Annotated in this window: 44 protein-coding genes, 1 pseudogene and 1 riboswitch (1 of these 46 running past the window's edge); of the genes and pseudogenes, 11 read left to right on the top strand and 34 right to left on the bottom strand. The window is 57.7% G+C overall.

The window, feature by feature from the left end:
* Positions 1 to 55 precede the first annotated feature (55 nt).
* From KVQ74_RS11125 to KVQ74_RS11170, 10 genes are all read right to left on the bottom strand, one after another.
* On the bottom strand, positions 56 to 451 hold the full coding sequence (locus KVQ74_RS11125; protein ID WP_217831122.1) for a hypothetical protein: 396 nt from the start codon (positions 449 to 451) through the stop codon (positions 56 to 58).
* Positions 452 to 504: 53 nt separating this feature from the next.
* On the bottom strand, positions 505 to 1500 hold the full coding sequence (locus KVQ74_RS11130; RefSeq protein ID WP_217831123.1) for an ankyrin repeat domain-containing protein: 996 nt from the start codon (positions 1498 to 1500) through the stop codon (positions 505 to 507).
* Positions 1501 to 1639: 139 nt separating this feature from the next.
* On the bottom strand, positions 1640 to 1903 hold the full coding sequence (locus KVQ74_RS11135) for a PAAR domain-containing protein (protein WP_217831124.1): 264 nt from the start codon (positions 1901 to 1903) through the stop codon (positions 1640 to 1642).
* A 181-nt stretch (positions 1904 to 2084) separates the two neighbouring features.
* Positions 2085 to 2597: an Imm15 family immunity protein gene (locus KVQ74_RS11140; protein ID WP_225929961.1), complete on the bottom strand. Its 513-nt coding sequence runs from the start codon at positions 2595 to 2597 to the stop codon at positions 2085 to 2087.
* Positions 2598 to 2599: 2 nt separating this feature from the next.
* Complete coding sequence (locus KVQ74_RS11145; RefSeq protein WP_217831126.1) at positions 2600 to 7180, bottom strand: RHS repeat-associated core domain-containing protein; 4581 nt, start codon at positions 7178 to 7180, stop codon at positions 2600 to 2602.
* Positions 7181 to 7301: 121 nt separating this feature from the next.
* Positions 7302 to 7565, bottom strand: coding sequence for a PAAR domain-containing protein (locus KVQ74_RS11150; protein ID WP_217831127.1), 264 nt, complete (start codon positions 7563 to 7565; stop codon positions 7302 to 7304).
* Positions 7566 to 7661: 96 nt separating this feature from the next.
* Positions 7662 to 8003 (bottom strand): immunity protein Imm33 domain-containing protein, encoded by a 342-nt coding sequence (locus tag KVQ74_RS11155; protein WP_217831128.1) that lies wholly within the window; start codon positions 8001 to 8003, stop codon positions 7662 to 7664.
* A 3-nt stretch (positions 8004 to 8006) separates the two neighbouring features.
* Positions 8007 to 12692: an RHS repeat-associated core domain-containing protein gene (locus KVQ74_RS11160; RefSeq protein ID WP_217831129.1), complete on the bottom strand. Its 4686-nt coding sequence runs from the start codon at positions 12690 to 12692 to the stop codon at positions 8007 to 8009.
* Positions 12689 to 15595: a type VI secretion system Vgr family protein gene (locus tag KVQ74_RS11165; protein WP_217831130.1), complete on the bottom strand. Its 2907-nt coding sequence runs from the start codon at positions 15593 to 15595 to the stop codon at positions 12689 to 12691. The genes KVQ74_RS11160 and KVQ74_RS11165 overlap by 4 nt, the downstream gene beginning before the upstream one ends.
* A gap of 125 nt (positions 15596 to 15720) precedes the next feature.
* A complete protein-coding gene (locus KVQ74_RS11170) occupies positions 15721 to 16236 on the bottom strand; it encodes an Hcp family type VI secretion system effector (RefSeq protein ID WP_217831131.1) in 516 nt (171 codons plus the stop codon).
* A 406-nt stretch (positions 16237 to 16642) separates the two neighbouring features.
* Here KVQ74_RS11170 and KVQ74_RS11175 point away from each other — a divergent pair, with 406 nt between their 5' ends.
* The 3 genes from KVQ74_RS11175 to umuC all read left to right on the top strand — a co-directional run bounded on the left by KVQ74_RS11175 (position 16643) and on the right by umuC (position 18739).
* A complete protein-coding gene (locus KVQ74_RS11175) occupies positions 16643 to 16900 on the top strand; it encodes a hypothetical protein (protein ID WP_225929962.1) in 258 nt (85 codons plus the stop codon).
* A gap of 143 nt (positions 16901 to 17043) precedes the next feature.
* A complete protein-coding gene (locus KVQ74_RS11180) occupies positions 17044 to 17469 on the top strand; it encodes a LexA family protein (protein ID WP_217831132.1) in 426 nt (141 codons plus the stop codon).
* A complete protein-coding gene (umuC, locus tag KVQ74_RS11185) occupies positions 17462 to 18739 on the top strand; it encodes a translesion error-prone DNA polymerase V subunit UmuC (protein ID WP_217831133.1) in 1278 nt (425 codons plus the stop codon). Before KVQ74_RS11180 ends, umuC begins: the two co-directional genes overlap by 8 nt.
* Here the strand turns inward: umuC and KVQ74_RS11190 are convergent.
* From KVQ74_RS11190 to KVQ74_RS11245, 12 genes and pseudogenes are all read right to left on the bottom strand, one after another.
* The gene (locus KVQ74_RS11190; protein ID WP_217831134.1) at positions 18728 to 19396 is read right to left on the bottom strand and encodes a hypothetical protein; all 669 of its coding nucleotides are present in this window, start codon (positions 19394 to 19396) and stop codon (positions 18728 to 18730) included. The two genes, umuC and KVQ74_RS11190, sit on opposite strands and share 12 nt — an antisense overlap.
* A gap of 368 nt (positions 19397 to 19764) precedes the next feature.
* Entirely contained in the window at positions 19765 to 20211 is a 447-nt protein-coding gene (locus KVQ74_RS11195; RefSeq protein ID WP_217831135.1) for a DUF421 domain-containing protein, read from the bottom strand.
* A gap of 7 nt (positions 20212 to 20218) precedes the next feature.
* Complete coding sequence (locus KVQ74_RS11200; protein WP_217831136.1) at positions 20219 to 20737, bottom strand: hypothetical protein; 519 nt, start codon at positions 20735 to 20737, stop codon at positions 20219 to 20221.
* Between the two features lie 317 nt (positions 20738 to 21054).
* Positions 21055 to 21207 (bottom strand): hypothetical protein, encoded by a 153-nt coding sequence (locus KVQ74_RS11205; RefSeq protein ID WP_217831137.1) that lies wholly within the window; start codon positions 21205 to 21207, stop codon positions 21055 to 21057.
* A gap of 57 nt (positions 21208 to 21264) precedes the next feature.
* Positions 21265 to 22491, bottom strand: a complete 1227-nt coding sequence (locus tag KVQ74_RS11210) for a zinc-dependent alcohol dehydrogenase (protein ID WP_217831138.1) — start codon at positions 22489 to 22491, stop codon at positions 21265 to 21267.
* A 265-nt stretch (positions 22492 to 22756) separates the two neighbouring features.
* On the bottom strand, positions 22757 to 23011 hold the full coding sequence (locus KVQ74_RS11215) for a hypothetical protein (protein WP_217831139.1): 255 nt from the start codon (positions 23009 to 23011) through the stop codon (positions 22757 to 22759).
* Positions 23008 to 23265, bottom strand: coding sequence for a DUF6555 family protein (locus KVQ74_RS11220; protein WP_217831140.1), 258 nt, complete (start codon positions 23263 to 23265; stop codon positions 23008 to 23010). Before KVQ74_RS11220 ends, KVQ74_RS11215 begins: the two co-directional genes overlap by 4 nt.
* 469 nt (positions 23266 to 23734) lie before the next feature.
* The gene (gene cydB / locus KVQ74_RS11225) at positions 23735 to 24736 is read right to left on the bottom strand and encodes a cytochrome d ubiquinol oxidase subunit II (protein ID WP_217831141.1); all 1002 of its coding nucleotides are present in this window, start codon (positions 24734 to 24736) and stop codon (positions 23735 to 23737) included.
* Positions 24737 to 24745: 9 nt separating this feature from the next.
* Positions 24746 to 26121, bottom strand: a pseudogene (locus KVQ74_RS29395) (cytochrome ubiquinol oxidase subunit I).
* Between the two features lie 18 nt (positions 26122 to 26139).
* Complete coding sequence (locus KVQ74_RS11235) at positions 26140 to 27930, bottom strand: thiamine pyrophosphate-requiring protein (protein WP_217831142.1); 1791 nt, start codon at positions 27928 to 27930, stop codon at positions 26140 to 26142.
* Between the two features lie 108 nt (positions 27931 to 28038).
* The gene (locus KVQ74_RS11240; RefSeq protein WP_217831143.1) at positions 28039 to 28977 is read right to left on the bottom strand and encodes a methyltransferase; all 939 of its coding nucleotides are present in this window, start codon (positions 28975 to 28977) and stop codon (positions 28039 to 28041) included.
* A 16-nt stretch (positions 28978 to 28993) separates the two neighbouring features.
* Positions 28994 to 30364: an iron-containing redox enzyme family protein gene (locus KVQ74_RS11245; protein ID WP_217831144.1), complete on the bottom strand. Its 1371-nt coding sequence runs from the start codon at positions 30362 to 30364 to the stop codon at positions 28994 to 28996.
* 186 nt (positions 30365 to 30550) lie between these two features.
* Here KVQ74_RS11245 and KVQ74_RS11250 point away from each other — a divergent pair, with 186 nt between their 5' ends.
* From KVQ74_RS11250 to KVQ74_RS11265, 4 genes are all read left to right on the top strand, one after another.
* Positions 30551 to 30772 carry a PLDc N-terminal domain-containing protein gene (locus tag KVQ74_RS11250; protein ID WP_217831145.1) on the top strand — a complete coding sequence of 74 codons (222 nt, stop codon included), beginning with the start codon at positions 30551 to 30553 and terminating at the stop codon, positions 30770 to 30772.
* 37 nt (positions 30773 to 30809) lie between these two features.
* Positions 30810 to 31334 carry a hypothetical protein gene (locus tag KVQ74_RS11255; protein ID WP_217831146.1) on the top strand — a complete coding sequence of 175 codons (525 nt, stop codon included), beginning with the start codon at positions 30810 to 30812 and terminating at the stop codon, positions 31332 to 31334.
* 87 nt (positions 31335 to 31421) lie between these two features.
* Entirely contained in the window at positions 31422 to 31670 is a 249-nt protein-coding gene (locus KVQ74_RS11260; protein ID WP_217831147.1) for a hypothetical protein, read from the top strand.
* A 33-nt stretch (positions 31671 to 31703) separates the two neighbouring features.
* Positions 31704 to 32819 (top strand): carboxylate-amine ligase, encoded by a 1116-nt coding sequence (locus KVQ74_RS11265; protein WP_217831148.1) that lies wholly within the window; start codon positions 31704 to 31706, stop codon positions 32817 to 32819.
* 56 nt (positions 32820 to 32875) lie between these two features.
* Here KVQ74_RS11265 and KVQ74_RS11270 read toward each other — a convergent pair whose 3' ends face one another.
* The 9 genes from KVQ74_RS11270 to KVQ74_RS11310 form a co-directional block, all read right to left on the bottom strand.
* Positions 32876 to 37006 (bottom strand): CheR family methyltransferase, encoded by a 4131-nt coding sequence (locus KVQ74_RS11270; protein ID WP_217831149.1) that lies wholly within the window; start codon positions 37004 to 37006, stop codon positions 32876 to 32878.
* Between the two features lie 416 nt (positions 37007 to 37422).
* Positions 37423 to 39906 (bottom strand): hypothetical protein, encoded by a 2484-nt coding sequence (locus tag KVQ74_RS11275; RefSeq protein ID WP_217831150.1) that lies wholly within the window; start codon positions 39904 to 39906, stop codon positions 37423 to 37425.
* 160 nt (positions 39907 to 40066) lie between these two features.
* Positions 40067 to 42472: a TonB-dependent receptor gene (locus KVQ74_RS11280; RefSeq protein ID WP_217831151.1), complete on the bottom strand. Its 2406-nt coding sequence runs from the start codon at positions 42470 to 42472 to the stop codon at positions 40067 to 40069.
* A gap of 68 nt (positions 42473 to 42540) precedes the next feature.
* A complete protein-coding gene (locus tag KVQ74_RS11285) occupies positions 42541 to 43488 on the bottom strand; it encodes a FecR domain-containing protein (RefSeq protein ID WP_217831152.1) in 948 nt (315 codons plus the stop codon).
* A complete protein-coding gene (locus KVQ74_RS11290) occupies positions 43488 to 43994 on the bottom strand; it encodes a sigma-70 family RNA polymerase sigma factor (protein ID WP_217831153.1) in 507 nt (168 codons plus the stop codon). The genes KVQ74_RS11285 and KVQ74_RS11290 overlap by 1 nt, the downstream gene beginning before the upstream one ends.
* A 109-nt stretch (positions 43995 to 44103) precedes the next feature.
* Positions 44104 to 44442 (bottom strand): DUF190 domain-containing protein, encoded by a 339-nt coding sequence (locus KVQ74_RS11295; RefSeq protein ID WP_217831154.1) that lies wholly within the window; start codon positions 44440 to 44442, stop codon positions 44104 to 44106.
* Positions 44443 to 44451: 9 nt separating this feature from the next.
* Positions 44452 to 44835 (bottom strand): fluoride efflux transporter CrcB, encoded by a 384-nt coding sequence (gene crcB / locus KVQ74_RS11300; protein WP_217831155.1) that lies wholly within the window; start codon positions 44833 to 44835, stop codon positions 44452 to 44454.
* 146 nt (positions 44836 to 44981) lie between these two features.
* A riboswitch (Fluoride riboswitch) is annotated at positions 44982 to 45042 on the bottom strand.
* Positions 45043 to 45144: 102 nt separating this feature from the next.
* Positions 45145 to 47349, bottom strand: a complete 2205-nt coding sequence (locus tag KVQ74_RS11305; protein WP_217831156.1) for an OsmC domain/YcaO domain-containing protein — start codon at positions 47347 to 47349, stop codon at positions 45145 to 45147.
* A 103-nt stretch (positions 47350 to 47452) separates the two neighbouring features.
* Positions 47453 to 48364 (bottom strand): LysR family transcriptional regulator, encoded by a 912-nt coding sequence (locus tag KVQ74_RS11310; protein ID WP_217831157.1) that lies wholly within the window; start codon positions 48362 to 48364, stop codon positions 47453 to 47455.
* A 105-nt stretch (positions 48365 to 48469) separates the two neighbouring features.
* Here KVQ74_RS11310 and KVQ74_RS11315 point away from each other — a divergent pair, with 105 nt between their 5' ends.
* Entirely contained in the window at positions 48470 to 50437 is a 1968-nt protein-coding gene (locus KVQ74_RS11315; protein ID WP_217831158.1) for an alkyl/aryl-sulfatase, read from the top strand.
* 109 nt (positions 50438 to 50546) lie between these two features.
* Positions 50547 to 51767: an MFS transporter gene (locus KVQ74_RS11320; RefSeq protein ID WP_217831159.1), complete on the top strand. Its 1221-nt coding sequence runs from the start codon at positions 50547 to 50549 to the stop codon at positions 51765 to 51767.
* 1 nt (position 51768) lies between these two features.
* On the opposite strand, the gene KVQ74_RS11325 is transcribed toward KVQ74_RS11320, so the two are convergent.
* From KVQ74_RS11325 to KVQ74_RS11335, 3 genes are all read right to left on the bottom strand, one after another.
* Positions 51769 to 52656, bottom strand: a complete 888-nt coding sequence (locus tag KVQ74_RS11325; RefSeq protein ID WP_217831314.1) for a LysR family transcriptional regulator — start codon at positions 52654 to 52656, stop codon at positions 51769 to 51771.
* 216 nt (positions 52657 to 52872) lie between these two features.
* On the bottom strand, positions 52873 to 53979 hold the full coding sequence (locus KVQ74_RS11330) for an alkene reductase (protein ID WP_217831160.1): 1107 nt from the start codon (positions 53977 to 53979) through the stop codon (positions 52873 to 52875).
* A 106-nt stretch (positions 53980 to 54085) separates the two neighbouring features.
* The gene (locus KVQ74_RS11335; RefSeq protein WP_217831161.1) at positions 54086 to 55018 is read right to left on the bottom strand and encodes a helix-turn-helix transcriptional regulator; all 933 of its coding nucleotides are present in this window, start codon (positions 55016 to 55018) and stop codon (positions 54086 to 54088) included.
* A 563-nt stretch (positions 55019 to 55581) separates the two neighbouring features.
* Between KVQ74_RS11335 and KVQ74_RS11340 the strand changes: the two genes are divergently transcribed.
* Together KVQ74_RS11340 and KVQ74_RS11345 are read left to right on the top strand one after the other, a co-directional pair.
* A complete protein-coding gene (locus KVQ74_RS11340; protein ID WP_217831162.1) occupies positions 55582 to 56931 on the top strand; it encodes an MFS transporter in 1350 nt (449 codons plus the stop codon).
* 99 nt (positions 56932 to 57030) lie between these two features.
* On the top strand, positions 57031 to 57671 hold the 5' portion of the coding sequence (locus KVQ74_RS11345; RefSeq protein ID WP_217831163.1) for a fumarylacetoacetate hydrolase family protein. Its footprint extends 58 nt past the window's final position; 641 of the gene's 699 nt are visible here — the first part of the coding sequence; its start codon is at positions 57031 to 57033; its stop codon lies off the right edge, out of view.

Below are 57671 nucleotides of genomic sequence, written 5' to 3' on the forward strand. Positions count from 1 at the left end.
ACTTAACGTCGTGTCCGGGATTAGTTGACCACTACAGACTTCCGAACTGTCTAGGTCAGAGCCCCATACGCTTCAGTCCTTGGCGCATGCCCTGATCAGCCTGCTCACACCATTGCTTGAGAGTGATGTTCGACGGCAAATTGCTTTCCAGGCTCTTGTATTCCCCGTTGACCAACGCTTCCCCCTTACGGCCAAACTCTTCATTCTTGTCGCCGTCACGCTTATCGAAATCACCAGGCATGTTGCCAACGAATGCAACCATCTTGTTGGCGTTCTCGGCGCTGTCTGCTTTCAGGATCCCCTTGTCGACACAGCTTTTGATCAGACCTGACATATTGCGACCGTTGTCGTACACCCCTTTCAGGGTGGCGGCATCCTGTCCTTCGGCGTGGACGAGGGAACAGGTGCCGAAAGCTGCTGCCATGGCGAGAATCAAAGAAGTGGTCTTCATATTTATTCCTTTAAATTTCAGAGAGCATTGAGCTCTGTTTGGCTTGATTGTTTTTACTGGAACAACTTGATAATGGATTCGGAATACAAATCCGGTACATCTTTTACTGATTTGAGTATGTTTTGACGGACAGTCTGACTTTTCGCATCTGGATCTTGTGCCACATACTCTGGAGGGTAAGCCGGTGCATCCTTATTAGCGCCGGCAGCCAGCAAAGCCTTTGTGCAATCAGGGTTGCTACGAATCGCACTTTCCAGCAATGGAGTGCCAACAGGCCATGCCTGCTGTTGAGGTGCAAAAGCATCAACGGAAGTGCCAGCCTTGTGCAGCAACGCAATCCGCTGTGCAGCTTGTGGATCCGGCTGATCGTTCAGTGCATAGGCACGCTCGCAAACGTAATGCAGCGGTGTAGATCCCACCTTGCTGATGCCATAGGGATCGGTACCGGCAGCGATCAGCAGCTTGATCAACTCAAGATTGTTCGCCCCCTTGCCTATCAATGGAGAAAATCCCTGAGGCGTCACCATCCGAGCATCGGCACCGGCCTGCAGCAGTAACCTTGTCACTTCGACCGACGACGGATTTTCTATGCCCACGGCCGCAATAAGTGGGGTATTGGTTCCGCCTTGAGCAATCACGTTGGTGTCGGCACCCGCTTTGATTAGGCTCCGCACAATGGGCATTGAGTCCTTCAGGTCTTCTGGATCACCCATATGCCCCAATATGGATAACAGTATCGTTTCACCATTTTCGCTAATTGGCTGATTGACATCGATAGGAAACTCGAGAAGCCGATCTACCAGCACTGGACTCCTGTAATAAGCTGCATGCCATAGAATAAGAGCGTCAGGTTTCGCGCCTTCCGCAAGAAGTTTGTTTACGCTATCCAGGTCTTTCTGTTCTTTTGAATAGGCGTATTGAAGCACAGCGGTATCCAATTGCTTATAGGCGTCAACTGACTGCGCTAGCGATACGCTCGTGCTACAGAAGCAAACACCTGCAACACATGCAATCCGCAGGCGTTTAAAAACAGAACTTGAATTCAGCATATAAAACTCATGATTGGGTAGTTAGCATCTACATTCAGACAATGCTAAAAAAATGACTTCATTCGCGCTTCAACTGCCTTAGAACGGACGACGAGAGTCCGCGCAATGTAGTTAGGCAATCCATGCACAAAATGTGGACTCAGCTGACAACTGCTCCTTTTGGGCCGCTGGCAATCAGCGCAGCACCACAGGCGGTTTTCATGCCATCGAGCGCGATGGGCACGCCATCGACGGTGTAGGTGCTACTGCCCTCTGCAATCGGGAAAATCCCCTTGCACAACGGGCAGCTAACCTTGTGACCGACCCTGGCAATCGGCTTACCGTTGAGGTCGGTTCGGGAGAAGGCTTCGAGCACCTTGCCACCGTGTGTGGTGGAGTCACCGAGGCGGATTGCGTCCTTCATGTCGTCACTCCTTTGACCATCTCAGCCCGTTGGTGCTGATGGAGTTCGGAGTACATTACCGGCCTGTACGCTCCATAGCGATGGTATTGCTAGATTCCGGAGAGGCTGCAGATGAATCATTCAAATCAGCCGACCTAGTCAAAACTTTATCAATGTCAAAAGACAGACGAATCCTGTAGTCTCAAAAAGTCTTGGGAACAGCAAAGACTCTTACAATTTCCTCAGCGCAAGCTGCGTCATAAAATCTACTTTCATAAAAATCAAACGCAGTTCCTGCCCCACAGTTTGAAAAAAGTTCTTTTACTTTCGTCATCTCCTGCGACACTAGCCCTCTATCATTTTCTCGTACTTTTTTCAAAAAACTGACTGAAGCTGGCTTTGTGTAAATAAATATATTAGGTATGAGAACACCTTGCTCCTCCAATCCTTCAAAGTCTGTAAAAGTCACGGCAAAAAAAACACCTTTACCTCTTGAAGCCTCTAACAACCTTAAAGTATTTAAAAGGAACAAAGCGAGTCCAGTCAGAAAATCAGAAACCCCGCTGCTGCTCATCTCATCCTTTAAGTGCTTTAAGCGACTATACCTTGATATAAGCGGAATCTCTTCAAAGCTTTCATAGCTCTCAAAGAATACACCCACATCATTATACGGCTCTTTACTTATTACTTTTCTATATAAATCTGTAAACTTCATTTTTAGGGAATACTCCATCCGTGATCATTAAGCCATTCTTTAGTTTTCTTCGAGAATGTCACATCTCCTTTGCCCTTGTCATGTATTGATCCATCCAGATTGTATCCCGACCCACACTTACAGTGTGCGTGCCATTGACTACTAGGGACACTCTGCTCCGGTTCATCAATACGCGTAATTTCTGCCGGTGCTTGGCCTTTTCTGACTTTGGATTGAGCCTGCTTAGGAGTGCCGCCTGATTGTCCACCTTTCTTAGCCAGCCCCAATGGGTCAACCCAATTCAAAGGGTTTGTAGCGTACTCAAACAGGTTTAATCCACCCGCATAGCCGAGTGGGTCTTGGCTGATAAAGCGACCAATTGCAGGATCATAGTATCGATGTCTGTTGTAATGCAGCCCCGTCTCGTGGTCATGGTATTGCCCCTGGAACCGAACAGGGTTGGCCAGCCCTTCCTGCTGCGCCCACTTCGAATGCTGCTGGCGTACCTCTCCCCAAGCCTTGTACTGCACACTCCAAGCGACCTCACCATTCTGATTTGTCAGCTCTTGCGGCGTACCAAGGTGGTCGCACTGGTACCACGTCAGTACATCAATCGGCGGCGATACCGGTGAGTGACTCCACAGCGGATCCTCATCTAGGCTGTAGTCGTCGTCATAACTCGGCAATCCCATCAAGTTGATGGTGCTGTGCGTTAATGCCTGGGCCACGGGAATGAATGTGCCCGGCTCGAAGATGTAGTGAACCGTTCTCCCCGCCTCGCCATCCTGCTGTGCAGGACGACTTTCCCATGCCAGGTTGTCACCATCCCAGCCGTAGAGCGTAAAGCCGCAGCCGTGCTCACGCTGCACCCGCGCGTGTTCGCTACGATTCCACAACGAGCCCGCTTCCGGGCGTTGTTTGTAGTGCACGTTCGAGTGCTTGAACAGGCGCCGCCCCAAGGCGTCGTAGGCGTATTCCACCGACAACCGGGCATCATTGAAATGCACCAGGCGATCAAACAGATCCCAGCGCATCTCGCAGTACGATCCGTTATGCCAGCGCTTGATCTGATTGCCGCGATCATCGTATTCGTAGTGGGTGCCGGCGTATTCGCGCAGCAGGTTGTCGAGCAGTTTGCTGCGCGGTGGTGTCAGCTCCAGCGGGCGGCGGGTCTCGGCAGCTCTCTCGTCCAGTAAGTTGCCCGCAGGATCGAAGTCGAAGGTTTCTACACCCAAACGGCTCGCGGCACTGAGCAATCTGCCAACCGGGTCGTAACGATAAGACAGCGAACCGCGACGACTGTCGTTGATATCAGTCAGTTGGCCTGCGGCATCGTAGGTGTACTCACGCTTGAGCAGTACGGATTTGTCATCACTTCTGCCAAGTAGTTGTTCCTGCAATCGTCCCGCCGGATCCCACGTCTGAGTCTGTACCAGTCGGTTGCCTTGATGACGCGCTACCTCCCGGTGCATGTCGTCGCGCTCGTAACCAAGTAGCTCATGCTCGTTGAGGCGCATTGCCAGGAGATGGCCGCTGCCATAGGTCAACCAACTGACCCGATGACCATCCGGGCGCGTGGTCGCGATGCGCTGGTTGAGTGCGTCATACTCGTGCTGCCAGACCGCAACCAAGGGCTTCTCCAGCCCCTGATAGTGCTGATGCTCGCGCACCAGGTTGCCCGCCGGATCGTGGAACCACTGCACGCGGCTGTCAGCGTTGCCGGCAAGGATCAGATTACCGTTGCCGTCATAGGCGAATGTCTCCGTCTGAGACATCTCCCCCAGACTGGCACGACGTTCGCTGACACGGCCCATCTCGTCGAGGCTGACGCCAATAACTCGCTCACCATTGATGATGGAAGCCAGGCGCCCGGTTTCAGGTTCGTACTGATAGCGGGTTACACGAGCATCGAAACCAGTTTCGGCCAACAGGCGCCCCATCGGGTCATATTGGAACTGTGCTGAACGCTCGTTCTCATTTTCCAGTGCCTGCAACCGCCCCAGCCGATCCCATCGATATCGCAGCGTTTGCTCGGCTGCATCCATACGCTCGGCGATAAACCCGGCAGCGGTATAACTCCATGTGGTGCAGCGATCCAATCCATCGACATGTGTCAGCAATCGACCTTCGGCATCGCGCTCAAAATGCTCTTCGGTTTTGTCGGGGTGTTTGATCAACACCACCTGCCCGGCCTTGTGCTCGTACTCGGTGGCGTTCCCCGCAGCATCTGTGAAGCAGATCATCTGCCCCCGTTCGTTATACTCCCAGGAGCTGGTCTTGCCCGAGCAATCGACGTACTCCACCAACTGTCCGGCATCGTTGTAGTCCAGCGTCTTCTCGTTGCCGTTTGCATCCTTGATGGCCGTGGGTTGGCCGGCCTTGTTATAGGCGTACTCAGTTTTGTTCCCCAGTGGATCGGTTGCTTCAACCAGATTGCCGACATCGTCATAAGCGCGTAGCCACAGACCGCCCTCTGCATCCATGACTTTGATCACTTGGTCATGATCGTCATAGGCGAAGTGTACAGCTGTGTTATCCGCGCGAATGTGCTCCAACCGGTTGCCACGCTCGTCGTAGCTGTAACGATCTGTCGTGCCATCAGGGTGTACATGGCGCACAACATTCCTGGCTTCATCTCGGAACAGCCATTCCGATAGTCCATCGGCGTGGCGAATTCGATACGTGTAGCCAAGGATGTCGTAGTAGTGCCAAGTCTCGTTGCCGTGGGCATCGGTCACGTAGGTCAGACGGATGTTTTCGTCCCACTCCAAACGCGTGTCGAAGCTGCCGTCATCGGCCCATTCCCGACAGGCTTTGGCATCGGCGCCGACACCTTGCCATTCCAGGTTCATGCCACGCCCGGTACGATCGGTATAACGTGTGATCAGGTGGTGCTGGTACTGATAAGACCAGACTGCACCGTTCTCATCTTGCGCCTGGACCAGATCGCCATAGGCGTCGTACTGGTAGGCACAGAGTTGCCGCTGTGGTGCACCGTCGCGGATTTCCCACAATCCGGTGAATCGGCCGTGATCATCGATCATCGTGCCAATGTGCAGATGCACCTTGCTGATGTCGTTTTCCTGATACGTGATCAGATCGGAGAGTACCGACTGTTCGCCGTGACGATGCTCGTAATGCAGCATGATCCCGACGCCGTTACGCAACGAAATGTTGGTCAGCACATATCGCTGACCATGACGGATGTAGGTTTCCTTGCGTTCGAAACCTCGGCACAGTAATAACTGATCTTCGCCGGCACGAACCAAGGTGATGTTGTCGATGGCGTCGTAGTGAAACAGACCGACTTTTGGTAACGGATAGCTGTGGTCGCGACCGTCCGCGCCGTAGAACGTCAGACAGTCATCCACGCAGTCAAAACGCATGGTGAATTCGTTGATCCAGCGTGCGCCAAGTTCGCTTTGGTCGTATGCACCCAAACGTGAATTGTAGGTACGCCTCCACTCGACCGGAAACGACCCGGGCAAGCTGAAATCCGTATGGCTGATAGTCTCCGAACCCAGTGCAAAGTTGATGCTGTGACAAGTACTGGAGCAAGTGCCGTTTTTCTCCGGATCGGGAGCGTGTTTCGCCGGTGCCTGTTGGCTCGTGGCTCCAAGCCCGCCTTCCGAGGCGGTCCGCTGGGCCTTGCTGGTCTGATCCGGTTTGACTCCAGCACTTTGCCCATGTGCATTGCGCTTACGCCAAAGTGTGACCGCGCTGGACAGAATCAATAGCAGCCAGCCAATCGAATTCTGAACCGATTCATCGTCCAGCTTGCTCAACTGGGTACGCAGTTCCGGGCCCATCGCCCGCAGCTTCGCTGTCTCGCTAGCCACCTTTTTCTTCACTTCGTCAGGAAGCAGATGATCCGCCGCACTGTTGGCCAATCCTTTGCCTGCCGCTTTATAGGCGCTGGAGGCGGCCCCGAAAATATTGCCAATAGCCGCGAGTGGATCATTGAGCAACTGATCGCCAGCAGCGCTGATTTGTTGACCGGCCGCCTGCGCATCACCCTTGGCATCGAGCTTGCCATTGGCCACCGTGTCGAGGCCTTTGGCTATTTCGTTGATAACGTCCTCACCCAGCTTGCCAGCGTCCGCCAGAATGCCCGGCAACTTGCCTTTGGCCTGCTCTACAAAATCGTCGAGGGTGCCGATGATGGACTCGTTCAAGTGGCCAATCAGCACCTCAATCACCGACGAGCTGAGCAGCACCTTGCTGGTAGCCTTCATCTCCTGACGCACCAGGAACAGAGTCGGACGCAGAGTCATACGTGCAGCTGCCATGGCCGGCGGCAATGGCAGTACACCGATCAGGTTGATACCGAGACTGGCCCACGCCAACAGGTCGCGCTTTTGTGCGTTCGACAGCGTGACGATGTCACCCAGTGCATCGACCAGCGCCATGATGTTGCCGACCACTGGCAAGGCACCGGCGACGTTCTTGATCCGGTCGAGGGTTACCACACCGCCACTGGCCGATTGCAGCCAGGCATCGAACGTCGCCGCGCTGCTGGCGACGTCCTGTATGTCGATAGCGTTCAGAGGGACGATGGCAACCTGAGGTTCACGTTTACTTGCAGCAGCGGTATCAGTAGTCATGGAAGCGTCTTACCAGCCAACAGGCTTGGGGCAGCAAAAGGTATTGTTCAGGCACAACTTCCCTAAGGCGCGGCAGTTAACCGCGCGAGGAAGTAATAAAACCCAAATGAAATTCAGAAACTCAGCTGATCACAGAACCCTTCGGGCCACTGGCAATCAGCGCTGCCCCGCAGGCGGTTTTCATACCGTCCAGCGCGATGGGCGTTCCATCGACGGTGTAGGTGCTGCTGCCCTCAGCAATCGGGAACACCCCTTTGCATAATGGGCAACTGACCTTGTGGCCGACCCCGGCAATCGGCTTGCCGTTAAGGTCGGTTTGAGAAAACGCTTCGAGCACCTTGCCACCGTGTGTGGTGGAGTCGCCCAAGCGGATGGCGTCCTTCATGTTGTCACTCCTTTGACTGGGCTTATGGTTTTTTCAGATCAGCCCATAGACATCAACCTAGCGTAAAGCCGCCGGCAATCCGGCTTTAGTGCTTCTTCACTGAGCCATCCAAACGTCTTCATATCCGGCAGTGTCGATGATGAACTTCGCACCCGTGGGGAGACAGAGATAGTTCAGCACCTCAGGCAGCATCTCACTCAAGTGGTGAACATGAACGGGTTTGTAAAAGTCATCGGACGGTGAAAATTCACCGCAGTGGATGAACCAGCTGACATTCCCGCCGTCTGGCAATTGAACCCTCGTTCCGTAAATCGGTGACTGTCCAAGCGACTCAACGGCTACCGCGACCATTTCTTCAGGTGGTTGCACAGGCATTCCGTACTTGTCGCAGATTTTTTTCTGCGACTCGTCGGGGTAGGTGGACTCAGCCTTTTGCATTGATCAGATCCCCAGCTTGCTTTTCATACATTTTGAATAGGATGACGCATGACCACCCTGTCGTCTTGAACAAACGGGACAGTGTGATTGCACAGCCAACAACGAAGACTGATGCGCCGTATTGTTACTGCCCGTTCGATAGTACTCCACCACCAAAGCATCTTTGTGGTCAGCAACCATTTTAGGCGCCACAGTCCCACATACAACACACGGAACGCCTTGCACCGAAGCTGTCTGAGCCGTAGTGGGCCCACATGCCGAGTCCCGTGCATAGGGTTTGGTGATTCCCGGCTTGGGATCGAACTGAGATTTATCGGGAATACCTAGATTACTCACCGGGACCGATTTTCCTGTCCCATCGGTCGTATGCGTCAAACCCAACGGATCAATCCAACCGGTAGGATTCGGTGCGTAAGCGTAGCTGTTCAGTCCACCTGCATAACCCACCGGATCCTTGCTTATGAATCGACCAACTCCCGGATCGTAGTAACGATGGCGGTTATAGTGCAGTCCCGTTTCATGATCGTGATACTGGCCTTGGAAGCGGATCGGGTTCGCCAACCTCAATTGTCGCGCTAGAGCAGAGCGCTGTTCGCTGACCTCTCCCCATGCTTTGTAATGGGCGCTCCAGGCAACATCACCGTTCTGATCGGTCAGTTCAAGAGGTGTACCCAGGCGGTCACATTGATACCAGGCTATGGCATCGAAACTTTTTACCTGGGGTTTATGACCCCACATTGGATCGTCATCAAGGCTGTATTCACCACCATAATCAGGAAGTTCCAGCAATTGAATCGGACTGTGAGAAACAGCCTGTGCCACCGGAACAAAGGTTCCTGGCTCGAATACATAATGAACCGTACGTCCTGCGTTTGCGTCGGACTGCGCGGGACTGCTTTCCCACGCTAGATTATCCCCGTCCCAACCGAACAAGGTGAAGCCACAGCCCAGCTCTCTCTGTTTACGAGCGCGCTCGTTACGGTTCCACTGTGAACCTGCTTCTGAACGTTCTTTGTAATGAGCATTGGAGTTCTTGTACAGCCGCCGTCCTAGAGGGTCGTAAGCGAAATCGACAGTCAAACGTGCATCGTCGAAATTCACCATCCGATCAAACAAATCCCAGCGCATACGACTGTAGCTACCGTTCTGCCATCGCTGGATTTGGTTACCGCGCTCGTCGTACTCATAGTGAGTACCGGCATATTCACGCAGAAGGTTATCCAGCAGTTTGCTGCGAGGCTTATCTTGGTCGAGTGGACGTCGAAGCTGCGTTACTGCGTCATCCAACAAGTTACTGGCAGGGTCGAAAGCAAATGTTTCAACACCAAAACGGCTTACAGCGCTGATAAGGCGACCGACCGGATCATAACGGTAAGCCAAAGGCCCACGCCGAGTGTCGTTCAACTCAATCAATTGGCCAACGGCGTCGTACTTGTACTCACGCTTGAGTAGAGTCGACTTATCATCGTTACGGCCTAGCAACTGCTCTTGTAGTCGTCCCGCCGGATCCCACTTCTGTGTTTGCAGCAACCGGTTCCCTTGGTGCCTGGCCACTTCACGGTGCAGGTCATCACGCTCATACGCTATGAGCTCATGCTCATCGACTTTCAAACCAAGAAGATGACCGCTGCCGTAAGTCAGGCAGCTAACCTTATGTCCATCCGGTCGAACAGTCGCAATTCGCTGATTCAGGGCGTCGTACTCATGCCTCCAAACCGCCGCAAGAGGTTTATCGAGATCCAGGTAATTCTGGTGTTCGCGGATCAAATTACCGGCAGGATCGTGGAACCAGTGCAGCCGGCTATTGGCGTTGCTCGCCATGACGAGACGGCCATTACCATCGTATGCATAGGCCTCACTTTGAGACTCACCACCCAGACTGGCGCGACGTTCAGTCAAGCGCCCCATGGAGTCGAAGTGGAACTTGATGACTCGCTGACCATTGAACTTGCAATCAAGACGTCCGGTTTCAGGATCGTACTGATAGCGAGTCGTACGGCCGTCAAAACCCGTTTCTTCCAGCAAGCGACCCAAGGGATCATAGTGAAAATGAGCGCGTTGTTCGTTTTCGTTTTCAAGGCTTACCAGCCGCCCCAAGCGATCCCAGTTATATCGTAAGCTCTGTTCCGCAGCATCCACCCGCTCACTGACAAAGCCCGCTGCCGTATAGCTCCAGGTCGTGCATTGACCCAGGGCATCGACATGCGCCAACAACCGTCCTTCGGCATCGCGATCAAAACGCTCTTCTGTTTTGTCAGGATGCTTGATCAACACCAACTGACCATTTTTGTATTCGTATTCGGTGCTTTGCGCAGCCGCGTCGGTGAAACAGATCAGTTGCCCGCGCGCGTCATATTCCCATGCACTGGTTTTGCCGGAGCAGTCTGTGTATTTGGCTATCTGACCCGCGTCGTTATATTCGATCGCTTTTTCGTTGCCGTTGGCATCCTTGATAGCAACAGGCTGGCCAGCCTTGTTGTAAGCGTATTCCGTTTTGTTGCCTAAGGGATCCACCGCCTCGACCAGATTTCCGTGATCGTCGTATACCCTTTCCCACTGCCCTCCCTCAGCGTCACTGATTTTTATCAACTGGTCATGGTCGTCAAACGCATAGTGTTCAACGGTGTCATCCGGGCGGATGTGTTCAACCAGATTTCCGCGTGCGTCGTAACTGTAGCGATCAGTACTGCCATCCGTATGAACGTGGCGAATAAGGTTTTTGGCGTCGTCACGAAAGAACCATTCAGACCGCTCATCCGGATGACGAATGCGATACGTGTAGCCAAGAATGTCGTAGTAGTGCCAGGTTTCGTTACCATAGGCATCCGTCACATACGTCAGACGGATGTTCTCGTCCCACTCAAGTCGCGTATCGAAACTGCCATCGTCAGCCCACTCTCGAATCGCCTTCGCATCCGGGCCACGTCCTTGCCACTCGATGTTCATGCCTCTGGCAGTGCGATCGGTATAACGCGTGATCAAATGATTTTCGTACTGGTAGGACCAAGACGCGCCATTCTCATCCTGCGCGAGAATAAGGTTGCCGTCGTTGTCATATTGGTAGCCGCAAAGTTGACGCTGAGGCACGCCATCCTTGATCTCCCAAATTCCCGTCAGGCGGCCATGCTCATCAGTCAGCGTGCCCAGATGCGACAACACCTGGGTAACGTCGTCTTGATAAGTAATCAAATCCGACAGAACCGATTCGTCACCATGGCGATGCTCATAGTGAAGCATTATCCCTGCGCCATTACGCAAAACCACGCCAGCCAGCAGGTAACGCTGACCACGCCGGACGTAAGTCTCTTTACGCTCGAATCCACGACACAGCAGTAGCTGACTTTCACTGCTACGGATCAGGGTGACATTTTCGATCGGGTCGTAGTGAAACAGTCCGACTTTAGGAAGTGGATACTCGTGGCTCCTGCCATCGGAACCGAAGAAAAGCAAACCTTCGTCTTTGCAATCGAAGCGAGTACTGAATTCGGTAATCCATCGTGCGCCTATCGAAGCCTCGTCGTAGGCATCCAGACGAGAGTTGTAGATCCGAGACCACTCGATTGGAAATGCACCGGGAAGGCTGAAGTCGATGTGCTGAAGCAACTCTGACCCCAGCGAGAAATTGATGCTGTGACACGTGCCGGTACATGTGCCGTTCTTATCCGGATTGGCAGCTCCCTTAGCCGGCGCCTGATGACTGGAGGCCTCCAGACGGCCTTCGCCAGCTTTCTGCTGAGCTCTGCTGGTTGCGTTCGGTTTGACACTCGCACTCTGGCCATGCCCGCGGCGCTTTCGCCACGTTAGAACCGCCCCGCTCAGCATCTGGAGCAACCAGCCTATCGAGTGACGCGTACCGGGGTCACCCAACTTGCTCAATTGGGATTTTATTTCCGGCCCCATCGCTCTCAATGTGCCGGTGTGCGTCATGACCAGTCTTTTGGCCTGATCCGGCAGAAGGTTCTTCGCCGCGCTGTTCGCAACCCCTTTACCTACGGCTTTGTACGCACTGAATGCCGCGCCAAAGATATTGCTGATCGCCGCTTTGGGGTCACTGAGCAACTGATTGCCCGCCGCTGTGATTTTCTGTCCAGCTGCGCGAGCATCACCTTTCGAATCGAGCTTGCCATTTACGACAGCCTCAAGGCCTTTGGCAATTTCACTAACTGCGCTTTCACCGAGCTTTCCAGCGTCGGCAAGAATGCCCGATAGCTTGCCCTGAGCCTGTTTTACAAAATCATCGATCGTGCCGACGATGGTAGCGTTCAAGTGACCGACCAATACCTCGATCATCGAATCACCCAGCAGCATCTTGGCGCTGTTACGCAGTTCCTGACGTACGAGAAAAAGGGTCGGGCGCATGCTCATCCGCGCAGCCGCCATTGTTGGAGGCGCGGGTAACACACCAATCAGGTTGATGCCCAGGCTCACCCAGTCAAGCAATTGCCTTTGCTTGCTTTTAGCAAGGGTAACGATGTCGCCCAATGCGTCGACCAACGCCATGATGTTGCCTACGACAGGTAAAGCCCCTGCAACGCCTTTGATGCGATCCAGCGTTACCACATTGCCGCTGATGGATCGCAACCAGGCGTCGAATTGTGCAGCCCCCCTCCCGACATCTTGCACATCAAGGGTATTCAGGGGGACGACGGCTACCTGGGGCTCACGCTTTGAACCGGTTCCTTCAGTCATGACAGCACCTCCCCTGGAAGAAGACTCGGTGTTTTAAGAGCCGGCTTTGGTAGATTCGGCGCCGGAAGGCTAGGCAACTTCCCGCTTTTGCTCGCAGCCCCCAAAATTCCTGACGCACTCGGCAGCGCCGCGCTCGCCAGTTTCGGCAAACCAGCCGCCCCACCCTGCATCGCTCCTTTCACCTGCTGCGCCGTTTGCATCGCACCCTGAGCGGTCTGCACAGCACCCATGCCACTCTGTGCCAGTTCCTTACCCTTCTCCAACATGTCCCAGTTCTTGCTCGGCAACGCCTGCGCGACCATGGCCTGCACCTGACTCGGCACGTCTTCGGCACCCGGCGGATTCAACGGCCATTCCGGCTTGCCGATGTAACTGCCCTCGCTCCAGGTATCAGCCGGATCCTTGCCGAACAACACGCGCGCCGGGCCGGGGGCTGCGCCCGCAACACTGGCAAACCCCTTACCGTCGAGCTTGCCTTTGATGCTTTTGCCCAGGGCGTCGATCACTTCGTAATCGCCTTCCTTGATGCCCTGGCGACCGGCGTACTGGTTAAACAGTTCGAGGTTGCCCTTGCCTGGTTTCGGCGGTTCGGGGAATACACCCGCAAGCGATTTGGCGCCGGTGTAAGCGAAGTTCGCTGCATGGGCGGTGTACGGGCCGCTGGTGGCGTGGGTGATTCCGCCAGCGTTATAGGTTGTGGCGCTGCCACCGCCCTGGATCACCAGTTCGGTCTTGGCGGTGATAGTGATGCGATCGGCGTTAGCAGTGATATTGAGTTTGGCCAGCAAGTTGATGCTGTCCTTCAGCGCCTTCACATCGATATCGCCGGACGCCGCCACCAGACGCCAACCCATGCTCTGCACGAACAGACGCATGCCACGACTGGCACTGGCCAGCAGGCGCTTGCCGATCGACAGGCTGGTGTGGCCGGTACTGCTCAGCGCCAGGTGTTCGCCCGTGGCGATGTGGCTGGAGCGCGGCGTGGTCAGAGCGATACCCGCCGGGCTGGCCAAGACCAGATGCGGTTCGGTGAATTCCGGAAATTCGTTGGCCGTCAGATTCGCCGGACCAGAACCCAGCACACCCTGATGCTGGGCGTGCAACGCCTTGGCCACGTCATCCTGATCGCCCGCTTCCTGGGCTTGCAGCTCCTTGGCCTGCACCGCGAAACTGTCTTGCTGTTCGCTGGCCGTGGCCAGACGCTCGGCGGTTTCCGGCAGATCCTTGTGGTGCTTGGACTCGTTCGGGCGCGGCTCGGTAGTGATCAGCAAGCCGGCGCCGGCCCGCACCGCGCCGTGGCGGTCGGTACGCAGTTCAAAGCCTTCGCCACGGGGCTGACCACCACTTGGACGCGGATGGGTCAGGTAACCGAGGTTGATCGCACTGGCGCCGTGATCACTGCGCAGCGCGATGCTGATCTCGCTGGTGGTGTCGTCGATGCGTAGTTCGTTGGCACGGCTGCCCTTGTATTCCTTGCTCTTGACCGTGGCCAGAGTCTTGAAGTCCGGCAGCTTGTACGGCGGCAGGTTCGCACCGTGGTACAGACAACCGGTGATCAGCGGCTGATCGGGATCGCCCTCTAGGAAGGACACCAGTACTTCCATGCCGACCCGAGGGATATTGATCAAGCCAAAGGTTTCAGCGGCCCAGCTCGAGGCCACGCGCATCCAACAGGTGGTCTTGTCGTCGTGCTGGCCTTCGCGGTCCCAGAAGAACTGCACCTTCACCCGGCCGTACTGGTCGCAGAAGATCTCCTCACCCTCCGGGCCAGTAACGACTGCGCTCTGGGATCCGAGCACTTTCGGCTTTGGGTGATCCAGTGGCGGACGGTACGGCACATCCCACGGAATCGCGCTGAAGCGGTTGCGATAGCCTTGGTGGAAATCATCCTTGTTGTCGGTGGTGTCGCTGGTCACCGATTCTTCCAGCACTTGCGGTTGCTTGCCTTCGTGGAAGATTTCCGTGAGTAACCATAGGTCATTCCATGTCGGATTGGCGTGGTCAGTCAGGGCTAGAAAGTGGCCAGAGACGAGGATCGGCTGATCGCTGTTGCCTTCAGCTAGACGGTAGTCGCTGCGATGGCGCTCGAGGGCGCGGTTAGCCAGATGTTTGCCACGCTCGCGATCCACAAAACGGCCGGGGTAATCGTAATCTTCCAAATCCGGCTGGGCACTGCTCTTGGCATCGCTTTCCAGCTCGATCTTCGGTTTGACGAAGTCGTAATCGCGCCGTGTGGTGCGGCTAGTACGCGTGGCCAAACGTAGGCCGAAACGCTTGACCACCGGTTTGTCCGCAACCAGCCCCGAGTCCTGCTGGTAGGGCACCGGCGCCAGCTTTGGAAACACGGTCTGGTCGTCGCCGAAGGTCAGTTTGTGGCCGCTGGCAGTGTGCTGGAAGTGGTAGTGAATCCCCTCCTCTTCACACAGGCGCTGGACGAAGTGCAGATCCGTCTCGTCGTACTGCACGCAGTAAACACGCTCGGGATAAATCGCGCTGAGTTGGAAGTGGTAGTCACTGGCGAGGATGCCGTGTTCTTCCAGAACCTGACTGATGATCTGCTGCACCGTCATCTGCTGGAAAATGCGCTGGTTGACCCGATGCGCCAGGTACGCCAGTTGCGGGCGCAGGGAGATCTTGTAGCGGGTCAGACGTTTGCCCGCCTCGCCTTGGGCAATGCTGTAGATCAGCCCGTGGATACCTGTCCCGCTCGGTGAGAGCTGGAGGAACGCCAGTTTGTGCAGCAGGGTTTCGAGGTTGACCGAGGCCTTTTCGCTGACCAGTTCCAACTCGAATTCAAAGGGAGTGTTGAGCGCCTCCCGACCGGTGAACGACAAAACCTGGAAATCGCAGTCCACGCCATCGACTGTCAGGTTGAAATGAGGCTGATTGGCCGGTGAGAACATCCCTTGTTCCTCGCGCAGTGCTGCAACGCACGCCGGTCCCCGAGGGGGACGAACGCAATAAATTCATTGGGCAAAAGCGCCCCGACCAATCGTGCTGGTCGGGGCGGTACAACCGTCAGCCGCGATTAAACGACTGGAGCACGCCAGTCATCGGAACCCGAAGTACCGGATACTTCGTGGGTCCAGGTGATTTTGCGGTAGGTGAACTGCACTTCTTCCAGGTGGGTGAAGTGCGAATTGCCTGGATCCTGGCAGTTGTGCATTTTGTTGTTGATGGCGACGATGATCGCGTCTTCCAGTTTGGTGGTGTAGTAGTGCTCTTGGGTGCCTTGAGCCGAAGTGCGGTACCACTGGATAACGATTTCGCTCATGCGCTCGCCGGAGGTCAGAGCGGCTTGCAGCAGAGGCGAAGCCTTGTCGTAGACCTTGGTGATCACGACTGGCTTGTGCACGCGCTGACCGGTTGGCTGACCGGATTGTGGGTCACGCGGGATGATCACGTCGTGGGTGAAAGCCTGAACCATGACCTGGTCTTCGTGACCTTCCTGGAAGGTGTTGCCCACGGAGTCGGCGGTGAAGGCGCCGGCAGTGATCAGACCTTGTTTTTCGCCGGTAACCGACATGTACGCTGGTGTTGCCATGGGGAGTGCTCCTTGCTTGAAAGACATCACCGACAGGCACCATTGCCTGCCCGGGTGTCAGCGGAGATATCAAAATCCGTGCCAGCCATCACAAAGCCATTACGCAGCAAGGATTTAGGGCTTTACCCAGGGGATGGTTCAGCTTCGGGAACGACCAAAATCAGAAAAAGTGCGCAAGAAGTTGCGCAGTACTGCGCAACTTCTTGCGCACTTAGCTGTAAGCCTTAAGCTCCGTGGCCTACAGCGATTTTGAGGAACAAAAAACCTAAATGAGTGCGCAACTTCTTGCGCAGTTCGATCGAAGCGGTAACCCAGGTGCAGAACCAAATGGCAACCCAGCCGTTCAGAGACGTGCGAACGGCTAACGAAAAAGCCCGTACTCATCGCGCCAAAGGCATCTGAGTTCATGGGTGAATGGCGTAATTCATTATCGGAAAATACAGTGCGAACCGATCTGCAACATCGCTTGCTGCTCACAGAGCTGATAGAAAACCACCTCAACAATAAAGATCCTGACTATGAGCAGTTGCTCGGAATCGCGAAGGATCCCTCCCGCCCTGTGCCAATCAGAGGTGTGCTCGAAAGCATCAGACGGTACAGCAGCACGCAACTGACGGAGTCAGAGCTGAAAACCATCGATGATCTGCTCTATCTGTATGGGTAATGAAACAGCACGAGTCTATCGCCTCAATCAAACCGAATAGCTCGCCGGCCAGCCCCCGGCTGTCAGATTTTTCCTCATTGAATTGACCGAATCACATCCAAATCATTAACTGTACATTCGTACAGTATCGGAAGTCGTGCGTCATGAGCTTTTCAATCCTAGGCCCTATTGCTGTGGGCGGCCGGAAACTGCCCCTTTGCCTCTCCCGTGTTCCTGCAGGGTTCCCCTCACCCGCAGCGGATCACATCGAGGCTCATATCTCACTGGATGAGGTTCTGAACATTCGCGCACCGCACGTCTACCTGGTCTCAATCACCGGAGAAAGCATGCAGGGCGCGGGAATATTTGAAGGTGACCTCGCCATCGTCGACCGCTCCATCGAGCCCGCTCACGGACACATTGTGGTCGCACTCTTGAATAACGATCCTGTATGCAAACGCCTATGCCTGCGCGATAAGGACGTGATCCTCATGTCCGAAAACCCCAAATTCCCACCCCGCTACGTGCTTGAGGGAGACGAGTTGGCCATATGGGGTGTGATTACCGGCAGTGTGCGCAGTCATGTCTAAAGCCCTCCCAGTCTTCGCCCTCATCGACTGCAACAGCTTTTACGCAAGCTGTGAGCGGGTGTTTCGCCCAGACTTGGCCAAGGTGCCGATCGTAGTGCTGTCTAACAACGACGGCTGTGTTATCGCTCGATCTGCCGATGCCAAGCCGTTTGTGAAAATGGGTGAGCCGTATTTCCAAATCAAGCACAAACTCCAGCAGCACGGCATCGTTCCCTTCTCATCTAATTACGCGCTCTACGGTGACATGAGCGAACGAGTGATGACGGTCATCGAGTCTTTGGTGCCGGCGGTGGAGGTTTACAGCATCGATGAGGCGTTCGCTGATCTGTCCGGTATCACGCAACTGGACACCCTGGGTCGGCAGATCCGCAGCCAAGTGCTACGCACCACTGGCATACCGGTAGGGGTAGGAATTGCTCACACCAAAACACTCGCCAAGCTGGCAAACCACACGGCAAAACGTCTGCAGGCTCAGACTGGAGGTGTGGTAAACATCTGCGATCCGATGAAACGGGACTGGGTACTGCGTAACACTGACGTCGCCGAGGTTTGGGGAGTAGGCAGGAAGATGAAACTGCACCTGGACGGCATGGGCATTAAAACAGCGATGGATCTGGCCAAGACCGATCCATGGACGCTGCGCAAAAGCTTCAGTGTGGTCATCGAGAAAACAGCCCGAGAGCTCGCTGGCACGCCTTGCCTGGAATTAGACGAGCCGGACCCACCCAAGCAAGAGATTTGCTGCAGCCGCATGTTCGGTCAGCGCCTCAAAGAGTTGCCGCCGATCAAAGAGGCCGTGGCCACTTACATGCAGCGAGCGACAGAGAAGTTGCGAGCGCAAAACTCTCTATGCAAAAAGATCAGGGTCAGCATACGTACAGGCATGTTCAATCCTGAGGAAGCAAAGTATGCCAATGGCGTCGTGATTGATCTGCCCTACCCAACCGACGACGTCAGGCTACTGACAAAGGTCGCCGTTGACGCATTGGATTGCGTGTTCAGACCGGGATTCAACTACAGCAAGGCTGAAGTGCTCTTACTCAACCTTTGCCAGCCAGGTGAATACACGGACGACCTGTTCGCGACCTCCCAACCTGTCGAGGCCACCAAGGTCATGAGCGTGCTGGATCAGATCAATCAACGATGGGGCAAGGGAACACTGCGTACTGCCAGCGTCCCTGCTAATCCCACATGGGCAATGCGTCGAGAATTGATGAGCCAGAGCTACACGACACGACTCGACCAGTTGTGGAAGGTCTCATGTTGCTAAGGCATAGATTTGACTGGGCTCGACCGTACAGGCAGCCAATGCTGCCATTGTGCGTTTCTCTGGGTTCCATATCGTCAAACACCACACTCGCTTGACCAGACGGCCCAGGAAGAAATCTGTCCAATCGGTATGTATTTTTTGTTCTGAGCAATCCAGCGACCCAGGCTCAATCGTGCTGCTCCAGTCCAGCACAACGACGTCGTTGGACTCTATAAGTCCCAGCGCTTCGGTCCATTCGCGAAAAAGTGCTCGCCTGCATGATGCGAGTTCATCACACTTTGAAAGGTCAAGTGAGTTACAGAAATCGTCATAAAGTGGTGGGCGTTCTGAACTGCCGTCATCAGTTTTGAGGAGCTTGCCAATTTGCTTGCGATTGAGCGCTTTCCAAGCTGCTTCATCCACATTCCAGATCATATAGGGCTCAGGGTAGTCAGCCACTTGGAGTTCATTGACGATCCTTCGATGCCATTCACGCTGGCTCGCCGTAATCTCCTCGTAGAGCTTGGAAAGAGCTATTTTGTGCAGCGACGTATCGATTAAGGCTTTGTCGTCGACACTGAAATACACGAACTCAAAAAAGCTACCGACTGCGTCTAGACGATGCCGCAACGAATTCCGTGAATCTGCCGTCTCTTTGTGTGTAACCGTGTGTCCCATCACTTTCTCTTCCCTGATTGTTCGATGTCGCTTTGTCTTTCAACCAAGCCAAACACGCTAGCAAGGATCAGGGCAAAAAAATGTAGGACGACTCAGCTGAATGTGCAGGAACTTGGTGAGATGCTTGGCGCCCTGCGACCTCACATTCCGAACCGTCTCTCTAAAATGGCGGTTGATAAAGCGCGGTGATGCGCCCATCGCGCTGAAAGGTACGACGATATCAGGTGTCCCGGTCAGGGCTATTCTGGCCAGTGTTGCTGCCGGTTTCGCGGCGATCCTAGTCAACTTATTTCGCCCTTGGCCAGGTCTTTGAATTCCTGATCTCGACATCCGGCGACGTGGTGCTGGTGTATCTAGTTATTGCCCACTCAGGACTCTTGGGGAATCACTGAAATCTTCCCGTTGCGCTCAATGATCGCAAACTTGATCTGCTCGATCTTCTCAATCCCCTGACTGGATCGGGCAGCCTCCATGACGTCCGCTTCCACCAACCGCGCGTTGCGCAGCCGGTGGTGCAGCAGTTTGCCGTTCTCGACAATGATCGTCGGCTCGCCATCAATGAGTCGGGAAACCCATCCCGAGCGCTGTTTCAGCAAGGAAAGGCCGACATCGATGGCGATCAGCGTCACGATCACCAGCATCGCGTTGGTGAGTGAGAAGTCATCCCCCAGCAAGGCTTGTTGCGTAGCTTCGCCAATGATCATCAGCAACACAAAATCGAAGGTCGTCAACTCCGCCAGTGAGCGCCTGCCGGCGATCTTGAAGAGCACCATGAGCGCTACATACATGGCCGCCGCGCGCAGAACCGAGTCCATGGGGCACCTAGGGAAAAATGAATTGAGAGAGCGTCACGCCGCTGGAGCTCGGCGTACTGATATGGCTACGAAACAGCCCCAGGCCGTCGCCACGCAAGGTCAGATACAGGCTGATGTCGCCTCGGGTGTCGGCTTGTAGCCACAGGCGCAGACCATTGGCCGAACTGCGGCTGCGCACCGGTTGCGGCTGCAGGGTCTCGATGCTGAAACCTTCGAGCAGGTCCCCGGTCAGCTCAAGTTCCACCGTCGACTCTGGCGCTGCCGCCATGCTGATCTTCATCGAGTTGGTTGAGCCGTTGCGGTAGAACATTTCATACTTCACCCGGACATTGCCATCCTCCGAGCGTACGTCCCGACTGCTGATCACACCGCGGGAAAATAATCCCGCCAAGGCCAGTGCCACCACCAGCACCAGGACATACCAACCGCAGCGTTCGAAGCGCCAGACCTTCAATTGATACGCCATGTCCTCACGGATCGGCGTTTCCCTGCTGCGCAGATCAGGATGGTGGGTTTCATCACTCATGGTCAGCCCCTCCTCCCCTACTGCACAGCAATGAAAGGGCTGTATACCTTCCAATGCGTATTCCGTAGCCGGTGTTTGGCCTACGGCGAGTAAACGACGTACCACATTCGATAACCTCACCACTGCCCTGCACCTCGGACAACGACATCACAATCATGCCCGCCTTACAGGGCTCGGCGGTGGGCAGAACCAGCGAATGTTCGCGCAGGTAATCAACAGTGCCTCTAGCGGTGGACATCTCAGGTTCCCGAAAACATTGCTGTTCGGTTGACCTTCGCAAGCGCTGTTCAGTTGCGTCTATGCCCTCGCAAAGTCGATCACTGACCCTGCTCGGCAGGCTTGTCCTTTTGTATCTGTAACGACGCCTTGCTTTTGTCGCCATCCTTGTTGGGAGCGTCATTCGAACCTTCGAAACAGCCCTGCAAAAGCAACACTGAACAAAGTCCCAAACAGGCACAGATTGTTTTCATGATCCTCTCCCGCTAAATGATTTCTGTGGCGAGTGCTCTCGTCACAGGTCCGATTGATCATATGGCCGGCACCAACGGTGCGGTCCCGTCCACTTCGGCCAGCGGCATATCGCCGCCGCCCGGCGTGAGGATGACCTTGCGGCAGTCTTCCTGTTTCTTGTCGAAAATCCTGTAGCCCTCGGCCGCCTGTTCCAGCGAGAGTCGATGGCTGATGATTGCATCCGGTTGCAGCCGCCCGGTTTCGATATATCCCAGCAATTCCGGGAGATAGCGCTGCACATGGGTCTGGCCCATCTTGAAGGTCAGGCCCTTGTCAAAGGCGTCGCCGAACAGGAACCCATGGATAAACCCGGCGTACACACCCGGCACACTGACTACGCCCCCTCGGCGCACCGCCGCGATGCACTGACGCAACGCCTTGCCGCTGCTGCCTTCGAGCTTGAGTGTGGCCAGCACGGTTTCCGTGGTGCTGCCCTTGGCCTCGAATCCCACCGCATCGATCACGCCGTCCACACCACGGCTACCCGGCGTCTGGCTGATGATGGTATCCGCCGCGTCATCGTCGTCATCGAAGTTGATCGGGATCACGCCGTAGGTGCGTTGCGCGTAGTCCAGTCGATAGGGATGGTGATCAACCATGAAGATGTGCTCGACGCCGAGCATTCGGGCGCATGCTGCGCTGAGCAGTCCGACCGGTCCGGCCCCATAAATCGCCAGACTCGAACCCTTCCCCACGCCCGCATTGATCACGGCCTGCCACGCGGTCGGAAGAATGTCGGAAAGGAACAGGACTTTTTCGTCCGCCAGCGTTCCCGGCACCTTGAACGGTCCGGTGTTGGCTTTCGGCACCCTCACCCGTTCGGCCTGCCCGCCGGGAATGCCACCGTACATTCGGCTGTAGCCGAACAGCGCGGCCGGCGGAGGTATCAGCTTTTTGTTCATAGCCGCGCCCGCGCCGGTATTGGTCGTCTCGCAGGCCGCGTAGAGTTCCTGCTGGCAGAAGAAACAGTCACCGCAGGCAATCACGAACGGGATCACCACCCGATCCCCGCGCTGCACGGCGGTGACTGCCGTGCCTGTTTCCTCCACGATGCCCATGAACTCATGGCCAAAGATATCGCCGTGCTCGACGGTCGGAATCTTGCCCCGGTACAGGTGCAGATCCGAGCCGCAGATCGCTGTGGCGGTCACTCGAAGGATGATGTCGTCCGGTGCCTCGATAATCGGATCCGGTACGGTTTCGACTCTGACATCATGAGCACCGTGGTAGGTCATTGCTCGCATGGTGGAATCCTCTGGCGATGGAATTGAAGAAGTGCCTCTTCAAGTTCCGAAGGACTCAGCCGCAGTGAGTTCACTCTGCATCACGTATTCCGGATCAGCGGGATGGCGGTACATGGATTTGCCGAGGGAACCCGGCAGGAAACGCGCCGCCGGTAAACGTCGTGGATGCCACGTTCATCGTGAAATGTACCGAAACCATCATCGCCGGATCTTCGCCGTCGAATGATCACCGTATGCTGAGGATCCGGTCGCCGGTACCTTTGCATCATCGAGAATCAGGCTTGTTCATCATTGCCCGCTTAATGCGTATCCAGTCCCGATAAGCTTGCGTACGCTTTGCGTCGGCCCAGGCCTTGGCCTCGGAGAAACGGCTCCAGACGTCAGGTTCATCCAAACCGGCCTCAATGATCCGGTAGGCCTCCTCCTCCAATCGATCCGCCTCGCGAAACATTTCAGTGTTACGTGCAATCTCGGCGTCCCACGCCTGGCTGGTGCTGAGCCGCAGACTATTATCGCTCATCGATCTCCTGCCTCTTCCCAAATGAGGGCAGTGCCTGGTCGCCATTGCACCTCAGTGATACCAAAGCGCTCGGCCATAGGTCTGGTCATGCGCCTGAGTGGCGCGCGTCCCGGCTTGGGGATCGGCGCAATACCTGCATCGCAACTGGCCCACTGCCAAGCGTGAGCATTGTTCATCTCACTGGTGCGGATAATGAATGTTTTCCGATCCCCATGAAGCATGTACTCGATCACAAATAACTCAACCTGGCTCATGAGGTTCTCCTTATGCTCATAGCAAGTGATGCAGGTTGAGTGAGAAAATTCAGAAAGATTGTCGGACAACTTATCGAAAGTTGAATAGATCCCAAAAATCTATACACAAAATTCAACTATGTACAATTTTCACATCGAATAGTGGGCCATTGAGCTTACATGCGTCATCTTGGTTTTTTAGACTAGCCCCCCGTATTCCGGGAGCGAGAGGAAACCGCCGCTCACGACGGCCCTAAACTTAATTGGCTATCGTGTACATGACGAAGAGAACGACTGATACCCAGACAATTGTTAACACGATGGAGTATCCAGCCAGTTGTTTGTCCATATTATTACCCGCGAAAAGTTTGGCGGGATGATCAGTCACTCATACTCATCTCGCAAGAATGGCTTCGGGCTATCACTCATGATTAAAGGGACAGTATAAGAGCCGCGTGGCGGGGAAAAATCACCTCACCACACAAGGGTTTCAGTGGTGCGGCGGCACACGGATTTTGCCGCTGAAGACCCGAAAGCCGTAGGTGTTGTAGACCAGGGTAACCGGCACCAGCACCGCGAAACCCACCAGCATGAATATCTGGCTATGCGCACTCGACGTGGCCGCTTGCAGAGTCAGTTCTGGCGGGATGATCAGCGGATACAACGCGGCCAGCATCAAACCGAACGCGAGGACAAAGACGCCCAACGCCGCGAACAACGGCATGCCGTGAAATCGGCTGCGAAATCCCCAGATGAAGCCCGCCAACAGCCCGACCAGCGCCAGCCCCGCCGGCAACCCGATCATCGGCGATGCGAAACGCCGGGCATATTGCCCGTGCAACGTTGTCGTCCACACCACCAGTACGATCAACAGCCCGACAGTCACCAGCGCCAGCACGCGCGCCTGACGTGTGGCGTGCTGCTGCAGTTCATCGACAGTGCGCCAGTACAGCCAGCATGCACCCAGCCACGCATAGCCGCACACCAGCACCAGGCCACAGAACAACGGAAACGGCCCAAACCACTCCCAGCCGTTGCCGGTGTACTGCCCACCCTGATTAGGTACACCCTGCACCAGTGTGCCCAGCACCACGCCCTGCGCCACACCCGTCAACAGCGAACCGCCCAGCAGCACGCCGTCGACTGCGCGTTTCAACCGCTCGTTTGGTGCATGATCACGGAACTCCAGGGCCATCGCGCGCAGAATCAGTGCGAGGAACATCAGGATGAACGGCAGATACAACGCCGGCAGCAGGATCGCGTAGGCGAGCGGAAACAACGCCAGCAACCCGCCACCACCAAGTACCAGCCAGGTTTCATTGGCGTCCCAGATCGGCAGAATACTGACTGCCATCGCCCGCCTGTGATCGCTGCGGCGGGTCAGACCCAGCAGCACGCCTACTCCCAGGTCGGTGCCGTCAAGGAGCACATAATTCATGACCGAGAACGCCAGGGCTGCCGCGCACAGCAGGGTCGTAATGTCAGTGTCCATGGCCTTTCCTCAGGACCCCCCGGTTTCGTCGGGCAGCGTCGGCTGCGGTCCGGCTTCGCCTCGGTGCGGGGGTTCACGCAGCAGGCGCAGCAACACCCATAACCCGATCGCGAATACCAGCAGATAGAACCCGAGAATCAGCCAGGTCGACCCGACCACTTGCGCACGCGATACCGATGACAGGCTGTCCGCGGTACGCAGCAGTCCATACACGGTGAACGGCTGGCGCCCCACTTCGGTCACCGTCCAGCCACTGAGCATGGCCAGGAACCCTGCCGGCGTCATCAAAACGCAAGCCCATAACCAGCGGCGGGAAATGTACAACCGCTTGCGCCAGCGCAGCAGCAGACTAGCCACCCCCTGCCCGAGCATCAACAGACCCAGGCCGACCATCAGCCGAAACGCAAAGAAGACCGGCGCCACCGGCGGAATATCCTGCGGCGCGAACTCGTCGAGTGCAGCGATGGTCCCACTCAGTCGTGACGCAGATACAGCGAGCCGATACGTGGAATGGACAGTTCCCAGTGATTGCGTCGCTCATTCATGTCGGGCCAGGCGAAAATCCGCAGCGGCTCGCCGGCACCCTCGGGCGGACGCGTCCAGGAGCCTTCTATCGCCGCCACTTTTTGCGGCTGCACTTGCTGGCTATGCCGGCCATGCAGATCGCCGACGACGATTTGCACCGGTGTCAGCACCACCAACACCCACAACGCCATGGATAATTGCACGCGCACCCGAGGGTTGTGGGCAGCCTTCAGCAACTGCCAGGCACTGATTCCCGCCACCAGTGTCGCGGTACCAAGAAACGCAGCAAGCGTCATGTGCACCAGGCGATAGGGAAACGACGGATTGAAAATGATCGCCCACCAGTCCTCGGCAAGAAATCGACCGTCCGGGCCAAGGGAAAAGCCCGCTGGGGTGTGCATCCACGAGTTGGCCGAGAGAATCCAGAACGCACTGAACAGCGACCCGGCCGCCACCGCGCAAGTCGCAAAAAAATGCAAACGTGGACCTACCTTCTTCAAGCCGAACAACATGATGCCTAGGAACCCGGCCTCGAGAAAAAACGCCGCAAGGACTTCATAGAACATCAACGGCCCGAGAATATCGCCGGCCTGAACCGAGAGCCGCGACCAGTTCAGGCCGAACTGATACTCCAGAATCAGCCCGGACGCCGTCCCGACCGCTACGGTCAAGGCAAACACCTTGAGCCAGTAGCGGTAGATATCCAGGTAGATCTCGCGTCCGCTCCTGAGCCACAACGCCTCCAGCACCATCAGACCGTTCGCCAGACCAATGGTGAAGGCTGCCAGTACGATATGAAAACCGATGGTGATCGCGAACTGGATTCGCGCGGCCATGAGCGCGGAGTCGAGAGTGTCCATGGGCCGAAGTTGACCTCGCTATTTGGCCTTGCCGGGCAATACCGCTCCCAGCACCTGTTTGGCCGTTTGCACGATGACACCGGCTTCGTCGGGATCGCCCTTGAGCAGCGTGGTGGCGAATTTTTTTGCCTGTTCCAATTTGATATGCGGTGGCAGCGGCGGCACGTTCGGGTCAGTCTTGAACTCGATCACCACCGGTACGTCCGAGGCCAGCGCCTGCTCCCAGGCAGCGGCCACGTCTTCTTCGCGATCGACAAAAATACCCTTGAGACCGATGGAAATGGCGAACAGGTGGTACGGCACATCCGGAATGCTCTGCGAGGCGACGAACTTCGGATCACCCTCCATGACGCGTTGCTCCCAAGTGACCTGATTCAAGTCCTCGTTGTTGAACACCGCGCAGATCCATTTCGGGCTGTCCCACTGTCGCCAGTACTTGGCGACCGTTATCAGTTCGGCCATGTTGTTCATTTGCATCGCGCCATCGCCGACCAGGGCAATCACCGGCCGCTGCGGGAAGGCGAACTTTGCCGCTATCGCATACGGCACGGCCGCGCCCATGGAGGCCAGGCCACCGGAGAGCGAGCACTTCATGCCTTTGCGGATTTTCAGGTCACGGGCGAACCAGTTGGCACAAGAGCCGGAATCACTGGTGATGATGGCCTGCTCGGGCAAGCGTGGAGACAACTCATACACCACCCGTTGCGGATTGACCGGATCGGCCTTGGCCATGGCGCGTTTCTCAAGCGTTTTTTCCCAAGTGGCGCGCCAGCCCTCGATCTTTTTGCGCCATTTGCGTCGGGATTTGTGTTCAAGTAGCGGTGCCAGCGCCGCGAGGGTTTCGGCGGCATCACCCACCAAGTTGACTTCCATCGGATAGCGCAGGCCGAGCATGTCGGGCTGCAAGTCGATCTGCACTCCGCGCGCCTGGCCCTCTCTGGGCAAGAATTCGGCATAGGGAAAGCCCGAGCCGATCATCAGCAGGGTGTCGCATTCGGTCATCAGCTTGTAGCTCGGCTCGGTGCCGAGCAGACCGATACTGCCGGTGACCCAGGGCAATTCATCCGGCAACACGGCTTTGCCGAGCAGTGCCTTGGCGACCCCGGCACCAAGTTTTTCGGCAATCGCAAACACTTCATCACTCGCCCCCAGCGCACCGGCACCCACCAGAATCGCCACCTTCTCGCCCGCGTTCAGCACCTCGGCCGCGCGTTGCAGATCCGTATCATAAGGCAGCACTTTCGGCTTGCTGTAACCGACCCCGGAATGTGCCGTTCCGTGTGCTCGCGCCGGGGCCTTGTACTCGATATCCTGCAAGTCATTCGGCAGGACCAGTGCGGTCACCCGCCGCTCGCCAATCGCCGTGCGCACCGCACGATCCAGCAGATGGCGCACCTGTGCAGGTGCCGAAGCCTGCTGCACAAAAGCCCCGGCGACGTCCTTGAACATCGAAACCAGGTCCAGCTCCTGTTGATAGTGGCTGCCCAGCGCCGTACGCGCTTGCTGACCAACGATCGCCAGCACCGGCATGTGATCGAGTCGGGCGTCGTACAGACCGGTGATCAAGTGCGATGCGCCGGGGCCTGAGGTTGCGATGCATACGCCCAGTTCACCCGTGAACTTGGCGTGGGCCGAGGCCATGAACGCGGCCATTTCTTCATGTCGGGCCTGCACGAACTCGATCTTGCCCTGCGCACGGCTCAGCGCGCCGAAGCCCCCGTTGATGCCGTCCCCCGGATAACCAAAGATTCGTGTCACGCCCCATTGGCTGAGCCGCTCGACCAGAAAATCGCCCACTGTGGCTGTCATGTCCAACCTCGCTTTCGCATTACGAATGGCTTCCCCGGCACGCCTGTAGCGCAGGCAGACCCGGAAGATGTAAAGGTCTGGACAGCCCGGCGGACAGCGAAGTTTCGATTAGTTGCGAGTAACCGTGAGCAGGGTTACGGCAATGCGCTCGACCTGTTCGTAGCCAGGTTTAAGCAGCTCTTCACCGAAGACGTCCGGATCAAGCTCTTCGTAAGTCCAACTGAAATCAGTGCCCGGCAACGCTTCAACCTGGGCCAGAAAAGGGTCCGCGCCGTGCAGCATGGCGACACCGGTGTACAGCAGCAGCGTGCCCCCCGCCTTCAAGCGTGGCAGCGCCTCGCGCACGATGCGCACCGACAGTGCTTCGCCCAAAGCGCCGCCGCCGTGCCGGTAGGCACGTTGCTGTTGATCGTTCATGTAGGGGGGATTGGCTACCACCAGATCGAACTGGCCTTCGACACTCGCCAACAGATCGCTGTGGTAGATGGCGATGTTATCGGTGCCGGCCAACCCGGCATTGACGGCGCTCAGGCGTAACGCATGCGGGTTGATGTCGACCGCGACCACCTGAGCCTCAGGTTGCGCTCGGGCAATCAGCACTGCGCCAACGCCGGCCCCACAACCGATATCTACCGCGCGCTGGGCCGGAACCGTTCGCCGTTGCAGATGGGCCTCGATGACCCGGGCAAACCGATAAGTGTCCGGACCGAAAAACACCGCATCACTCTGGCTGGTGGGATAGGCTGAATGCACGAACAGCAGGTCATTCAACGACGACCAGCGAACCGTGCTGCGCCACAGCGCGCCTTGTTGCTCAAGTATTCCAGCGCGCTCCAGCGCCTGAAATTGTTCAGCCGAAAATAGTCCTTTATCGAAGGGCATCGACCAGCCGAAGACATCGCGCTGATCCATCGCCAAGGGCCGGTCCGCCCGTTGCATAACCCGCTCGTGGGTCAAAGGCGTCGGGGTGATGAACCGGTAACCGTTCTTGCGCAAGCGCATGCCCAGCTCAAGCAATTCGCGATCGACCCGCTGTTGTGCTGTCATGGAACCTCCGGGATGTTCAGCGCAGGACTTTGCGCAAATGCATGAATCGGCGCGTGGCGTAAAGTCCTGCAGGGCGCCAGTGACGTTGTGGCGCCAGCCAGGGGATCAGGGTTTTCAGTTGCTCGAGCGGCGACTGCGTTTCCAGGGTCTTTTGCAGGGTCAGGGTTTCGCTGTCGCTGGCCTGCCCGACGTCCTCGCGGGCAGGCTTGTGCAACACTCGCGCACGCTGTTTAGCGTCCTCCCAGCCGTCGGCGATCCAGTCATGTATCAGCTGTTTTTCGTAGGCGCTGAACACCCCGAACATCACCGCCGAACTGCCATCGATCAATTGCCAGAAGCGGCTATCGACCGGATCCTCGCCGCGCTTGATCCAGCCTTTGCGGATCAATGCGTCGAGAAAAGCCCCCATGTGACCCGGCGTCGCCAGCCACTGATTGACGGTGCGGTTTTCGATCCGGCAGTAATCGGAATGCATATGCCGACCGAATATGCATTTACGCTCCAGCATTTTCAGCACTTCATGCTGCAAGTCGAACCCCTGGATCACTGCAGTCGAGCCCAGTCCGAGATCGTTCAGCCGGTAGCCCAACGTCATGCGCCGATAGAGTGCGGCTCGCTGTTCCCCCGCAGGCAGCAAGTCATGCAGAGCCTGCACGGCGCGGTGGGCGTGCCCGGTGCTGGCGTTGTCGATGGTCACATGCAGGCGAAAGTAATGCGGATCGATGCCCAATTCACGCAGTTCGTAAGCGCTGATCAACAGGTGCAGCGGCAATTGCTCGTAGCCAAGGTTGTAGCCGATGACTTCGGGCAACAACGAATCGCCGCAATGCCCCAACGCCAGCTGTATTGCGCCTTGCAGAAAGTACTCATCGCCAAGGTCCGACAGATCATCACAGGCATGCTCAGCCAATAGCTGACGATAGATCAGCACATGGTTCTGCCTCGGCACGCCCTCGCCCAGCTCTTCGAGATAGATCTCTTGCAAGTGATCGAAGCGAACGTCTTGCCAGTGGTTCAGCACACCCGCCAACCAGGCGCCATCGACCAATTTCGTCGGTCCGACATGCTGCACAAAGTACAGGGCATGGGATTTGTTCTGAAAATAGCGGCGCCCTTCTCCCGCCTGCCGAGACGCGAGGTAGCTCGCGTATTGCGCGGCGACGGCGGCACAACGGGCCTCCGACCACTGAAAGAGTTGCTCGGGATCGGCAGGTAACTCATTGGCAATGTCTCGTGCGGCCGCCAGATGCTGCTTCACAAAGGCATAGGCAATGGTGCTGGCCTCAGGATCATGCTTGAGCAGTTTTTCGTAGATCTCACGATTCGGATGGTTCGGTCTCTCGTGAAGCGCGACAGGCATGGTGCTCGGGCACTCTATCGATGTCATGGAGCTATCCCCTGTGAAGGCGACAAATGGAACGTCATACACAGGAGAGGAAAAGGCTCAGGGAAAATTCCTTTTATTTGCATGAGCGGCAGCGGCGCATTGAACGTTGCGAACCCGGTAGTCATTCAGGCTGAACCTTTGCTCGCCGCCTCCCCCCAAAACCTTTACAACCGATGGAGGTGCAGCATGGAAACCACATATTTTCTGATCGGCGGCGCAGTGATCGTCCTGCTGCTCGATTTATGGATCATCAATAGCGTGTTCAGAAGCGACAGCCCTATGTTGAGCAAAATCTGGTGGTCGGCACTTGTTCTGCTGCTGCCGATAGTGGGAGCGCTCATCTGGGGCATCACGGGACCCCGAGGCGTCACCAAAGGACCTTCTTCACCGGAACACAGCAAAGGCTGAATTGTGCCGATCCATTCATTGAACAGGACACGCCGCTTTGCCAAGAATCCTCACCAGCCAGACCAGTGAAAGCGAACTCACGGAACACAACGCCAAGATGTTCGGCTCGCCAAAAGAGCGACTGGATTTCTATCGTCGTGAAATCCAGTACGAGACCAGCATCCTGGCCAACCGTACCGACGCCTATCTTGCCGCCCAGTCTTTTCTGGTGATCGCTTTTGCATCCAGCATGGGCAATCTCAACCCCGAGTGGGGCAAGCTGTTCACCCTCGCGGTGCCACCCTTTCTCGCGCTGCTGGGATTACTCAGCTCACTCAACGCATGGCCCGGTATTCGGGCGGCGTATGACATCATCGACCATTGGTATTTCAAGCAGAGTCAGTTGCTGCGCAGCGAGCCGCTGATGGGCCTGGCGTACGACGAATCGCCGCTGTTCAGCGAACGTGAGTCGACTCACAAGGGCTATCGCAAAGCACTGTTGTTTTCGGTGCGCACGCCGTGGATTTTCGCAACGTTCTGGATAGTGCTCGGATTCTGGAGCGTGTACATCCAGGTAGCCTGAGCGTCACGCCCTCCTCCCGTCGGATTCGCTGAACGCCACAGCGAGGCAGGTGCTCAACGTTGAAACAGCCCATGGAAGACCCTCGCCATGAACGCCTTCAAGAATCTGCTCACAGCCACACAAGAAATGAAGCTTCAGGCACTCGACTGCTGGTATTGCGCACTGGACAACCAGCTCTTGCGCATGGACTGCCCGAATGACTACCACGATGAATTATTGCGCCAGTGCGATGAGATGCATCGTCAGCAAATCGTGACATGGGAAGAGTGGAGAGACCTGCGTATCGAGGCCGATCAGGCCTATCTGCGTGCAATCGCCGGTGACGATTATCACTAGGCGCCCGGCTGGCGTACCACCAGGAGCATGGTCATGAGCGAAGGCCCGCGATTCGGCATCGAAGAGGAATACTTCATCACTGATCTGGCGTCCCGTGTCATGGTGGGTCAGCCCTGCCGTGGGGCCATCCAGGCATGCCGGGATGCGCTGGGCGAACACTTTGCTTTTGAAATGTTTCAGGGACAGATCGAGGTCGCCTCGCCGATTTTCACTACTCTGGGCCAGGCCACCGATTACCTTGCCGGCGCCCGCGAGGCCGTGAGCCGCAGCCTGCAGCCGTATGGACTGAGCGCCATCAGCGTCGGCAGTCACCCGCTCGCCGATTGGCGAACGCAGATGCCGACCGATAAAGAACACTTCCAGCAGATCTTCCGCAACTACGGCCATGTTGCCCACCGCAGCGTGTTATCAGGGCTGCATGTACATGTCGAGGTGACCGCCCCTGTCGACCGGGTACAAGTCATGAACGAGGTCTTGCCCTGGACGCCCCTGTTGCTGGCCTTGAGTTGTTCATCGCCATTCTGGGACGGTGCGGACAGCGGCTTCATGAGTTTCCGCCAGACGCTGTGCGATGAATGGCCGCGCATGGGCATTCCTCCGCTGTTTGCCGGTCAGCACGATTACGACACTCACATTGCCCTGCTCATGCGCACAGGCATCATCAAGCGACCGAGCGAATGCTGGTGGGCACTGCGCCCGTGCGCCAGATTCCCCACACTGGAATTGCGCATGACCGACGCCTGTCCCCGTCTGGCCGATGCCCTTACCCTCGCCTCGCTTTATCGATTGCTGATTGCCTACGCCCTGGAGCAGAAGCTACCGGGTGCTTCGTACACGCCGACCTCACGAATCCTGCTTGAGGAAAACCGCTGGAGAGCAAAACGCTCGGGCCTTCAGGGCGCCTTTCTCATCGAAGGCCACGAGCAGACTTTTTCCATCGCACAGTGGCTGGAACATGCCGATCAGGTCATGGGCTCTACCGCTGAGCGGATGCAGATGCATGACATCTTTGATCAGGTACGCGAGATGATTGCCGCCGGCACGAGTGCCGATCGTCAACGGAAAATCTTTCGCCAAGGGCTGAATGACAGACTCCCGACGCCGCTCGCACTGGCGCAAGTGGTAGACCATTTATTACAGGAGACATGAGGATCATCGACACACGATCCTCATTGCCTTGCCAATACATGAAACGTCTGCATCACTCACTTCAGCATGCTGCTACACAGTTCCTCGATTGTTTCTACCAACTCTTCATATTGCACCGGCTTGCTCAAGTGCCGATCAAAGCCTGAAGTTCTGGCTTTCTGTACTTCAGCCGCCACGCCATAACCCGTCAAAGCGATCGCCGGGGTAAATTTGTGCAATTTGGTCTGACGCAACGCCTGAATCAGCTCATGTCCGTCCATGACCGGCATGCCTATGTCGGACAAAATGATGTCGTAATGCTCATCCGTCGCATTGCGCAAGGCAAGCAAGGGTTCACTGAAAGACTTGACCAGCGCATCTTCCATCTCAAGCAACATGCGCATGACATCGACGACTTCTGGAGAGTCGTCCACCAGCAAGACCTTGAGACCCTTTAGCCGGCCTTTCTGCTCGGCCTTGGGTTCATTCTGATCGACATCGATGGTTTGATCCGACAGCGGGAGCAAGACGGTGAAAGCGCAACCGTGGCCGAGTCCTGCGGACTTGACGCCGACCGAGCCGTCATGGGCCTGTACGAGTTGGCGAACGAGCGAAAGGCCGATGCCCAAGCCATCGCGTTGATGACTGTTCGTTCTCGGCTTGGCCTGGTTGAAAAGATCGAAAACATGTTCGATGTCCGCCGGTGCCAATCCGATGCCGTTGTCGATGATTTGCAGCCGTGCGTGACCGTCGTTCACGCCAAGAATCATCTGGATACGGGCATTCTGCTGGGTGAACTTCAGAGCGTTGTGCAGCAGGTTCCAGATGATCTGCTCCAGCCGTGTGGGATCGCCCTCGACCGGCACTGAAACGTCGGTTGACGGCGCGTCAAGGGTGATCTCGGCGCCGGGGTATTCCTCCACGACAACGGCATGGATGTCACGCACGATAATCGCCAGATCCAGCAACTGCGTCTTGAGCTTGAGTTTGCCGGTACGAATCCGTGCCACATCCAGCAGATCATCAATGATGCGTGCCTGGCTGGCGACGGCGTCACTGATGGTCGAAACGGCTTTACTGGCCTTTTCCGCGCTGCGCACCGAAGGCAGGCGACGCAGGATTTCGGTATTCAATTGAATCAGGTTGAGCGGGTGTTTCAACTCGTGCGACATGACGGCGAAAAACTCGTCCTTCATGTGGCTGGAAACCTGGTTTTCCGCCAGCTTCTTGCTTTGCTCTTCATGCAATCGTTTATGGCCGGTCAGATCACGGGCGATTTTGACGTAGCCCATGTCCGTTTCCGCCCGCAACAAGGTCACTTCGCCGCTGCAATAGAAACGGCTGCCGTCTTTGCGCACATGCCAGCGCTCATCCTCGCCGCGCCCGTGTTCACGAGCCTGACGCAATTCATTTTCAGGAACCCCGGCTTTGCGGTCTTCGGGCGAGAACAACAAGTCGTAGTAGATGCCGATGACTTCAGTGCTCTTGTAACCGAAGATCAGCTCTGCACCGGTATTCCAGTCAGTGATTAGCCCCTGTTCATCAAGGATGATGATCGCGAAGTCGTGCGTGCTCTCTGCCACCAGGCGCATGCGTTCCTGACCCAGACGCAAATCTTCTTCGGCCTCGCGGCGTTTGGTGATATCGATGAACGTCAACACCGTACCGTCGATGTGGTTTTCGCTGGAGCGGTAAGGCAACAGGCGTGCGATATACCAACGGTGATCGATGCTGCTGACCTCCCGCTCCATCATGTTCAGCGACTCGAACACCGAAGTCGCATCGTCCGCCAGTTGCGGGTAGTTGAGGCGATGGGTGATGTCGAGCAACGAGCGCCCGGTATCGACCGGCAACATGCTGAAAATGTCTGTCGCGCGCGGAGTGAACCAGCGGATATGCATGTTGCGATCAACGAAGACCGTCGCAATGTCGGTCGATGCGATAAGGTTCGCCAGGTAGTCATTGATTTTGTCGGTTTCTTCGACCTTGGTTTTCAGTTCGTAGTTGACCGTCAACAACTCTTCGTTGATCGATTGCAGCTCTTCCTTGCTGGTTTCCAGCTCTTCGGTGGCTGAGCGCAACTCCTCGTTGATAGCGTGCATTTCCTCGTTGGAGGCCTTGAGCTCTTCACTGGAAGTCTCCGAGTGTTCGATCGTCTCCTGCAAATGCTCTTTGGTACGTTGCAACTCGTTTTCCAGGCTGGTGAGCACTTGGTTTTCGGTCTGCAGGTTCAATTCGAAACCTGGTCCGGCCTCGATCTGCGAGACACTGAACACGATCAAGCGCACGTCCTGTTCGGAAATCTCGTCCTTGTGCGGCTGCACCATGATGTCGACGAAATAATCGCCTTGTGGATCCTGGATGCGAATTTTCCGTGACACGGTCGCTTTACCGCTCTGCTGCGCCTGGAATAGTGTCGTGCGCAATTCCAGGCGTAACTGGGGCATGACCAGCCCCAATACGTTGCGACTCATCTCGCCACCGATATAACGCAGAAACCGTCCAGCCCCTTCGCTCATGTGCAGAATATCGGCGTTGGCATCGACGATCAGGCTCGGCGGTAAACGCTGTTCCAGCGCGCGCTGATGAATATCGGCGTAAGCCACTTTGCGCGTTACCGGCACCATGGGCGGCGGCACAGACATGTTGAACGAAGTGAAACCGCCGCGCGGCATCGTTGGCGTACGCCGGCTGGCGGTCCCCGCCTTGGCACGGAAAATACGGTTGCGCTTATCGACTGGCGTAAACAGATCAGGGCAGGCGTCTGCAGATTCGGACGAACCGAGAAACAGATAGCCGCCAGGGCGCAAAGCGAAATGGAACATCTGCAGGATGTCGCGCTGAATTTCCCGTTCCAGATAGATCAGCAGGTTGCGGCAGACGATCAGGTCGATCTGTGAAAACGGCGGGTCGGACAGCAGGCTGTGATTGGCGAAAAGAACCTTCTCGCGGATTTCCTTGCGCACCTTGAAGCGCTCGCCTTCCTTGACGAAGTACTGGCGCAGTCGGGTCGGCGGCACGTCCGTAAGAATGGCTTCGGGATACTGGCCAGCACGCCCGGTGGCAATGGCTCGCTCATCAATGTCCGTGGCGAACACCTGCACCTTGACCGGGTTGGCTTCGAGCTTCTGATGCTCGGTACACAGGATCGTCAGGCTGTAGGCCTCTTCACCGGTCGAGCAACCTGCCGACCAGATGCGAACCTCTTCGCGCTTGGGTTTTTCCAGCTCACTGCCCATCAGTGGAGTCAGCACATGGCGCTCCAACGCCTCGAAGGCTTCCCGGTCACGGAAAAAGTTGGTGACGCCAATCAGCATATCGCCAAGCAGGTTGCTGGCTTCTTCGGGATTGTTTTCCAGATAATTGAAATAGGTCGGCAGATCCGGTTGCGCTGTCACTTGCAGGCGACGCTCGATACGTCGCAGCACCGTGGCGCGCTTGTAATGCTTGAAGTCGTGTCCCGTGCGGTTGCGCAGCAGCAACAGAATATCCTGCAGAGTCTGCTCGGCTAAAGCGCGCTCTTTCTCTGGGGTATCTGATGGCATCTGCATATCGTGCGGCTCAGGCAATGTAATGGTCAGCGAGTTGCGCCACAGTTCGAGAATTTTTTGCGGTATTTCGGCGACGGGCAGCACCACATCGACCATAAGTGTCGCGATGGCCGCTTGCGGCATGCCGTCGAATTCAGCGTCTGAAGGCGCTTGCACAATGGTTACGCCCCCCTGCTCCTTGATCCTGGACAGCCCGACAGCGCCATCACTGCCAGTGCCTGACAGCACGATGCAGAAAGCATGTTCTTTGTGTACATCAGCCAGATCCCGGAAAAACAGATCAATTGCCACATGGCTACCCACCGGCCGATTGGTGGGGATCACCCGCAGATAGCCATCGTTCATCGATAGCTGACTGGCAGGCGATATCACGTAGACATTATTGCGTTCGATGGGGCACGGATCATTGACCTGGCGGACGGGCATCGATGTGCAGTCCTGAAGAATCTGATCGGCCACACTTTCGTGATTGGGAGACAGATGAAGGACAATGACAAACGCCATGCCACTGTCGGCAGGCATCTGCTCAAAAAATGTTTTCAGCGCATTGAGACCGCCCGCCGAGGCGCCGATTCCAACGACCGGGAACGATAAATGACTGGGCGTAACGCCTTCCCGTTGTGGCAGGGAGTTGGGGCGTTTCGGAGTCGACTTCATCTTCCATTCCTATTCATTCGAGCAACATGCTTACTTATTAGCATGATTGTAAGAGGCATGAGGCAAGCAGGGTAGGAAGATTTTGAATACATCGTCTTCCGTCACATTTAGGCATCGCCAAGCAAGGTTTAGCAGCAAAAAAATACCTAAGCGTCGTCCATACCCAGGATTGATTGTGGTGGCCTAATTTTTCAGGACAACTCGATAAGGTGGATATCGCAGCGGTATGGTTTAGTTTTTTCCGCTTCCCCACTGCGCAACAGATCGGAGTGACGCAAAAGTAAGCTTATCGGATTTAGAGCTGAAGCTTTCTGTCCGAATGGGCATTAGGCACGGGAGTATCCATCAAGGCCGAAACTAAGCTAGATTCAGTAACAACACTCTCCATGCACGGACTTCTCTCTGCATCAACTACTTTACGCCGCATCTTTAGCTACCATCCCGTCCCATGCATCCACCACTTCAGCCGGTGAATAGCTCACCACCGGACGCTGGCGAACCACAGCCACGACCACAGGTTTGAGATAGAAATTGGCCATTGCACGGCGTTGGTCTTTAGCAGCAAATATCACTTCGAGACTTTTTTGCGATAGCGCCTTTTCCAAGTTAGCGTTCACACTGTCGATCTCCTCCCTGGCAAGCATGAAGGCGATAGCCAAATACTCCAACTGAGCCTGGATGATGCTGATGATCAAAACACGATCTTCTTGAACCAGTTTGCCCATCAGCTTGGCAGAGATTGCGGTGGCAACGATACCTCCGATAATCCCACCTGCTGTGCGGCCAACCATCGCGCCAATTGGCCCCAGGGGAGCCGCCAGAATCCCCCCCGCGATGGAACCCACCGCGCCACCCGCTACACCTGAGGAGGCGACAGCAAGGTTCTTCGCAAATTGCGCTTTAGAAATGCGACCACGCGCCAGCTTGACGAGATCTGGACCGGTTGTCACAGCGATAACCGCGATGGAACTGATCAGCGTCCCCCGTAGCGCTTTGTTCAAGCCACTTTTGCTCACTCCCATACCTTGAGCCAGTAACCCGCGTGTACTCGGCGCCAGACTTGTAACATCAATCAAGGTCAGAGATCGCTGGATGAACTGGACGCGATGTAATTGCTGAGCCGCAACATACACCGTCAGGCTGCGACCAAAGCTTTTTCCGGCCTGGATAGAGGCGACTTGCAGAGCCTTACGGCGATCTTGAGTCTTCAGATAAAACAGTGTCGCGCTGACCCCGAAGCTGATACCCCCGGCAACGGTCCCTACCACGACCCCTTCGGTGATGTCATAGGCGATGGACTCGAAAGTACCAAACTTGGTAATACTGCGCGCCTGGCTATACGTCAGATGACCTTTGCGGATTAGCTTCACCGCATCTTTAGGATCCGAGACGCCTGGCACCTTACCCTCGCTAATCTTGCGCTGGAGCGTGCGTACTGCATCAACATATTGGTCTTTGGGTACCTCGATCTGCATGGCACGCCCTTGCTGGTCGAAGTACTTGTAGCCACCCTGTTGCCCGTCGAAAGCAGCCCCGACACTACGGGCACCGGTCGCACAGTATTTAGTCTGAATCATCTGACCCTGTACCAACCGGTCAGCACCATTTTTGGCATTATTGTCGCCAAGAATCTCTGCCTGGCGCCCCATCATGCGATCAACGCGATGGTTAGCCTTTTCGGCGGCAAATCCATGGCCTTGGCCACCGGCGGCAAACAACTTGTGATTTGCGTCCCAAGCGCTTCCAGATGCCATCAGCACAAAACCATTCGTGGCGGCGTCGGCCAGGAACTCCTCTTGAGGCTTGTCACGAACACTCAGGCATACCTGCTCGGTTTCAGCACAAATCGTGGAGCAGAACCACTCTGCGTCATTCGCACTGCTGCGAACTTCGGCAAGCCCGCACGCGGTACAGCAACTGATACGCTGTGACAAGGCAAAGGCACACCAAAAACGACCGTCACGAAAATCCTGGAACTGGCCAAAGCTCATTTGCCGCTCTATGAAGTCCTGGGCAGCGGCACCTTCAAACCCGAACGCACTGCGCACAATTGCACTGAGTGCCTCAGAGCGATGACGAACTTGCTTGAGCAGTACGCCGTGAAGTGCCTTGTATCGATTGCGGTACCAGTTTTCGGCAAAAACCCAGCGCTGCCCCGCCACCTCCATTTCACGCAAGGTGCCTGCGCCTGTCAGGTAAGAGAGACGCCCATTGAAAAGGGTTTCGACTTCCTTGGCATCAAGAATGCTGTCAGCGGCCAGGACTTTAAGTGTCTGGCTAACATTGAGCGAGGTCTGTACTTCTAACGCCTCGCACGTGCTGGATTCCAGCGTGGAGCGAGCATGGTCCTGGCTGATGGCATAAAGCTGCACGATTACCGCCACACCCCAATAGAAGTAAGCGGCAACTTCAGCGCCAGGCCAGCGCAGCATTTCAAAAAACACCGGTACCAAAGCGCAAACCAGCAACAACGCAAAAGCGCCGTGAACACAACGATGGAATTCTTGATCCTTCTTCAGCAGCCACTCTTCTGCCAGGTTGTTCACAAGGCTGCGCCTGCTCTTGCGGTGGACGACCAGCATCACCCCATACAACATGGCAGGCAGTCCAAACTTCAGGCTGGCAAACGCCCCGGGAGGAAGCTTCGGGTGCCACCCGAGTACCGCCCAACAGAACGTCAACGCGAACGTTGCTGCAGTAGTCAGCCAAGCTGCACCGGCGCGAAGCTTAAGCGGTTTAGTGATGGCCTCCACCGAGACGCCATAGACAGCAGGTAGCCCCAGCGCAACCAACCCAGCCAGACCAAGCACAAACTGGAAGGCTAGTCCGATGAAACGGAGCAACTTGGCCATCAGTGCCAGTGCGATGAATACGACGATAATGCCGACAATAACGCCCATTAGTTTTCAGCCGACAGGGTGAGAAAAACGATGGGGAGTCGCGCGCTTCCTTGCAATGGCATAACGCCCTCGATAAAGGTCCATGAGGGCGCGATTGATATCATATAGACACTATTTCGGCCAGTATCCAATCAGCCGATAGTGCAGGCTGAGCGTCGGCTCAGAAGTCGACCGTCGCCGACAACAAATAAGTTCGCGGCGTGGCGAGGGTCAGTCCTGGTTCACTGTCATCCGACGCCCCGGCCGAACTCCAGTAGCGTTTGTCCGCGACGTTCTCGACATTGGCCCGCAAGGTGATGTTCTTTTCATCGACCTTGAAAGCGTAACGCGCGCCGACATCGAAGCGTTCCCATGCCTCGATTTCCTTGTCGTTGGACTGATCCAGGTATTGCGAACTGGAGTAAATGCCTCGCCCGGTCAACGTCAGGCCCTTCACGTTCGGCACGTCCCATTCGGCGCCGAGGTTGACGTTGTACTTCGGTGTCGCTGGCGCGCGATTGCCGTCGAAGGTGCCATTGGTGGTGTTCTTCAACTCGCTGTCGATGTACATGACGCCGCCGAGCAGGCGGAAGCCGTTGAGTGGTTCGCCGAATACATTCAACTCCACGCCGTCGTTCTGGCGCTTGCCGTTGGGGCCGAAGACGCGCGTCACCGCGTTGGTTTCGTAGGCTGGCTGCTTGATACGGAATACGGCCGCCGTCACGCCGAACGAGCCGGCGTCATATTTGGCGCCGACCTCGACCTGACGGCTGATGAAAGGCGGGAAGATTTCGTCCTCGTTGACCGAGGTCGACGGTGCGATCTTGCCCTGGCTCAGGCCTTCCATGTAGTTGGCGTACAGCGACAGTTTGTCGGTGGCCTTGAACAGAACGCCACCGGATGGCGAAACCTTTTCCTCGTCGTAGGCCGTGTCACCTTTGACGTCGTTGCTCCAGTCATCGACCTTCACTCGCTGCCAGCGCGCCCCCAGGGTGACCAGCAAACGATCGTCAAAGAAGCCCATCGTGTCTGCCAGCGCCACGCCGCTGAAGCGGTTTTCGGTGTAGACCTCGGCGTCCTGGCGCGTCGGTCGTACTGGCGTCGGCGTCTCGACCGGGTTGTAAATATTGCTCGGGGACGCCGCGTAACGGGCACCGCCGTTTTCGAAGTCCATGTAGAAGTAACTGGCCGCGAGGTTGATCTCATGGCTTACGGGGCCGGTATGGAACCAGTTGCGCACCCCGGCGGTGGCCGTGCGGACGTTTTCGTCACGGGTGAAATCCCGGGGCTGGACGCTGAAATCACCGGCATCGTTGGTGACCGAAACGGCGTGTCGGAGGAAATCGTGATTGCTTTTACGCGCACCGACACCGCCGTAGAGCATGGTCGAATCGTTGACGTCGAACTCGGCGTTCACCGTGCCGAAAGTGTCCTTGGTGCGCGCTTTGCTCCAAGGCTGTGCGTAGTTGCGGTGAACATCATTGGCGCTTGGCACCCGGGCATTCGCGCCGACCTGCACACGCTCCTGCGGCGCATCGGTGTCACGCTCGGTGTGGCCGACATCGGTCGACAGACGCAGACGCTCACCCCGGAAATCCAGACCCAGCACCTCCATGTCGCGATCGACGCTCTGGTGATCCCATTCGGTATCGCCGGACTGCTTCACCCCGTTGAAACGAATACCGAACTTGTTGTCCTCACCAAACCTCCGCCCGACATCCACCGCCCCGCCCACCTGATTGTTGGAGGCATAGTTGGCCGTGAGTGACGTGATCGGTTTGTCGGTGGCGCGCTTGGGCACCACGTTGATACCCCCGCCCACACTGCCCCGTGGCGAGATGCCGTTGATGAGCTGGGTCGGACCTTTGAGGATGTCGACGCGATCGGCCATTTCCATGTCGATGGTGTAGGTCGGCAACACGCCGTAGAGGCCGTTGTACGCGACATCGCTGTTGAACAGGCTGAAGCCGCGAATGGTGAATTGTTCGTAACGTCCGCCGGCCGGGTTAGTGGCGCGCACGGAAGGATCGCTGGCGATCAGATCGCCCAGGGTGCGGGCTTGCTGGTTCTTGACCGCCTCGCTGGTGTAGGTGGTCATGCTGAACGGTGTTTCCATGAAGTCACGGGAGCCGAGCAACCCCTGCGAACCGCGCCGTGCAACCTGACCGCCGGCATAGACGTCGCCGCCGGTTTCATCGTTGACACCGAGAATCGAGGTCGGCGCCAGTTGCAAACTACTACCCTCCGCCGCTGGCACCAGAATGTAAGCACCCTCTCCCACGGGTTGCAGTTGCAGGCCGGAACCGGCGAGCAACCGCGCAAATCCTTCCTCGACGCCATATTCCCCGGACAAACCCTGACTGCTGCGACCGCTTACCAGCGCCGGATCCACCGACAGATTGACCCCGGACAACCCGGCGAAACGGGTCAGCGCGGCGCTCAGGCTGCCGGCCGGCACCTGATAACTGCGGCGGGCGGCGGCATCGTCGGCCCAGCTCACCGGAATCAACAACGGACTGGCACTCAGGCTCAGCATGAAGCTCAACTGCAACAACGGACGCAAACGACTCGGGAATACTGCGGGCATTGGAAGAAGCTCTCGTTTTCAGTTCACTTACCTGGAATGACCGACGAGGCGAAAAAAAGGGACAGGCTTCAGGCAATATTTTTTCGAGGGACCAGCGTGACCCAGAATCGGGTGCGTGATTGCACCTCCAGTGGCAGGCTTGCCGCCAGCAGTGCCAGTACGCGATCGGTATTGTCGAGACGGAAACTGCCGGTGATGCGCAGGTTTTCCAGGGCCGGATCCCAGCGCAGCAGACCGGATCGGTAGCGACTCAGCTCACGCAGGAAATCGCCCAGCGCCTGGTTCTGCGCCATCAGCACACCGCTGCGCCAGTCCGGCAGCAACGCATCGAACGGCGCAACCGGGCCGGCGCCACTGGCTTGCAGGCTGACTTGTTGCCCGGCTTGCAGGGTCATCATTGGCCCGTGCAGCGGTTGCAACTGCACCGAACCGCTGACCACCGAAACCCGACAATCACGCTCGTTCAAACGCACGCAGACTTCGCTTCGACTAACGACGATGCGGCCGTACGGCGCCTCGATAGTCAGCGCAACACTGCCGGGCACCTTGAGCGCCATTTCGCCGCGCACCAGGGTCACCCGATGCTTCGCGAGATCGACATTCGCCGCACTGGCGGTGTTCAGTTGCAACGAACTGCCGTCGGCCAGCGGCAGGCGCTTGAGTTCACCCGTGGAGGTTTGCAGATCGGCACGCCAGACATCCAGCGGCATTTGTCGGCTGATCAGCCAGGCTGCTGGCACCAGTGCTGCGACACCGAGTGCCCGCTTCAGTGCGGCTCGACGTGCGAGGTCCGGACGATCCAGCGTCGCCATCGCCAGGGTCGGAGGCAATCCGCAGAAGCGTTGACGCAACAACTGGGCTTTCTGCCAGGCACTTTCATTGCGACTGTCGCTGCTGCGCCAGTGTTGCAGGCGGGTGTGATCGTCGTCGGTGGCCTCGCCGGACTCGAGCAGCGTCAGCCATTGCGCCGCCGCGCGGGCCACTTCACGGGCTTCACTGGAGATCGCAGTGCGCATCACAGCTCCAGCAGCAGGCAATGTTCATAGGCTTGCGCCATGTAGCGCTTGACCGTGCGTTCGGAGACGTCCAGGCGCTCGCCGATTTCGCGGTAGCCCAGGCCTTCAAGCTGACTGAGCAGGAACACTCGACGCACCGACGGCGCCAATCCGTCGAGCAGTTCGTCTAGGGCTTGCAGGGTTTCCAGCAGGATCCAGCGCTGTTCCGGCGATGGCATGCACTCTTCCGGCAGGTTCGCCAGCGCATCCAGATAAGCCTTTTCCAGGCTGCGGCGCGTGTAGAAATTGCTCATCAGGCGTTTGCCGATGGTCAGCAAATACGCACGCGGCTCACGCATATCGACGATTGACTGCGAACTGCCAAGCACCCGCAGGAAGGTGTCCTGGCTCAGGTCAGCCGCATCCCAGGCATTGCCCATGCGCCTGCGCAGCCAGTTTTCCAGCCAGCCACGATGGTCACGGTACAGGGCGTGGAGGCTGTGATCCGGTGGCGACGCTTCAATCATCTCAAGAGATCCTGCGAAGGATATAAATGAGACTGATTCTATTTAATGTTCAGGCGCAAAACCAAGCCCTTTTCTATAGAAAAGGACTTGGCGTCGCGTTTACGGGTGTTCAGGACGCCGTCGCAGCCCTCCCCTTCTTGCCGACGGTGCCCATTTCAATCGGCGTTTTTATGTAGAACACGGAAATGTCCTCAACCTCCAGGCGTTTGAACAGGCGCTCGGACTCCTCCTCGGTGATCGCCATGCGAATCTCCGTCGGCTGGTCCGCCAGTTCGAAAAAGTGTGAGGAATGCAGCCGGCCGGTATGCCCGAAACCCTCGATACCGGTTGAAAGCGTCGCCCCGCGCAGCCCCATCTCCTTTGCCAGATCAACAAGCCAGTCGCCGAGCATCTTTCCCTGATGGCGCCGGTTTTGTTGAGTAAAGAAAATCACCAGAAAACCGTTCATTTCGTCACCTCAACGCGTGCCAAACCATTGATAGGACAACAGCCCGGCGGCGGTCATCGCCAACGAGCCTGCGACGTGTACGGACACCGAGCCGAGCGCCCAGAACAACCGGCCCTCCTGAAGCAGAGCGACGGTTTCGGCCGAAAAGGTAGAAAACGTAGTGAGCCCACCACAGAAGCCCGTGATGATCAGCAACCGCCACTCAGGGCTGAGCGACGGAGATGCCGCGAGAAACGCGATGGCCAGGCCGATGATGTAGCCGCCCACCATGTTGGCGACCACGGTGCCCGGAGGAATCGCGGGAAACAGCGCATTCAGCTTCAGGCCCAGAAGCCAGCGCAACCACGCGCCAAGCGATGCGCCAACGGCAATGACCACGAGAGATTTCAGCATGATGGGCTCACCTCGTCAGACCGATGTGGCCGAACCGGGAGCGGGCACGCGCAGCAAGAAAGCGGCGGCTGGGGGAGTAAATGCATGATCCTGTCCTTTCATTAGAGGGACAGGGCGAGCAGACACACCTACGCACCCTGTCCTGGGTTCACGTAGGCATCATCAGCACAAGGCGGTTCAAGGAGGAATGCCATCTCCTGTTGCCGATGCTATAGCAACGCAGACGCCGGTTTCAAGAAACGTTTTGATACAGAAAAACAAAAAAGCACCCGCAGGTGCTTTTTTGCTGGAGCAGGTAACGCCGCGACGTCAGATAGACAAACCGCTGACCTTCGCCCGCGCCGCATGCAGCTTTTTATAGCTGTCGACCAGGCGCTGGTGGCGATCGAGCCCTTCCAGCTTCATGCTGGTCGGCGTCAAACCGTAGAAGCGCACGCTGCCGTCGACCGAACCGATCGCCGCGTCCATGCGCTCATCGCCGAACATCCGACGGAAGTTGACCTCGTAATCGGCCAGCTCCAGATCGTCGTCCAGTTGCATTTCCAGCACCACGTTCACCGCTTGATAGAACAAGCCGCGCTCGACAGTGTTGTCGTTGTATTGCAGGAAGGCCTCCACCAGATCCTTGGCCTTTTCATACTTCTGCGTGGCCAGGTAGATCAGCAGCTTCAGCTCCAGGATCGTCAACTGACCCCAGGCCGTGTTGTCGTCGAACTCGATGCCGATCAACGTGGTGATGTCGGTGTAGTCGTCCAGTTCGCTGTCTTCCAGGCCCTTGACCAGATTGCGCAGCCCCACCTTGCTCAGGCTGTGCAGGTTGAGGATGTCGGCGCGGAATTGCAGCGCCTTGTTGGTGTTGTCCCAGATCAGATCGTCGACCGGATAGATTTCCGAGTAGTCCGGCACCAGAATCCGGCAAGCCTTCGCGCCGATATGCTCGTAGACCGCCATGTACACTTCTTTGCCCATGTCTTCGAGAATGCCGAACAGTGTGGCGGCCTCGTCGGCGTTGGAGTCTTCGCCCTGACCGGAGAAGTCCCACTCGACGAATTCGAAGTCAGGCTTGGCGCTGAAGAAACGCCACGACACCACACCGCTGGAGTCGATGAAGTGCTCGACGAAGTTGTTCGGTTCGATCACCGCCTGCCCTTCGAAAGTCGGCTGCGGCAAGTCGTTCAGGCCTTCGAAACTGCGACCCTGCAGCAATTCGGTCAGGCTGCGTTCCAGCGCCACTTCGAAGCTCGGGTGTGCGCCGAACGAGGCGAACACACCGCCAGTGCGCGGGTTCATCAACGTCACGCACATCACCGGGAATTCACCGCCCAGCGAAGCGTCCTTCACCAGCACCGGGAAGCCCTGCTCTTCCAGGCCCTTGATCCCGGCCAGAATGCCAGGGTACTTCGCCAGCACGTCCTGCGGCACGTCAGGCAGGGCCATCTCGCCTTCGAGGATTTCGCGTTTCACCGCCCGCTCGAAGATCTCCGACAGACATTGCACCTGGGCTTCGACCAACGTGTTGCCAGCGCTCATGCCGTTGCTCAGGTACAGGTTTTCGATCAGGTTGGACGGGAAATACACCACCTCGCCGTCCGACTGGCGCACAAACGGCAGCGAGCAGATCCCGCGCTGTGTGTTGCCGGAGTTGGTGTCGTACAGGTGCGAACCGCGCAGCTCGCCATCGCGGTTGAAGATCTCCAGGCAGTACTCGTCGAGGATCTCCTGCGGCAGCGCGTCGTCCGGGCCAGGCTTGAACCAGCGCTCGTCCGGGTAGTGCACGAACTCGGCATTGGCGATGTCTTCGCCCCAGAACTGGTCGTTGTAGAAGAAGTTGCAGTTCAGCCGCTCGATGAACTCGCCCAGCGCCGACGCCAGCGCGCTTTCCTTGGTCGAGCCCTTGCCATTGGTGAAACACATCGGCGAATGCGCGTCGCGAATGTGCAGCGACCAGACGTTGGGCACGATGTTGCGCCACGACGCAATCTCGATCTTCATCCCCAGGTCGGCGAGGATTCCCGACATGTTGGCAATGGTCTGCTCCAGCGGCAGGTCCTTGCCGGCGATGAAGGTGCTTGCCTGGGAATCCGAATCGGGCATCAGCGAGGCCTGGGCATCGGCGTCCAGGTTTTCCACTTCCTCGATCACGAATTCAGGCCCGGTCTGCACGACCTTCTTCACCGTGCAGCGATCGATGGAGCGCAAGATGCCCAGGCGATCCTTGGCGGAGATGTCCGCCGGCAACTCGACCTGGATCTTGAAGATCTGGTTGTAGCGGTTTTCCGGGTCGACGATGTTGTTCTGCGACAGACGAATGTTGTCGGTCGGGATATTGCGGGTTTCGCAGTACAGCTTCACAAAGTAAGCCGCGCACAGCGCCGAGGATGCGAGGAAGTAGTCGAACGGACCCGGTGCCGAACCATCGCCCTTGTAGCGGATAGGCTGGTCGGCCACCACCGTGAAGTCATCGAACTTGGCTTCAAGTCGGAGGTTGTCGAGAAAGTTGACCTTGATTTCCATGCGGGATTACCAGAATAGCGAGCTGAACAGAATGGCCGCCATTATCCGGTTTTTCAGCGGGAAGTCTTGTGCTTTGGCGCGGCGACCGCTGACCGGGCGCCGTTCAGAGGCGTTGGTTACGCTGCGCCATCTCGGCGACGATGGCCTCGATCACACGGCGCGCCGTCGGCGACAGGCTGCGGTTTTGCAGGCTGACCACACCGATTTCCGAATGAAACCTGGGGACATCGGCGACGCGCAGCTCGATCAACCTGCCGGCCTCGATGTCCTCGGCGACCGCACCGTGGATGACGCCCATGATCGTGTCGGTCGACAGGGCTACGGATTTGAGCAGCGCCACATCGTCGCATTCAAGCACGATGGGCAGTGTCTGCCGGGAAGACATGCCGAGGGTTCTGGCCGTCTCGGCTTTGACGACGGCGGGCAAGCGCGTGGTGGCGACGCCATACCCCTCAAGTTCGATCAGCGTCACTTCACGCCCGGCGAGCGGATGCTCGGGGCGGACGAAGAACCCGGCTGAAACCTGGCCCAATGAGTGAATCAGCAGATCAGACTCCGCCGAGAAATCACGAATGTCGGCCACGAAGAACTCGATCTCTTCGGCCCGCAACCGTGCTTCGAGAATCTGCCAATTATTGATCTCCACCCGCAGCGCAATCGCCGGGTGCCGTTGTCGCAACAGCGGAACCACCTGATGCATCAGCATCGCTGCCGGGAACGGCCCGACGCCGAAGGCAAGATTGCCGAGCTGGCCGTCGCCGTAGAGCGCCATGTCGCGCTCCAGCGAGCGCGCATCGAACAGCAGGCGCCGCGCCCGCTCGATCAGAAACTCCCCCGCCGGAGTCGGTCGCACGTCGCCGCTGTCGCGATCGAACAGGCGCTGGTTGGTTTCGCTTTCCAGCGCCTGGATGCTGCGGCTCAAGGCCGGTTGGCTAAGATGCACCCGTTCGGCAGCGCGACCGAAATGGCGTTCATCGGCCAGCGCCAGCAGATGTGAGAGTCGTTTAATGTCCATGTCGCCGATGCTAGTGACGCATTACACGGATGTAAACAATGCATTGGATACATCACCCGTCTCTCCCTACGCTTTGGCCGAAAGCCCCTTCGGAGAACAACAAGAATGAAACCGACCTTCCCCGCTCTCCTCGCCCTGGCACTGGTTACGTTGGGTGGCTGCGACAAAGGCCCCAGTGTGGCTGCGGACGACGCGACCCCCGCCACGGCAGCGGCAATTGCCGCCAGCATCAAAGGCCTGAACCTGGAAGACAGCAAGGATCTGACCGATGCCAAACGCGGCTTCATCGCCCGGCCAACCGGGCAGATCCTCGGCTCAGACGGCAGTGTCCTGATCGATTTCGAGGCGTTCAGGTTCGTCGAGGGCCAGGCGCCGTCCACGGTCAACCCGAGCCTTTGGCGCCACGCGATGCTCAACGCGCAGATCGGCTTGTTCAAGGTCACTGACGGGATCTACCAGTTACGCGGCTTCGATATCGCCAACATGACCCTGATCGAGGGGCAAACCGGCTGGATCGTGGTCGACCCATTGACCGCCAAAGAGTCCGCCGCTGCCGCCCTGGCATTCGCCCGGCAACAGTTGGGTGACAAAGCCGTCAGCGCCATAGTCTTCACCCACGACCACGTCGACCATTTCGGCGGCGTGCTGGGCATCACATCAATCGAGGACGTGGCCCGCCGCAATATCCCGGTCGTCGCGCCCGCCGGCTTCATGGAGGAAGCGACCAGTGAAAACATTCTGGCCGGGCCAGCGATGGCGCGGCGTTCGATGTATCAGTTCGGCAAGAACCTCGCGCCCGGCGCCAAAGGCATCGTCGATACCGGGCTGGGCAAAAACGTCGCTTACGGCAGCATCGGGATCATCGCGCCGACGCAAATCATCGACCAGCCGACCCAGGAACTCGTGCTCGACGGCGTGACATTCGTCTTTCACAACATGCCGGGCGCCGAAGCGCCGGCCGAGCTGACCTTCTCGATTCCCGAGCGCAAGGCCTACGGCGGCGCCGAGCTGCTCGCGCAGACCATGCACAATCTGCTGCCGATCCGGGGCGCCAAGGTGCGCGATGCGTTGCGCTGGTCCGAATACACCCAGATTGCCCTCGATGAACTCGGCGACACCGAGGTTTACTTCGGCCAGCACAACTGGCCGATCTGGGGCAATGAGCGGATTCGCGAGTTCATCACCAAACACCGCGACGTCTACAAATACCTGCACGACCAGACCGTGCGCCTGATGAATGCGGGCTACACGCCCAACGAGATCGCCGAGAAAATCCAGTTGCCCGATTCACTGGCATCGTACTTCGGCACACGCGGCTATTACGGCGACCTGCGGCACAACGTCAAGGCGATCTACCAGATGTACCTCGGCGCCTACGACGGCAACCCCGCGCATTTGAATCCGCTGTCGCCCAGGGAGTCGGCCAAGCGTTACGTCGAATTGATGGGCGGCAGCGCCAAGGTTGTCGACGCCGCGCAAGCCGCCTACGACAAGGGTGACTATCGCTGGGTGGCGGAGTTGTTGAACCAGGCAACCCTCGACAAACCCGATGACGAAGCCGCCAAGGAGTTGCTGGCCCGCGCCTATGAGCAGATGGGCTATCAGGCGGAATCGGCGACCTGGCGCAACAGTTATCTGACGGCGGCCCAGGAGTTGCGTAACGGCCCGCCCGCCAAAGGCGTCAAGCGCTCCGACCTGATCGAGTTGATGAAGCAGACCCCCACCGAGCGCTTCCTTGAGGCCATGGCCGCAAGCCTCGACGGGCCGGCCGCCGATGGCAAGAACTGGACCTTCAATCTGGTGCTGACCGATACCCGCGAGACGTTCGTGCTGTGGATCGAGAACGCGGTGCTGCATTACCGAAAAGCCGCGCCGGTGGCGGGTGCCAACGCGACGCTGACGGTCAGCAAAAACCTGTTCGTGCAATTGCTGAGCGGCACTGCCGGGCTGAAGGAAGCGTTGACCTCGGATGAGTTGAAGGTCGATGGCAGCCAGATAAACCTGTTGCGCTTCCTCGGTTTGCTGGAAAAAGCCCCGGGCAACTTTGCGATTGTCGCCCGCGAAGGCGACTGACCCGAGGTGATTGCGGAGTGATTGCTCCGCAGTGATCGGAACGGCGGCCTGTTTTTCTCGCGGGACGCGCTACCTAGCATGGCTCCACTGTTAATTGTGGAGCCATCCCATGCACGACTCACCCGCTTTACCCGCTTCAACGGCGCTCGCCGCAGAGCCGCCCTCCTCCTGGCGCGACTGGCTGTCGGTGTATTCCGTGGCCCTTGGCGCCTTTGCCTTTGTCACCACCGAATACCTGCCGGTGGGCATCTTGCCGCAGATCGCCGACAGCCTGAACGTCACCGTCGGCGTGGCGGGATTGATGGTCACCGTGCCGGGCATTGTCGCGGCAGTGTCGGCCCCCGTCGTACTGCTCGGTGCAGGGCGCATGAACCGGCGCCAGCTATTGTTGTTGCTGACCTTGCTGCTGGTAATCGCCAACCTGATCTCGGCGGTGTCGCCGTCATTGCCGATCCTGTTGCTGGGGCGCGCACTGGTCGGTATCGCACTCGGTGGGTTCTGGGCCGTGGCGATCGCAGCGGCCGGACGGCTGGTCAACGCAGCGAACGCTGCCAAAGCCACCGCACTGATTTTCGCCGGAATCACCGTGGCAACGGTATTTGGCGTACCGCTCGGGACGTTTGTCAGCACGCTGTTTTCCTGGCGCATATCGCTGGCCCTGACAGCGGGTCTGGCCTTGCTCGCGCTCGCTGCACAGGTGCTGACCTTGCCTTCACTACCTTCCAGCGAGGGGTTGAAAGTACGCACGTTGCTGGCCTATCTCTCACGAAGCAATGCCCTGCGCAGCATGCTGTTGCTGGGCGCCGTGGTGGCCGCGCACTTTGCCGCTTACACCTACATCGCACCGTTTCTCGGACAGCAGGCCGGATTTTCACCGAGTGCGATCACCGCCATTCTGCTGGGCTTCGGTCTGGTCGGCATGTTGGCCAACTTCACCATGGCCGGCACCATCACCACTCATCTCCGGGCGTCGTTGGCCGCGGTGGTGCTGCTGATGGTGATCGCCCAACTGGCGCTGCCGCAGTTGCAGGGTTGGGCCGTGAGCCTGGCAGTGTTGCTGTGGGGCGTGGCGTATGGCGCGATTCCACTGGGTGTCAGCAGCTGGATGCAACTGACGTCGCCCAAACTGCCGGAAGCCAGCTCGGCGATGCTGGTCACCACGTTTCAGGTGGCCATCGCCTCGGGATCGTTGTTCGGAGGTCTGGTGGTGGACCACACTGGCGTAGCCTCGGTACTTTGGCTGGGCGCCGGCGTCGGCTTGCTCGGGCTGCTGGTGTTGCTCAGCTTCGGCGTCGGCAAAGCGCCCATTGCCGAGTCCTTGCAGCGCTGACTCACCCGCGCAAAACGTTATCCTTGAAATAGTCGATCAACACCCGCAACCTCGGTGCCGTCTGCTTTGCCGCAGGCCAGAGCATCCACAGGTTGCCGGTGTGGTCGGTGTAGTCCCCCAACACCACCTCCAGCCTGCCATCGGCCAGCGGCTGACGGATTGAAAAGTCCGGCAGGCAGGCAATCCCCACCCCATCCAGCGCCAGGTACGTCAGCGGATCCATCGTGGTGCAGGTCAGCGCCCGTGTCAGGTTCGGTTCGATGTGCGTGTCGCCGACCCGCAGCGGCCAACGCTCGATCATCCCCGTCGCCGGAAACTTGTGCAGCAGACACACATGCCGGATCAGATCGTCCGGGTGCCTCGGCACGCCATGGCGCTCCAGATACGCCGGCGACGCCACCAACTGCAATTGGTAGCCCCCCAACTTGCGCGCCATCAGCCGCGAATCCTGCGGCGCACCGGTCCGAATCACCGCGTCGAAACCTTCCTCGATCACGTCCACCATACGGTCAGACATGTCCACGTCCAGCTCGATATCCGGATAAGCACGCATGAACCCGGCCAGTACCGGCATGATCAACACATTCTGGATCGGCACGCTGATGCGTACTTTGCCACGAGGCGTGGCGGACAATTGCAGCAGCTCTATCTGCGCCGCTTCCACCTCACTGAGGATACGTTTGCAGCGATCCAGGAACAACTCGCCTTCGGTGGTCAGGGTCACGCTGCGGGTGCTGCGATGAAACAATCGCACGCCCAGGCGTTCCTCCATGCGCGCGACGCTCTTGCCAACGGCGGAAGCAGAAATCTCCAGCAAGCGCCCGGCTTCGGTGAAGCTGCGGGTTTCCGCCACTTGAATGAAGGCCGTGATACCGCTGAGGCTGTCCATCATGGCAGGCGTGCTCGGGGGTGAGAGTGAGGTAAGCGCAGAGTAGATGCGGGCGAAGGATTTGCAAAGAGCGGGATTTTTCAGGCGGCAAAACGCCTTCGCGAGCAAGCTCGCTCCCACATTCAATTGTCACTGAGCACGTATTCTGTGTTCAACGAAAACCGATGCGGAAGAGAGTTTGCTCGCGAAGGCGGTATTACCTGTAACCGAGGCCGGTCAGGCACTCTGCTGATAGAACGGATAATCCGTAAAGCCGACCTCGGTGCCACCGTAGAACGTATCCCGGTCGTAGGCATTCAACGGCAGATCTTGGCGAATGCGCTCCGGCAGATCCGGGTTGGCAATGAAGTCGCGCCCGAACGCCACCAGATCGGCGTCGCCGGCCTGCAGGATGCGCTCGGCCGAAGCGGCGTTGAATCCGCCCGCCGCAATGATCAAACCTTCGTAGTGCTGGCGGATCAACTGCGCCGCCACCGGGTTCTGATCCTTGCTTTCATCGATCGAGTTGCCAATCACCCGTGGCTCGATCAGGTGCAGATAGGCCAGTTTCAATTCGGCCAGTTGCTGCGCCACATACACGAACAACGCCTCAGGATCGCTGTCCTTCATGTCGCCAAAACTGCCACTCGGACCAAGGCGTACCGCCACCCGCTCGCTGCCCCACACCGAAATCACTTCCCGGGTGATGTCCAGCAGGAACCGCGCACGCTTGGCGATGGTGCCGCCGTAGGCATCGGTACGCCGGTTGCTGCCGTCCTGCAAAAACTGGTCGATCAGATAACCGTTGGCGCCGTGAATTTCCACGCCATCGAAACCCGCCTCCAGACCGCGTTGTGCGGCGCGGCGGAAGTCTTCGACCAGCGCGGCGACTTCCGCTTCGCTCAAGGCCCGATGCGGCGTGCTCGGCACCCAGCCGCTGGCGGTGTAGGCAACACCGTTGTACTCGACGGCCGAAGGCGCCAGCGGTTGTGCGCCGGCTGGCTGCATGTCGCTGTGGGACTGGCGACCGGCATGAAACAGTTGCAGGAAAATCCGCCCGCCCTTGGCGTGAACCGCATCGGTAATGGCCTTCCATCCGGGGATCTGCGCATCGTTGTACAGACCCGGTGAGCCGAGATAGCCATTGCCGGTGGTCGATACCACGGTGGCTTCGGAAATGATCAACCCGCCGTCGGTGGCGCGCTGCGAGTAATACTCGGCCATCAACGCACCGGGCAGATCGCCTGGCTCGGAGCGCATGCGTGTCAGCGGTGCCATGACCACGCGGTGGGACAGCGCATGCGGGCCGATCTGGATCGCGGAAAACAGGGTTGGGTGATTCATGGTGACCTCCAATAATTAACTGGAGGCCACCTTAGGCCACACGCCACTGGAGAAAAACCGGCTGTATTTCCACTCTCTGCGGACGGATCTGTCCGCAATCACCGACCTATGTCCCCGTTGGCGATTGCGGCGTGTCCGGATTGAGTTGCTGCCTGCGAAATTGCCCTGGCGGCTGGCCGTGGATCTGCCGGAAGCGCCGGGAAAAGTACGCCTCGTCGGCGAATCCGCACAACCGCGCCACCTCGCCCACCGGTCGAGCGCTGTTGAGCAGGTAGTTACGCGCCGCATGCATTCGCCGTTCGAGCACCAGTTCGGTGAAGGTCTTGCCGATTTCCTTGCGCAGCCAGTGCGTCAGATAGGTCGGTGACAGGTAGGTCGCGGCGGCGACCTTGATCAGGTTCAGATCCGGGTCAGCGATGTTCTTGCGCAGGTACTCGGACATCCGGCCCAACGCATCCCGTCGACTGGTTTCCGCCGCGTTCTCTTCGGCCAGCCGCTTGAGCGGTTCGGCATACAAGCCACAGACGCTGCCAATCAGTTGCAGCAGCAAGCCCTTGAGCATCTCGCGAGTACCGAACTGGCGGTTTTCATCCAGCGCGCGCATTTGTTCGATCAGGCCACAGACCCGGGCGAAATCCTCGTCGCCGAGAATGAAGTCCAGGTGTTCCTGAAAACGGAACGGCGACAACTCCGGTGCCAGCAGGATCGAGACTTCCTCCAGGTCCATCGGATCGCATTGCAAATGCGGCAGCAGAAATGTCTGGGAAAAATTGATCACCATGAACTTGCTGTCGGCCGGGTGCGGAATCACATGGACGCGGTGCGGCAGGATAAAAGCCAGGGTATTGCGCGGAAACGGGCGCTCGACGTTGCCGATGTGCTGCACGGTGTCGCCGCCGAGGTTGATCTGGATCTGGAAATATTCGTGGCGGTGAGGACTGGTTTCAGCGCGTCGTCCCTGCTTGTCACGAATATAGAAGTCGGTCAGCTCGCTGCGCTGCTGCATGACATAGGTGGGCACTCGGCTGCTGGCTGACATCTCCCGGAATTCCTCGACAAGGTGCATAGGCGGTGGCCGATTGTGACGGTCAGTTCGTCCGTTTTTCAATAGGTCATACGATGACATGAGTGTGGCCGTACTTTTCCGCACATTGCCGACGAACGGTCAAAGTCCAAAAAAACCAACACAATGCAGAGACTATTTATCTATTAAAAACAGTTAGTTGGATGTTAAAGGTCAAAAAACCGCGTTTCCTGCATTCTAGAATTTTTTGGACAGATCCAAAGATCAGCGTTTTCTTCCCGAAAAACGATCTGACAGGCGTGTTGATTTAGCGAGGTTGTACGACCACTGTAAAGACCAATGCAGCCCGACCTCCTCCAAAAACAATCAAAGGTGCGCACGTTATGAAACAGCATTTCCCCTCTCGCCCGCCCTCACTCCTCTCTCTCATCGGCACGCGCCTGAAGACGCTTTCGCACGCCTGACTCCGGCTGGCTGCGCCGCCCACCGCTCGCAAGAAAACACCCAACCCCGACATTCGGGGAGCGGGACCGGCTGCGCGCAAAACAACGGCTCCCAACAATAACAAGGCCAATTCCATGTCCAACTCCCCTCTCTCGCAAACCGCCGCTGCGTCGGCGATCAGTGGCGTCCAGGACGCCGCACCCACCAAGCGGCTGCCGACACGGCGACGCTGGTTCATGCTGTCGCTGCTGCTGATCGCGACGATCATCAACTACATCGACCGGGTGAACATCTCGATTGCCGCACCGTTCATGGCCAAGGACCTGGGCCTGGACAAGATCGAAATGGGCCTGATCTTCTCGGCATTTGCCTGGACTTACGCGCTGGCCCTGGTGCCTGCCGGGTTCATCGCCGACCGTTTCGGCTCGCGGCTGACTTATGGCGTGTCACTGATCAGTTGGTCGACGGTCACCGTCTGCCAGGGCCTGGCCTCAGGCTTCGCCTCGCTGTTCGGCCTGCGTCTGGCGGTCGGGGCCATGGAGGCGCCGGCGTTTCCCGCCAACAGCCGCGCGGTGACGGTTTGGTTTCCGGCCCGCGAACGGGGCATGGCCAGCAGCATTTACGTGTGCGGCCAGTATCTGGGCACGGCGCTGTTCACCGGTGTGCTGCTGTGGCTGGCAACCACGTTTGACTGGCGTCACGTGTTCTACAGCACCGGCGCACTCGGCATTGTGTTCGGGGTGTTCTGGCTGTACTTCTACCGCGATCCGCTGGAATGCAAGAAGGTCAGCAAGGAAGAACTGCAATACATCGAATCCGGCGGCGGGCTGGTCAAGAGCAGCCAGGAACGCACCCGTTTCAACTGGCGCCAGGTGGCCGAACTGTTTTCGTACCGGCAGATCTGGGCAATCTGCATCGGCAAGTTTGCCAGCACCTCGGCGCTGTACTTCTTCCTGACCTGGTTCCCGACGTACCTGATCGAAGAACGCCAACTGACCATGATCAAGGCCGGGATCTTCGCCGTCCTGCCGTTCGTGGGTGCAACGGTCGGCATCCTGCTGGCCGGGATCATCTCCGATCTGCTGATTCGCCGTGGCTGCTCGATGTCGTTCGCCCGCAAGTTGCCGCTGGTGGTCGGCTCGATGCTCGGCATGTCGATTGTGCTGGTGAACTTCACCGATTCGAACCTGATCTGCATCGCCATTCTCACCGTTGCCTTCTTCGCCCAGGGCATCGCTTCGTCGTCGTGGGCGGCGGTATCGGAAGTCGCGCCCAAGGAACTGATCGGCCTCACCGGAGGCGTGACCAGCCTGGCGGCCAACATCGGCGGGATCGTCACGCCAATCGTGATTGGCGCGATCGTCCATGCCACCGGCTCGTTCGCCTACGCCTTCTGGTTCATCGGCGGCGTGGCCCTGATCGGCACGCTGTCCTATTCGCTGCTGCTCGGCCGTTTGTATCGCATCGAACTCAAGCCGCGTTGAAGCAAACACAACGGTTTTCTCCAATACGAGGCGGCATTCGTCCAACTTCACCCCCGGATGCCGCCGTACGCTGACGTTTCAATCAGGACTTCTACAGAGATGAACATGACCGAGTACGTCTTTACCCCGGATTTGCCTGTGACCTTGCCGGTTGCTGGCAGCCAGCAACGTTTTCCGGTGGGCCGGGTGTTTTGTGTAGGCCGTAACTATCCATGGCCGGATACCCAGACCCAGGGCCAATCGCGCATCCCGCCGGTGTTTTTCATGAAGCCGGCGAGCACCGTGGTGGATGCCGTCGGTGAAGTGGCGTTCCCGGCGCTGACCGGGGACTTTGCCCACGAAATCGAACTGGTGGTGGCCATCGGCGAAGGTGGCGCGAATATTCCGGAAAGTCAGGCGCTGGCTTACGTCTGGGGTTACGCCGCCGGACTCGACCTGACCCGGCGCGACGTACAACGCGCGGCCAAGAGCAACGGCTTGCCGTGGGAAGGCGCCAAAGTCTTCGACGGTGCCGCCCCGATGACCGCCATCGTTCCAGTGACGCGCTCCGGGCATCCCGATGGCGAGTTGTGGCTCAACGTCAACGGCGAGGAACGCCAGCGCGACAGCCTCGACAGCCAGATCTGGTCGGTCAGCGAAGTCATCAGCCGCATCTCGCAATCGATCGCCCTGCGCGCCGGGGACCTGATCATGACCGGCAGCCCGGCGGGTGTTGACGGCCTGCAGCCGGGCGACGTGAT

This window comes from Pseudomonas botevensis (assembly GCF_019145475.1).
Lineage (GTDB): Bacteria > Pseudomonadota > Gammaproteobacteria > Pseudomonadales > Pseudomonadaceae > Aquipseudomonas > Aquipseudomonas botevensis.

What these genes read in the sequence shown, in the direction of transcription:
- KVQ74_RS11125 (WP_217831122.1), bottom strand. Translation starts at nt 451, where the DNA reads ATGAAGACCACTTCTTTGATTCTCGCCATGGCAGCAGCTTTCGGCACC.
- KVQ74_RS11130 (WP_217831123.1), bottom strand. Translation starts at nt 1,500, where the DNA reads ATGCTGAATTCAAGTTCTGTTTTTAAACGCCTGCGGATTGCATGTGTT.
- KVQ74_RS11135 (WP_217831124.1), bottom strand. Translation starts at nt 1,903, where the DNA reads ATGAAGGACGCAATCCGCCTCGGTGACTCCACCACACACGGTGGCAAG.
- KVQ74_RS11140 (WP_225929961.1), bottom strand. Translation starts at nt 2,597, where the DNA reads ATGAAGTTTACAGATTTATATAGAAAAGTAATAAGTAAAGAGCCGTAT.
- KVQ74_RS11145 (WP_217831126.1), bottom strand. Translation starts at nt 7,180, where the DNA reads ATGACTACTGATACCGCTGCTGCAAGTAAACGTGAACCTCAGGTTGCC.
- KVQ74_RS11150 (WP_217831127.1), bottom strand. Translation starts at nt 7,565, where the DNA reads ATGAAGGACGCCATCCGCTTGGGCGACTCCACCACACACGGTGGCAAG.
- KVQ74_RS11155 (WP_217831128.1), bottom strand. Translation starts at nt 8,003, where the DNA reads ATGCAAAAGGCTGAGTCCACCTACCCCGACGAGTCGCAGAAAAAAATC.
- KVQ74_RS11160 (WP_217831129.1), bottom strand. Translation starts at nt 12,692, where the DNA reads ATGACTGAAGGAACCGGTTCAAAGCGTGAGCCCCAGGTAGCCGTCGTC.
- KVQ74_RS11165 (WP_217831130.1), bottom strand. Translation starts at nt 15,595, where the DNA reads ATGTTCTCACCGGCCAATCAGCCTCATTTCAACCTGACAGTCGATGGC.
- KVQ74_RS11170 (WP_217831131.1), bottom strand. Translation starts at nt 16,236, where the DNA reads ATGGCAACACCAGCGTACATGTCGGTTACCGGCGAAAAACAAGGTCTG.
- KVQ74_RS11175 (WP_225929962.1), top strand. Translation starts at nt 16,643, where the DNA reads ATGGGTGAATGGCGTAATTCATTATCGGAAAATACAGTGCGAACCGAT.
- KVQ74_RS11180 (WP_217831132.1), top strand. Translation starts at nt 17,044, where the DNA reads ATGAGCTTTTCAATCCTAGGCCCTATTGCTGTGGGCGGCCGGAAACTG.
- umuC (WP_217831133.1), top strand. Translation starts at nt 17,462, where the DNA reads ATGTCTAAAGCCCTCCCAGTCTTCGCCCTCATCGACTGCAACAGCTTT.
- KVQ74_RS11190 (WP_217831134.1), bottom strand. Translation starts at nt 19,396, where the DNA reads ATGGGACACACGGTTACACACAAAGAGACGGCAGATTCACGGAATTCG.
- KVQ74_RS11195 (WP_217831135.1), bottom strand. Translation starts at nt 20,211, where the DNA reads ATGGACTCGGTTCTGCGCGCGGCGGCCATGTATGTAGCGCTCATGGTG.
- KVQ74_RS11200 (WP_217831136.1), bottom strand. Translation starts at nt 20,737, where the DNA reads ATGAGTGATGAAACCCACCATCCTGATCTGCGCAGCAGGGAAACGCCG.
- KVQ74_RS11205 (WP_217831137.1), bottom strand. Translation starts at nt 21,207, where the DNA reads ATGAAAACAATCTGTGCCTGTTTGGGACTTTGTTCAGTGTTGCTTTTG.
- KVQ74_RS11210 (WP_217831138.1), bottom strand. Translation starts at nt 22,491, where the DNA reads ATGCGAGCAATGACCTACCACGGTGCTCATGATGTCAGAGTCGAAACC.
- KVQ74_RS11215 (WP_217831139.1), bottom strand. Translation starts at nt 23,011, where the DNA reads ATGAGCGATAATAGTCTGCGGCTCAGCACCAGCCAGGCGTGGGACGCC.
- KVQ74_RS11220 (WP_217831140.1), bottom strand. Translation starts at nt 23,265, where the DNA reads ATGAGCCAGGTTGAGTTATTTGTGATCGAGTACATGCTTCATGGGGAT.
- cydB (WP_217831141.1), bottom strand. Translation starts at nt 24,736, where the DNA reads ATGGACACTGACATTACGACCCTGCTGTGCGCGGCAGCCCTGGCGTTC.
- KVQ74_RS11235 (WP_217831142.1), bottom strand. Translation starts at nt 27,930, where the DNA reads ATGACAGCCACAGTGGGCGATTTTCTGGTCGAGCGGCTCAGCCAATGG.
- KVQ74_RS11240 (WP_217831143.1), bottom strand. Translation starts at nt 28,977, where the DNA reads ATGACAGCACAACAGCGGGTCGATCGCGAATTGCTTGAGCTGGGCATG.
- KVQ74_RS11245 (WP_217831144.1), bottom strand. Translation starts at nt 30,364, where the DNA reads ATGACATCGATAGAGTGCCCGAGCACCATGCCTGTCGCGCTTCACGAG.
- KVQ74_RS11250 (WP_217831145.1), top strand. Translation starts at nt 30,551, where the DNA reads ATGGAAACCACATATTTTCTGATCGGCGGCGCAGTGATCGTCCTGCTG.
- KVQ74_RS11260 (WP_217831147.1), top strand. Translation starts at nt 31,422, where the DNA reads ATGAACGCCTTCAAGAATCTGCTCACAGCCACACAAGAAATGAAGCTT.
- KVQ74_RS11265 (WP_217831148.1), top strand. Translation starts at nt 31,704, where the DNA reads ATGAGCGAAGGCCCGCGATTCGGCATCGAAGAGGAATACTTCATCACT.
- KVQ74_RS11270 (WP_217831149.1), bottom strand. Translation starts at nt 37,006, where the DNA reads ATGAAGTCGACTCCGAAACGCCCCAACTCCCTGCCACAACGGGAAGGC.
- KVQ74_RS11275 (WP_217831150.1), bottom strand. Translation starts at nt 39,906, where the DNA reads ATGGGCGTTATTGTCGGCATTATCGTCGTATTCATCGCACTGGCACTG.
- KVQ74_RS11280 (WP_217831151.1), bottom strand. Translation starts at nt 42,472, where the DNA reads ATGCCCGCAGTATTCCCGAGTCGTTTGCGTCCGTTGTTGCAGTTGAGC.
- KVQ74_RS11285 (WP_217831152.1), bottom strand. Translation starts at nt 43,488, where the DNA reads ATGCGCACTGCGATCTCCAGTGAAGCCCGTGAAGTGGCCCGCGCGGCG.
- KVQ74_RS11290 (WP_217831153.1), bottom strand. Translation starts at nt 43,994, where the DNA reads ATGATTGAAGCGTCGCCACCGGATCACAGCCTCCACGCCCTGTACCGT.
- KVQ74_RS11295 (WP_217831154.1), bottom strand. Translation starts at nt 44,442, where the DNA reads ATGAACGGTTTTCTGGTGATTTTCTTTACTCAACAAAACCGGCGCCAT.
- crcB (WP_217831155.1), bottom strand. Translation starts at nt 44,835, where the DNA reads ATGCTGAAATCTCTCGTGGTCATTGCCGTTGGCGCATCGCTTGGCGCG.
- KVQ74_RS11305 (WP_217831156.1), bottom strand. Translation starts at nt 47,349, where the DNA reads ATGGAAATCAAGGTCAACTTTCTCGACAACCTCCGACTTGAAGCCAAG.
- KVQ74_RS11310 (WP_217831157.1), bottom strand. Translation starts at nt 48,364, where the DNA reads ATGGACATTAAACGACTCTCACATCTGCTGGCGCTGGCCGATGAACGC.
- KVQ74_RS11315 (WP_217831158.1), top strand. Translation starts at nt 48,470, where the DNA reads ATGAAACCGACCTTCCCCGCTCTCCTCGCCCTGGCACTGGTTACGTTG.
- KVQ74_RS11320 (WP_217831159.1), top strand. Translation starts at nt 50,547, where the DNA reads ATGCACGACTCACCCGCTTTACCCGCTTCAACGGCGCTCGCCGCAGAG.
- KVQ74_RS11325 (WP_217831314.1), bottom strand. Translation starts at nt 52,656, where the DNA reads ATGGACAGCCTCAGCGGTATCACGGCCTTCATTCAAGTGGCGGAAACC.
- KVQ74_RS11330 (WP_217831160.1), bottom strand. Translation starts at nt 53,979, where the DNA reads ATGAATCACCCAACCCTGTTTTCCGCGATCCAGATCGGCCCGCATGCG.
- KVQ74_RS11335 (WP_217831161.1), bottom strand. Translation starts at nt 55,018, where the DNA reads ATGTCAGCCAGCAGCCGAGTGCCCACCTATGTCATGCAGCAGCGCAGC.
- KVQ74_RS11340 (WP_217831162.1), top strand. Translation starts at nt 55,582, where the DNA reads ATGTCCAACTCCCCTCTCTCGCAAACCGCCGCTGCGTCGGCGATCAGT.